Below are 57,671 nucleotides of genomic sequence, written 5' to 3'. Positions count from 1 at the left end.
CCCGAGTTCGCCAGCGAGGGTTTCGACGACAACGTCCGGTTGATCTTCCCGTACCCCGGCGAACGCGAGCCGGTGGTCCCGGTCTACAAGGACGGCAAGTACAGGTGGCCGGCCGACCCGCCGGCGCTGTGGCGGGTCTACACGGTACGGCGTTACGACGCGCAGGCCCGCGAGCTCGACATCGACTTCGTGAAACATGGTGTGGGCGTCGCGACGACGTGGGCGTACCGGGCGAACCCCGGCGATCGCCTCCACGTCGGGGGACCTTCGGTCTCCACCAGGCGGCCCGAAGGTTACGACTGGTACCTCGTCGTCGGCGACGACACGGCCGTCCCGGCGATCGACCGGTTGCTCGGGGAACTGCCCGACGACGCACAGGCCGAGGTCTACATCGAGGTGGCCGAGGAGTCGCACCGCATCGACTTCCCGGAACGCCCCGGTGTCGAGGTGACCTGGATCGTGCGGAACGGACTGGCAGCGGGATCCGAGCCGTTGCTGCTGCGGGCAGTACGCGAGGCCGGCCGCCGGCGAGAAGGCTCGATGTTCGCTTGGCTCGCCGGGGAACAGTCCGTAGTACGCGATCTGCGGCGGTATCTCATCGAGGAGCGCGGTGTCGACAAGTCCGACATCGACTTCACCGGCTACTGGCGGCGCGCAGAGGTTGTGGCGTTGGACGAAGACCCCTCCATGCCGGACCCCGAGCGCAACGACGAGGCCTTCGACAAGTTCCACGAGATGTCCGAGCTGCTTCCGCCGTTGGCAATTCGGACGGCCGCGAATCTCGGCATCGCCGACTGCATCAGCCGCGGAGTGCGCACCGTACCCGCGCTCGCACTGCACACCGGCGCGAACGAACGCTCCCTGGCGAAGTTCTTGCGGTACCTGAAGGCGATCGAACTCCTGGAACAGGAAGGCGACGAATACAAGCTCAGTGAGACCGGCGAGTTCCTGACCAGCGAGTCCGTGCTCGATCACCTGGTTTCCGGCGGGGTCGACTTCCGTATGTCGCAGGCATTCTTCGGTCTTGAAGCGGCGGTCCGCCACGATCATCCGGTGTTGGAGTCGGTGACCGGCAAGGATTGGAACGCTCTCCGCAGCGATGCGACCTTTGAGCACAAGCGTCTGGAGGGCAAGTCCCGGTTCGCGCAGGTACTCGCCGAGCCGCTCGCGAAATCACCCGTGCTCGGAGGCGTCGGCAAGGTGGTTGTCCACGCGGCTGGTGCGGTGGTCCACGCCGACTACCTCACTGCGGGGCATCCGGAGGCGACGGTGACCGTCGTGGCGCTGCCTACCGGGGCGGACTGGTTCCGCAGGGACATTCCGATCAGCATCGCGGATGCGACGCGACGCGACCGGATACGGATTGTCGAGCAGTCGGTGTTCGAAAAGACCGAACCTGCGGACGCCGTACTGATCATCGACACGCTCGGGCAGTACCGTGACGCGGAGGCGAAGCTCATTCTTCAGCAGGCCGCTGCGAGCCTGGGCCCCGGTGGCCGGGTGCTGTTGGTGGAGGACACTTTCGATCCCGCCGAGTTGGACGAACATGACGCGGAACTCGACATTCTGCGGTTGACGCTCCACGGGTCCGGATACCGCACCGAGGACGAACTCGAGGCGGTCATCGCCGGCGCCGGATTGAAAGTGATCACGACGTCGCTCGTGGGGTGGGGTAACACGTTGCGAGTGCTGGCACCGTGACCTGAGGTTGCGGGCCTGCCGAGCAGTCCGGCCGGGTCGTCCACGACGAGCCCGGCGACCGCCCTACTACAGGGTCATGAAGCCACTTCGTCACCAGCCTGGAGCTTCTCCATGACCTCGATCCAGTGACCCAGTCGCGAGTCCTCGGCCAGGGTGATGAAGTCGATCCGGTCCACCCCCGCGGTGCGCCACCGTTCCACCAGATCCATGAGGCGCACCGAGTCCATCCCCTGGTCGCGAAGGCTCAACTCGTAGTCGATCTCCGCGGGTTCGAGGTACAACACGTCGGCGACATCGGCGATCAACTGCTCGGTGCTCAGGCTCATCAGGACTCCTCGTTCATTTCGTTCATTGCTTGGCCAACCTCTTTTGAAAGTTCCAGCCGGCCGTGTCACACGGTGGCGATCAGCACTTCCTCGCCGCTGTACGGTCGCAGGCCGTCGGTCCGGCCCGCGAAGTAGCGATCGGCCAGGTCGGCTGCCGAGACGTATTCCGCGTCGGCGAAACCTGCTTGTCGCGCCAGCTCGATGATCTGGTCGGGAGTGTAGAAGCCGATGAACGGCGTACCGGCCCGCCGAGCACCCTCCCTGGAGGCTCGCCGAATCTGTACGTCCTCGGGCGCGAGATCTTCGAGATGACGGAAGAACGTGAGGATCAGTGAGGAGCCGGACGGCAGACTCGCCACCCGCTTGAGGGTCGCCGTCGTGGCCTCTTCGGTCAGATACATGGTGACCCCCAGCCAGGACACCACCGCAGGACGCGAGGTATCGAATCCCGCCGCCTGCAGCCGATCCCACCAGTCGTCGTTCGCTTCGAAATCGACCGGAACCAGGCGCAACCAATCCGGGATGCCATATCCGAGTTCGATCAACCGGCTCCGCTTCCACCCTTGCGTCTCCGGCTGGTCGATCTCGAAGACGGTCATGGCCGAGCCCGCATCGGGATGACGCTGAGCGTAGGTGTCCAAGCCCGCGCCGAGGATCACGTACTGATCCACGCCGCGGCTCGTGGCCTGCGCCACCAGGTCCTCGGTCAACCGCGCCCGCCCGACGACCGTGGCGCGCTTTCCTCGCGAGTCGCCGGGGACCATGTCTCCGCGCTCGCGCCATCCGTCGTCGTCCTGCGCCAGCCGGGCACCCAGCACGTCCTCAAGGACGTGCGGCGGCTCGTCCACCTGTGTGTGCAAGGCACGCCACAATGCGGTCCGTACCGCTGTGTTGTCCGGCGTGCCGACAACATTTCCCGTCATGAGTCAGTCCTTCCTGGCTTGTTGTTCATGCTCCGTCCGGCCTCCCACGCGCTCCACAGCCCGCCGTACACGCCACCAGCGGCGACCAGCTCGTCGTGTGTTCCGGTCTCGATGATCCGGCCGTGCTCCATGACGACTATCCGGTCGCAGGTCGCGGCTTGGGAGAGGCGATGGGCGATCACCAACCCGGTGCGGCCACGCAAAGCCGCCTCGGCGGCACGGTCCAGCAACCCCGCATGGGTGGAGCCGGCCTCGGCGGTCGCCTCGTCGAGGATCGCCAGTTCCGGGTCGGCGAGCAGTAGCCGGGCGAGGGCGAGCTGTTGAGCCTGTGCGTCGGTGAGCGGATGCCCGCCGGTGCCGATCATCGTGTTGAGATCGTCCGGCAGCAGGTCGAGCAGACCGGCTGCCCCGGTGGCGTCCAGCGCTGCGTGGATGTCGTGGTCGGTGGCCCTGGGGGCGCCGAGCGTGAGATTGTCCCGCAGGGTGCCGGCGAACACGTGCGTCTCTTGGGTGATCAACGTGGTTCGGCCGGGCTGGGCCACCGTCCCGGCGTCAGGCAGATGGATGCCGGCGATGACGGCGGCAAGCGTCGTCTTGCCGGCCCCGGAGGCGCCGACCACGGCGATGCGCTGACCGGTGGGGACGTCGAGGGTGAGGTTGTCGAACACGCGGGGGCCGTCGCCGTAGCTGAATGCGACCTCGTGAAGCCGCACGGCGATGCCCGTGTCCGCCGTCGCTGTCTGCTCGCCCGCCTCCTCCGGGATGGTGGCGACCCCGATGATGCGGCTGAGCGATGCGAGGGCCGACTGGAGGTCGTCGACGACGTACAGCAGCTCGTTGATCGGTCCGAGCAGGCGCAGGACGATCAGCATCGCGGCGGTGGCGGCGCCGACGGTGGATGCGTCCGCGTCGATCAGGACGAAGCCGACGACGAGGACGGTGGCCAGGCTCAGACATTCGCCGAAGTTCAGGCGGAGGCTGAGCATGGCCATCACGGTGCGCGCACGGAGTGTGTGCACCGCGACGCCCCAGGACGCGTCCATCACGGTGTGGTGCCGCTGCTCGGCGAGCCCGAGCCCGAGCACGGTGGCGTAGCCGCGCTGGGACTCGAGGATCTGCTGTGCCCGCGCGCTCATCGCCGCGCGTTCGGCGCCATACACCTGCGGGCCGACGCGGAGATACCAGCGCATGACGAGTACGTAGACGGGCAGTACGACGGCGAACGCGGCGGCGTACGGCCATTCCAGTGCAGCGAGCCCGCCCAGCGACACGACGATGGTGAACCCGCTGACGGTGAGCGCGGGGATCACGGCGGGTGCGGCATCGGCTACGGCGGTGACGTCGTCGCTGGTCCGGGAGATCAGGTCCCCGGTCCCGGCGCGTTCGACGAGGTGCTGCGGGAGTGTCATGGCACGGCCCACGAGCTGTTCGCGCAGCGCGGCGAGGATGGTGTGGTAGACGCGGGTGGCGAGCACGATCGTCACCGCGGTGCCGACCGCGCCGAGAACCGCCGAGAGCACCATGACGGCCGTGACCGTCAGTACGGTGCCGAGGTCAGCGGTACCAGCCTGTACCCGGTCGACGAGGAACCCGATGATCACGGGCGGGATCAAGTTGACGCCGGTGCTGACTATCCCCAGCACTCCGACAGTGGAGAGCCGGAGCCGGTGCCCGCGGCTGAGCCGCCACACCTCCCTGGCTGTCTCCCTGCTGCCCGCGACCGGCAGCGCGTGCCCGGTTGTCGCGGATGCCCCGCTCATAGCGATGTCCTTGCGCGTATCGGTGCGTCCTCGAGCAGGTCGACGACGCGGTCGCAGCTGCCCAGCAACGCGGGGGACGAGGTGATCAGCAGGGTCGAGCGGCCCGCGCGGACGTCGCGCAGCCGCTTCGCGATCGTGTGCTCGGTGACCGAGTCGACCGCCGTGGTCGGGTCGTGCAGCACGAGCACCGGCGCGGCGCTCGCCAGGGCGCGGGCAAGCGCGAGTCGCTGGAGCTGGCCGCCGGAGAAGCGGTTGCCGTCCTCGCCGACCGGGAGGTCGAGATCGGCGGCGAAGTCACCGCATGCCGCAGCTCGCACCGCAGCTGTCATCAGCTCGGGTGAGGCCGCGGTGGCGGTGAGGTTGTCGCGGATCGTTCCGCTGAACAGCATGACCCGGTGCGGAGTGAACGTGACTCGGGAGCGGTACTCCTGCGCGGTCAACTCCCGCGCGGCGATCCCGTCCAGCTGCACCGCGACCTCGCCGCCAGGCTCGCGGGGATCCAGCAACGCCTCCGCGACGCGGGCAGCAGTCAGGTCATCGGTGCGCACTCCCACGAGTTCGCCGGGCTCCACCCGGATCGTCGCGCCGGGCGTGGACACCTCCAGCACCGGCACCTGCTGAACCACCGGCCGTGCCGCGTCGTCAGCCTCGGGCGCCGCCGTCACGTCGGTCTTCAGCACATCGAGGATGCGCGCGGACGAGGCGCGGGATCCGGCGAGGTTGGGTATGGAATCGTTCGCGATTGACTGGATCTGCGGCAGCAGCGCCTGGGCGAGGCCGACGGCGGCGATCAGCTCGCCGACGCTCAGCTGCCCGTCCACGGCGAACCAGCCCGCCAGCCCCATCACCGCTGCGACGAACGTGCCGGTGACCACACCGGAGCCCATCAGGAATCTCCCCAGCAGTCCCGCGTTGCGCTTGGCACCGACGAGCGTCTCCTGGCTTGCCTGCCGGTACCTTCTGGTCGCCTCGGTCTCGGCGCGCATCCCCTTGACCACCCGATAGCCGGCCACGACATCCGTGGCCAGTCCGACTGTGGTGGCCAGCAGTCCCTGGTACTCACGGGTGTCCCGGGACAGCCGCTCGCTGAGCACGCCCATCAACCACACCGCCACCGGCGCCCCCACCAGCACCGCGAGCCCGAGCAGCCAGTGCGTCCCCAACAGCGACACGGCGATGAATCCGATGGTCATGATCCTCGCGATCGGCATGATCACGAGCTGGACCCCGTTGGCCAGGCGGGCGACGTCGTTGGTCATCACCGAGACGACACTGCCGTCCGGCGCGTGGGCGCCGCCGCCGACCGGATGCAGCACGCCGGTCGAGAGGGTGCTCCGGAGGCGGTGCTGGAGCAGCTGTATCGCATACGCGGTCAGTTGGACAGCGAACTTCGCCGCCACCGTCAACACGATGTACAAGGCCACCAATACGCCGAGCCACAGCACCAACTGCCCCGCGTTCCCGGTTGCCAACGCCCGGTCGATCGCAAGGCCCATCACCACTGGGACCGCGGCCTCGCCCACCTGCCACACGATCGCGGCCAGCGCCGCGGGAACGGAGACCCGCCGCACCGAGAGGATCACGCGCAACAGGAATCGACCGGCCGTGGTCCCCGAGCCGGCCTCGAACGGCTGGAACTCGGGCGGATCGGTGGGCGCCTGCCAAAGCACAGGCAGCCGACGGGTCAAGGGTCCCCGCCCCAGCCCCGACGGGTCGGAGTGCGAGGCGTTCCTCATGGCCGCCCCCGGTCCGTGCCCAGCGACAGGATGTCGGTGTGCTGAGGGAGCGCCGCAGCCACCCACACTCGCTGCTGCCGGGCTCCGGAGAGTTCGTCTTCCTGGAACAACCTGTCCGGGATCGAACACCAACAGGCCGTCGTCGCAGGGCGGTTGTCGTACCTGATGGAGGCTTCTCCTCGGTCGGGTGGCGGTATGGGTGGTGGCACGGGGCAAGGTTAGCCTACCCTTCATTGAGGTTCTAGTGATCGTTGCCTCGGTCGGCTCGATCTGGTCTCAAGAGAAGTGGGTGTGCTTCCGTTGACGGCTTTTGACCGTGTGGAGTTGACTGCGAGTCAGCGCGGCAACTGGGTGGCTCGGAGACTTGCCCCTGAGTCCTCGGTGTTTTGTGCGGGTCAGTTGATTTGGCTGAATGGCCCGGTCGATCCGGCCCTGTTCGCATCCTCGGTCAGGGTTGTCTTCGCGGAGACCGACGCGTTGCGGGTACGTTTCGGGGACGACGACGGGGTCCCTTTCCAATACATCGACACCGCCACGACACTCACGACAGAGATCGTCGACGCGGGCCATGGCGACGACCAGATCCGGGTACTGGCTCGCGAACAACTCACCGGACCGCCGGCCACTTCCGGAGAGCCAACGACCTGCTCGACCCTGATCCGTCGCGAGAACGGCACCTGGGCATGGATCCTGGTCACCAACATCCTGCTCGTCGACGGCTACAGCATTTCTCTGTTCATCCGCCGCGTCGCCGAGGTCTACTCCGCACAGCAGGCCGGTGATTCGGTCCCGGACCGCTGGTTCGGCAGCATAAAGAACGTCATAGACGCCAAGAACTCCGGCGATTCCAGGATCGAAGAAGGTGCCGCGTATTGGAGTGGCATCCTCGGAATCGAGCACGTCGGCCACGAGATCGTGGAGGACTTGTCCGGGGTCTTCGTATCTTCGAGTCAACCAGTTGTCGTCCCGATACCCGACGACACCTACTCGAAGGTTCAGCAGTTCGCTCGCGCGGCTCGGGTCTCCTGGACCGATTCTCTGATCGCGCTGTGGGGCGTCTACACCGCTCTGGTCGATGGTCGTGACTGTGTGGCGGTCCGGGTTCCTCTGATGTTGCGAGACGACCGCGAATCGCTGAAAACACCGAGCGCGATCTCAAGGGCAATCCCGGTCGTCACCGAGATCAGCCCGTATGACACCTTCGAAAATGTCCTCGAGATCGTCGCAAACCAACTGAAGAATTCACGGCGTCACACGACTGTCGAAGATCACCAGATCGCCCGTCTATGGCCAAGCGGCCAAGCCTCATACCTCACGCTCCCGACGATCAACATCAGGCTCTTCGAGTCGACGCCGCGCCTGGGTGATATCGACGCGGTCTCCGAAACGATCAGCACCGGCCCGGTCGGATCACTCGACCTGGCGATCTACCGCAACCCCCACACCGGAATCCGGCTGGAGCTGTCCGCAGGATCCGCCACGGGCGATCCGCTCTTGCACGCCGAACAATTCAGCCGTTTCCTCAACGCCGTCCTCGACGGGTCCCCGGCCCAGACCCTGCACGAACTGAGTGCCGGATTCACACCCGATGCTGATGGTCCGGACTCGATGTGGGTACGAGGCGAGACGCTCGATGTTGCGCCCGCGACGGTGGACGCACTGGTGCGGCGCCGGGTCGCGGCCGATCCGGACGCGGTCGCGGTCGTCGCCGACGACGGCAGCGAACTCACTTACAGTCAGTTCGATGCACGGGTCAACGCTCTCGCTCACCTCCTGATCGATGAGGGTGTGCGGGTCGGGGACCGCGTCGCGATCGCCATGGCGCGCTCGGTGGACCTGGTCGTGGCGCTTACCGGAGTGATGCGCGCGGGAGCGGCCTACGTGCCGATCGATCCGGGATACCCCGCAGAACGCATCAAGCACATCCTCGACAACGCCGCACCTGCGCTGGTCATCACCGATCAACTCACCACAGAAATACATCAACACGTACTGGGTGAACATCGCGCACCAGCAATGCGGATCGACGACCATGAAGTACAGGGACGGCTGGCCGCCGGTCAGGAAGCCGCCCCCGTTCCAGCCCGGCCGCTGAACGGCCTCGACGCAGCTGTCGTGATCTTCACATCGGGAACGACGGGCAACCCGAAGGGCGTGGCCCTCACTCACCGCGCACTCGCCAACCGCCTCGCATGGGGTCACCAGGTCCTGGACTGCAAGCCAGATGATGTGGCGCTGTCGAAGAGCGGCGTGGGCTTTGTCGACGCTGTGACCGAGTTGTTCGGGCCGATGATCGCCGGTGCACGGATCGTGGTCGTGCCCGCAGAAACCGCGCAGGATCCAGCCGGCCTGCTCGACACGATCGCCCGACACCGCGTCACACATCTGCTGACCGTGCCCAGTCTGGCCGACGTCCTCGTCCGCCACGACGACGCACCCACAGCGCTGACCACGATCCGGTCCTGGATCTCCTCCGGTGAAGCACTCACCCCAGGTACCGCGACCGCCATGCGAACGACCGCGCCACAAGCAGTACTGCACAACTTCTACGGCTCGACCGAAGTCACCGGCGACGGCACAACGGCCACCATCACCCACGCCGAGAACACCCCGATCGGTGCACCGGTCGCGAACACGACAGCACGCGTTCTTGACGCGTGGCTGCGTCCGGTGCCGGTCGGTGTGGCAGGTGAGCTCTACCTGGGTGGAGTGCAACTCGCCGACGGATACGTCGCACGCCCGGGCCTGACCGCTGACCGATTCGTGGCTGATCCGTTCAGCGACAACGGCGCGCGGTTGTACCGCACCGGCGATGTCGTGCGATGGAACTCCCAGGGACAGCTGGAATATCTCGGCCGCAGCGATGACCAGGTCAAGATACGCGGATACCGGATCGAACCCGGTGAAATCCGCGCCGTTCTCGAACAGCACCCAGCAGTGTCGGGTGCCGCCATCACCGCCTTGGACCACCCCGCCGGCGGAAAATACCTCGCTGCGTACATCACGACCACGGACGCGGTGCCGTTCGACGCGCTCCGCGAGCACCTGGCACGGTCGCTGCCGGACTACATGGTCCCCACGACGTTCACGCGCCTGGACCGATTCCCGGTCACCGCCAACGGGAAGCTCGATCGCGCCGCGTTGCCGCAACCAGACCTGACCGCAGGCGCCGCCGATGGCCGGTCACCGCAAACCGCCACCGAGATCGCCCTCGCCGACATCTTCTGCGACGTACTGCACCTCGACAACAACGCCGATCTCGCTGTGGGCAGCGACTTCTTCCGCCTGGGCGGGCACTCGCTGCTCGCCGCACGAGTCATCGCACGCGCCAACGCCCTGCTCGGCGTCGCACTCACCTTGCGCGATGTCTTCGACCACCCCCGCATCAGCGAACTCGCCCGAATCGCCGACACCACCACCGCCACCGCTACCACCGAGACATCCAGCACACGAATCGGCGAACTACCCCGCCCAACCCCACTACCAGTCTCATACGGACAACAAGCACTCTGGTTCACAGAGCAGATCGCAGGGCGTCCGATCTATCGGACTGAAATCGTGCTGCAAGCAGGCGTCCGGCTCGATCTGGATGCTTTGGCGACGGCGGTACGCCGGGTAGTCGCTCGTCACGAGATCTTGCGTACGATCCTCGTGCCGGACGAGGAGACCTCATCGCTCCGTCAGGTCATCTGCGCGGAACCCGACGACGACACCAAGGTCCTGGAGGTCGAACACGTCGGTCCTGAGCTGCTCAGCGACAAGATCGCTCAGGTTGCCGCACTGCCACTTGACTTCACCTCCGAGTTCGGGCTGAAGTTTCATTTGTTGCGCCATTCTGATGGCGATGTGCTGGTAGCTTACGGGCATCACATAGTTACCGATGCGGATTCCTTTGGGATCCTTGTTCAAGAGCTGAACAAGTTCTATCTCGAAGCGGCTTCCGGCAATTCCACCGAGATCGCGCCCTTGTCGATCCAATATGCCGACTTCGCGGTCTGGCAACGACATGTGCTGGGCAGCCGGAGAGATCCGGACTCCCGCTATCAATCGGACCTGCGGTACTGGCAGGACACGCTGACAGATCTCCCGACGGAAACCGTCCTACCCCTCGACCAACCACGCGACGGATCCGAAGAACGAACCATACGACCTGCCACCACGTCCCTCACCAGCGATGAGACAGCCACGGTCGACGAATTCCTGGTCGAGCACAAGGCAACACCGCTGCAGGCGTTGATTGCGGCATTTTCGTTGGCGCTCTGGGATGAAGGTGCCGGCGATACGGTACCTATCGGCACCCCGGCCAGTTTGCGCGACCAGCCCGAGTTGCAGGACCTCATCGGGTACTTCGTGAACACCGTCGTGGTGCGCGCCGATATCGACGCTGCAACCGGGTTCGCACAGACGCTGCTCCGTTGCCGCGATCGCATGCTCGAAGCTGCTGACCACAAGCTCGTTCCGTTCGAGCGCGTCGTCGAGGCGGTGAACCCGCCGCGGCAGGTCGGGATCAGTCCGCTTTTCCAGGTGATGGCCGCCTACGTGGATCGCGGTGGAGATTCGGATGCGGCGTCGCCGCTCACCAACTACGCCTCGACCACTGCGGATGGCCCGCTGGCATCTCAGCCTGCACTGTTCGATCTCGTGTCGAGTATCGAAAGACTTGACAGCGGCGCATTCGGAATGAATCTCAACGCGGCCCGCGAGTTGTTCTCGGCGGAAACCACGTCCCGATTGTTGCGGAGGCGAAAACAAACCCCCTACTCCCCCACCGCCGCCGTCGTCTTCAGCGCCAGCCACAGTTCCATCCGCACATCCGGATCATCCAGCGACCGCCCCAGAATCTCCTCCACCCGCCGCATCCGGTACCGCAACGTATGCCGATGCACCCCAAGATCCGCCGCAGCCGCATCCCACTGTCCGTGCCGGGACAGCCACGCCCGCAACGACGCCACCAGATCCCCCCGACCCGTCGCGTCATGCTCGTACAGCGGACGCAACAACCCGTCCGCGAACGCCCGCACCGCATCGTCCGCGAGCAACGGCACCACGGACCCGGCGGCCAGCTGCTCATGCCCGACCAGCACCCGCCCCCGCCGTCGGGCCACCGACAAGGCCTGCTCGGCCTGCTTGTACGCGGCAGCCGCCGCGATGGGCCCCGCCGGCCCCGACATCCCCACCACAAGCTCGTCCTCGTCACCGGAAGAGCCGGAAGAGCCGGAAGAATCGGAGCGACCGGAGGAAGAGGCCGATGCATCCCCCAGCCCCCGACCCCTCTCCCGAACCTCCGCCCGAGCCCCCTCCACCGCCGCAGCGAACTCCCCACAGGCCGCCTCCGCCGCACCCCCGTCCACCGCGAGCACGACCAACCGCTCCCCCTCAGGCACCACCAGCACCGCCTCCCCCGCCCGCGCGGCGGCGGACTCCAGGCACTCGGCGAGCCCGCCCAGCGGATCCCCGTTCGTGTCGGCGGCGACAAGAGCACCGGCCGTAGGCCTGCTCGCCGCCCCCACCGGCACCCCCTGCCCCACCGGCGGAGAAGCCGACTCCGCGACGACGATCCGGAACGGCGCGTCGAGCAGCTCGCCGTACAGCCCCCCGGCGACGGCACGCGCGTGATCGGGTTCGCCGGCCAGCAGCATCCGCAGCACAGCGGCCCCGATGCGCTGCTCGGCGGCCTGGAGGGACCGGGACCTCTCGGTCGTCAGCGTCAGCAGCGCAATGGCCGAGTGCAGGGCGTACCTCTCCGCCGTACCCAGCGCCGCAGCGGTCCCTACCGCCAGCGCGGCGCGCGGCCGCCGCCCGGTGCCGAGGGAGTGCAGCTCGACCCGGTCCTGGTCCTCACCCCCGCCTCCCTCACTCGCCCCCGCGCCCACCACCGAGCTGGCCGGCGCCGGCCGCTCCCGCAGCCGCTCCACATCCGCCGTGAGCCGTGCCGCCCGCCGCCCGGCCCACTCGGGCGCGGTGGCGACGACGGCGCCCGAGGCGTCGTACAGCGCGGCCCAGCCGTCGACCTGGGAGGCGAGCGCGGCGAGCAGGCCCTCCGGGCCGTCGCTCAGCGCCTGCCGGGTCAGTTCCCGCTGCGCCGCGAAACCGGCTGTCACCGCCCGGTACTGGTCGGCGGCGATGGCGGCCGACACCGCCTTGCTGATGGCGAGGAAGGGTGTACGGCGCGGGACTTCGAGGAGCGGCAGCCCCTCGTGCTCCGCCGCTTCCACCAGTGCCTTGGGGATCTCCGCGTAGTTGACCCCGACAGCGAAGCCGAGTCCGACGACCCCCGCCCCGGCCAGCCGCTTCACATAGCGCCGCATGGCCTCGGGGTCCTCGGCGTCCAGCTTGAGCGCGGTGATCAGGAGCAGCTCCCCGCCCTCCATGTAGGGGACGGGGTCGGCCAGTTCGCTGGCGTGCACCCAGCGCACGGGTACGTCCAGGCGGTCCCCGCCCGCCCGCACGGTCAGCCTGAGCGCGGAGTGATGGAGGAGCGAGGCGAGCGTCGGGGGCATGGGGCCTTCAGATCTGTGTGGACTCCGTGAAATTTTGGCCGCCACGTATGAACGGCCTGTGCCGATTCTGCCTTACCGTACGTACCGCGTGCCCCATACGGACGACTCCATGACGACCCCATACGTATGACTCAGCCCCGCAGATCCACCAGCAGCGGCGGCGCGTGCTCGCCCTCGACGGTCGTGAGGGACAGCACCGCGTGCCCCGGCGGCACCTCGTGCGCCAGTTCGGACGCCGACCAGCGCTCCCGTTCGACCGTACGTACGGTCACGGCGTCGGTCGTGACGGCCTTGCCGGTGACGAGCTTGCGCAGGGCGTGGATCGCGCGCGTCATCGGCTGGTCCGCGAAGACCGTGTGCTTGGCCACGTCCCGTGTCTCCACCCAGGCGGTGCCCCAGGCCTGCGCGAACCGGCCGCCGTCCCAGGTCGTCACGCCGGAGAACGCCATCCGGCAGCCGACGGCGCCGTACAGCGGCCCGTGCAGCGCCTCCGGGACGTCGCCGATGGTCCGCAGGGCGAGCACGACGCCCGCGTTCTGGGAGCGCATCCGCTGGATACGCCGTACCGAACCGGCGGTGACCGTCCCGCTCGCGTCGTCGAGGACCAGACAGGCGAAGTGCGGGCGCCGCCCGTCCCGTACGACGGCACTGAACTGCGCGAGGACGAGCCGCGTGATCAGCCGCGCGGCCTCCTCGTGACCGTGCTCCGGCAGATCGACGCGGACGCGCAGCGGATGCTGGGTGAGGGAGCGAAGCGAGAAGGCCCGAGCGGCACCGCCCCCACCGAAGAACCCGTCGAAGACGGGCCGGTTGAGCAGCGAGAGCCGATCCGCGACGATCCGGCCGACGTCCGCCGGGCTCGCCGACTGCCGGATGCGTACGTCGAGTTCGCGCCGCATGACGGTGAACTCGTCCCCCGCGAGGGCGTCCCGCAGGGCGGTCAGCGCGGCGGGGTCGCTCTCCAGCAGCTCCCGCAGCACAGGCAGGGCGGGGAAACGGCCGTGCGCCGCCCTGTACGGGCCGAGCACCTGGGCGAGCGCGGTGGCCGCACTCTCGGTGCCGACGGTGTCGAGGTCACCGACCAGGGCCTCGGCGAGGAAGGCGGCGGCCTCGTCGGGGTCGTCGGAGTCGGCGTACGGATCGAGGTCGTGGACGGAGTCACGATCCCCTATCCGTACGACGACATCGAACGCGGAGTCGGCGGCAAGGGGCGTCCCGGGCGCGGAGACGGCAACGAAGGCGCACTGCCCGGTGAGCGCCCGCAGGGCCAGCGCCTCGGTCACCGGTTCGATGAGCTGCCGCGTCTTGCCCGCCCCCGACGGCCCAACGGCAAGCAAGGACGTGCCGAGCACCTCGGGCCCGAGCGCGGCACCGGCACCGTGATAGACGAGCGGCGCCCGCTCGGCCGCCACCCATCGCCCGATGCGCACCTGCCCCACGGACAGATCGTGCTGCGCGGTACGCCGGGCCAGGTCCCGCGCTCCGGAGGGATGACTCCAGGCAGCCGCGCCCTGCCGCAACACGGCGTCCCGGAAGCCCGCGAGCGCCCCGTCACGCCTGGCGACCGCCCAAGCGTGCTCGACCCGGGCGCAGTCGACGTCGTTCATACGACCGCCGGCCACCTCGGCGGTGAGCAGCTCGGCGGCCTCGTACTCACCGGCCTCGCGCAGGTCGGGCCACTGTTCACGGGGCCGGTCGGCGGGCAGGGGCCCGGTGGGCCCGGCAGCGGCCTTACGAGCGGCGAGGCGGTCCTTGACGTACCCCCACCAGCCCCCGATCCGGGCGAACGGCCAGACGACAAGCAGAGTGATGACGGCGTACAGCCCGCCCTTGAACACGGTCGACCCGAACACATCGAACCCACCGGCGATCAGGGCGACGAGGGCGAAGACGGCGTCGACGATCGGCAGGGCGTCCCAGCCGACGCCCGGGAAGGCGTGGGGAAACACAAAACTGAGCGTGACGAGAGCGCCGAGCAGCGCGAGCAGGGCCCGAGCGGGCTGCGGCCGGCGCGCGACGAAATGCCGGGCGATGTCGGGCCAACTACCGAGCCGCCCCATGGCATAGAGCAGCACCAGAAAGAAAACACCGTTGTAGACAAGGACGGCAGCACTGCCCTCCCACCCCTTGGGCGAGACGGTGCCACCCCACCACCAGTCCTCAGGCGTGAACAGCTTCAGCAGCACCGACTGGTAGGGCATCGCGCCCCGCCGCCAGACCGACCACAGGAACAACCCGACCACGAGCGGCACGAGTATCCCGACGACGGTGACCGGGGAGAGACGTTCCGCCGCCTGCGCCCCCTTGGGCAGCCGGTACCCGTAGCGCCAGATCCCCGGCCTGGCCGCGGGCCGAGGCGCATTGAGCCACTCGACGACGGACGCCCGAGCAGCCACCCCCGGCGCCCGCACCGGCCGAGGCGGCACGGAGGGCACGCCCGGCGGCCCCGCCGGACGCGGCACAGGATTCGCATGCGTACCCCGCGCGTCCTGCGTCCCGTCGCTGTCCATCGCCTTGCCCCCTGACCAGCCGTTCCGTCCATCATCAGCCATCAGGCGTCAATCTAACGCCCCCACAAGGGGAGTTCACCGCTTACAGGGCCGACCTCGCGGAGCGGACCTGCCCGTTCCGGATATCGTCGTCCCTTCTCGCAGGCCGCGGAAGACAAAAACGGGGGCTTCTCAAGTGACCGACCAGAACGACTCGGCGTACGGCGAGGGGGCTGTGGCGTGGGACGACCCCGCGACCCGGCGTGCGTGGCGGCGCCAGACGGGACGCAGTCTGCTGATCGTCGCCGCCTGCGCCGGGTACTGGACCCTGTTCACCAACGCCTCGGACGCGGTGCTGGGGCAATTGGTCTGGGTGACCGTGGCCTTCTTCCTCTTCACGGCGATACGCATCCCCATGGAACTGCTCGCCGAACTCCCGAACGCCTGGCGGGTCCGCCGCGTCCTGCGCGCCCATCCCTGGCACACCACCGTGAATCCACCGCACGGTGTCTCGGACCATCCGAAGGCACAGGACGTGCGTAACGCATGGTTCGAGGTACCCGACCCCGCCGCGCCGGAGCAGCGACTGCCGTTGGTCCTCTCCAGCACGCCGAGCTGGTGGAGGCGGCGTATGCGCGCGGAGGCTCCGCCGGAGCGCCGGGAGCAGATCGCCGTCCTGTGGTGGTGCGGTGTCCCGGGCGAGCGACTCGTCATCGCGGCCTCCCGCCGCACGGAGAAGGCCCCGCGCCACCTGCGCGAGCAGTACCAGCGCAACCTCCTGGTCCCGACGAAGGACGCCCCCCGGCCTGCCGCCGCCGTCCCCACGCCCGGAGTGAGCGCGCTGTCCCACCCGCCAACGCGCCGCGCGATACGCCGCAGGATGCACGCCCTCGTCGTGGCTCTCTTCCTCATCTGGCCGACCCTGATGTGTCTCCAGATCGCGGAGGTGGTGGCGGACGAGGGTCACGACAGGATCGGCCTGTTCGCCCTGCCCCTGGTCCTCGAACTGACGCTCCTCCCCTTCCACATCGGCCTGATCGTGGCCGTCCGCCGTATGGCGGCGACGCTCACCGAGCACTCGTGGCGCCTGGTCGACTGCGAGATCCGCCGCCATGGCACGAATCAGCGGATCACCGTCGGCGGCCTCACCCTGGCACTGGCCCCGCGGGTCCGCCTCGACCCGCGGGCCACTCAGCTGTGGATGGCCGGCCACCCGGACCGGCGCTGTCTGATCTCCGAGCCCGGCGGCGCCCGCCCACTCCGCGCCGGCGCTATGTCCACTGCGGACAACCGAATCCCCTGACAACGCCCACATGGAGCATGCCCACCCCCCTCTCCCACCCCTAGCCTGCGGAGAAAGCAGCGAAGCGTCCGAAATACTCCGCCCGCGAACCCCACCCGGAAGCCCAGCCAGGAAACTCCGGTTCGCAAGATCACCAGGGAGCCCTCATGACCGCCCTTCCCGCCCTCCCCCAGGAGCGCCGCGTACTCACCGCCATCCCCGGCCCCAAGTCCCAGGAGCTCCAGGCCCGGCGGCTGGCCGCCGTCGCCGGTGGGGTCGGGTCCGTGCTGCCCGTCTTCACCGCGCGTGCCGGTGGCGGGATCATCGAGGACGTCGACGGGAACCGGCTGATCGACTTCGGGTCCGGTATCGCCGTCACGTCGGTCGGCGCGAGCGCCGAGGCCGTCGTGCGGCGGGCCTCCGCCCAGCTCGCCGCCTTCACGCACACCTGTTTCATGGTCACGCCGTACGAGGGGTACGTCGAGGTCGCCGAGGCGCTCGCCGAGCTGACGCCGGGGGATCACGCCAAGAAGAGCGCCCTCTTCAACAGCGGTGCCGAGGCCGTCGAGAACGCCGTGAAGATCGCGCGGGCGTACACCAAGCGGCAGGCAGTGGTCGTGTTCGACCACGGGTACCACGGGCGTACGAACCTCACGATGGCCCTCACCGCCAAGAACATGCCGTACAAGCACGGCTTCGGGCCGTTCGCGCCCGAGGTGTACCGCGTGCCCGTCGCGTACGGCTACCGGTGGCCGACCGGACCCGAGAACGCCGGGCCCGAGGCCGCCGCGCAGGCCATCGACCAGATCAGCAAGCAGGTCGGGGCGGACAACGTCGCCGCGATCATCATCGAGCCGGTGCTCGGCGAGGGCGGGTTCATCGAGCCCGCGAAGGGGTTCCTGCCGGCCGTTCGGCAGTTCGCCGCCGACAACGGCATCGTCTTCGTCGCCGATGAGATCCAGTCCGGGTTCTGCCGTACGGGACAGTGGTTCGCGTGCGAGGACGAGGGCATCGTGCCCGATCTGATCACCACCGCGAAGGGCATCGCGGGCGGGCTGCCGCTCGCCGCCGTCACCGGGCGCGCCGAGATCATGGACGCCGCGCACGCGGGCGGGCTCGGTGGAACGTACGGCGGGAACCCGGTCGCCTGTGCGGGTGCGCTGGGCTCGATCGAGACCATGAAGGAACTCGACCTCAACGCCCGCGCCAAGCACATCGAGTCCGTCATGAAGGCCCGGCTTTCCGCCATGGCGGACAAGTTCGAGGTCATCGGTGACATTCGTGGGCGCGGCGCCATGATCGCCATCGAGCTGGTCAAGGACCGCACCACCAAGGAGCCCCACCCGGAGGCGACCGCCGCGCTCGCGAAGGCCTGCCATCAGGAAGGTCTGGTGGTCCTTACCTGTGGTACCTACGGCAACGTCCTCCGCTTCCTGCCTCCGCTGGTGATCGGCGAGGACCTCCTCAACGAGGGCCTCGACATCATCGAGCAGGCCTTCACCAGCGTCTGACCCGTTCCCGGCTCCCGCCGCCCCTCCGCACGACCCGTTCGTACCGGCCGACCGGCCCGGATTCCGCTTGTTTCCGGGCCCGTGCGGAGCCGGTGCGGACGCCGTCAGAGCGTGTGAAGAAGGTGTGCGGGGTGGATGGCGGGTCGCCGATCCGCCTGTTTCAGGCCCCTTCCCTGCCGTAGGTTCTATCCAGATGAGAGATACACCCCGCCCGCAGGAAACTGTGGGTGGCACCTGGTCGGGGCCTCCCCAGCTTCGATCCGGTCGTGCCCTCGCGCACACAACCGGAGCTTCCGGCTCCGGGTCTCCTCACCGATCGGACAGTCGCCCGCCCCAAACCCCCCGGGGCGTGCGACGATCCGATCTGATCGACCGGCCCGGTACTCTCCCCCCTGTTCCGGGCCGGTCGAACTCTCGGTTTCTCCTCTCCCTCCTGACCTTCGCGGTCCTCCTCTTCGCGCTGATCACCTGGCAGGTCGCCGTCCACGGCCCCCTCGCCCGCGCGGACGAACGCCTCAGCGACTCACTGGTCCACCCCACTCGCGGCTGGGCACTCCTCGCCGATCTCGGCGGCATCGCGGTCGCCGTTCCGGTCCTTCTCGTCGTCCTGGTGTACGTCGGACTGCGCGCGCGTCGGGCGGGTACGGAACGCTGGTGGCGGGAACCGGTCGGCGCGGGCCTGCTGATGGCGGTCGTACCGGCGATCGTCGTACCGCTGAAGGAACTGGTCGCCCGGTCCGGGCCGCCGGTCATGGGACCCGGCACCGGCTTCTACCCCTCCGGTCACACCGCGACGGCCGTCGTCGCCTACGGCTCCGCCACCCTGCTCCTGCTGCCGTGGCTGCGCCGTACGTACGCCCGCCGACTCACTCTGATCAGCTGCCTCGTCCTCAACGCGGCCGTCGCCGTCGGACTGGTCGTCCGGGGTTTCCACTGGCCGCTGGACGTGGTGGCGAGCTGGTGCCTGTGCTCGGCACTGCTGATCCTGCTGCGGCTATTCGTCGTCCGCAGGCCGTCATCCTCACCGTGATCCCGTCGGCGGCCAGGCCACCCTCCAGTGCGGCGCCAGCACATGCACCGGGGTGAAGTCGGGCTCGGTGCCGCCCGGGTGGAAGGTCCGCATGGTGGTCTCGGCGGTCACCATGAGGTCCCAGCTCATCGTGGCCCGTTGGTCGCCACAGGTGACATCGGCGAGCAGCCGCCAGTCGACGCGCCGACGGTCCGCCGTGTGCGGGGCGAGCACGATCCGCCAGGCCGAGCCGGCGGCGATCCGCAGCGGCAGCCCGAAGTCCGGCACCACGGGTATGCCCTTCGCGTCGAGCGCGGGACGCACCAGCGGCGGGATCTCGTCGAGGAACACCTCCACGTCCGGCACCTGCATGGGCTGGTAGTTCTCCAGGGCGCGCCGACGCGCCTCCGACAGGTCCTCGGCGAAGGAGATGCCCTGCTGCCCGGGCTGGGGCGCGATGCTCACTCCGCTGGGCTTCATCGGGCGACGGCCGGTCACCTCGGCGCGCAGAGCGTGCAGTACGAGGTCCGGGTCGCCGCTCGCCACCAGGTCCACGTACACGTTGTAGCCGGTCAGGGGGATGTGCAGGGGCTCCGGGCCGACGGTGGTGCTGGGGTCGAGCACGGCGAAGACATGGCTCAGCCCACCGACCCGTATCTCGAAGTTCTCGGGGCGCGGGGACTCCCCCGGAGGTCCCGGTACCTCGTTCGGCCGTTTCTTCTCGCGTCCACGCCACCACTTCACGCCAGGTCCTCCCAGCTCAGGCCGCGCGGCGGTCGGGCCGCCGTGCGGAACGGGTGGCCCGCGAGATCCACCCTGACCGTTCCGGTGCGCCGGCCGCACACCCAGTCCAGCTCCAACTCCCAGGCCACCTGCCAGCGTTCGGTCTCCGCGCGCAGTTCGAACGTCTCCGGGTCGTCCGGGCCGACCGTGTACGAGAACGTGGCCGGCGTGTCCTCGCCGCGCGGATCGAGGCGGGGCGGGTCCTCATCGAGCAGCACGGTGTACGCGCGCACCGGCAGGATCCCGGCGTGCGGCGACAACTCCCCGCGCGGAGGCCTCCGTTCGATGACGACGACCCGAAGTCCCGCCAGTACCACGGTACGTTCGGTCGCCGTGACGTACAGCTTCACGGTGTGCCCGCTCGCCGGTACCACGCGGGGCGGCTCACCGGCTCCCGCGGGCACATGGACGTAGCTGGCGTCCGAGACACGGACGTGGATGTCCAACGGGTCGCCGCGGGGTATTCGGCGACGCTGCAGGCGGACCGTTTCCTCGACCAGGACGGCGGTGACGACCGCGCTCAGGACCGGGGCGAGCCAGCCCGGGGCCAGGTCGGAGACCCACAGGACGACCGCCGTCACGGCGGCCACGGCGAGGGCGGCCGCGACCGCGCGCCCTCGGGCCCGGACACGCCTCACTCTGTCTCCGAGCGCCACGGCCACTCCTGTCTCCGTCAGTTACCCGGCTGTACCCAGCTGTTGGCTGCACGACACACCTACGGCACCCCAACAGCGCACACCTGTGCGCCACATGGCCACGGTTCGCGTCGACCGCACGGACGGCCGACGAGAGCGTGGTCATGCGGTGACTACGAGAACCGCGCGAGCCTCACCTGTCCTCGTCCGTCGCCAGACCCGCCGCCGCCTCGTGCATGGCCAGTTCGAGGAGTGCCGGGTCGGTGAGGGTGCCCGAGCCGTCCGGCGGGATCAGCCAACGGACGCCTCCGGTCGCGCGGTTGGGGTACGGCACGACGATCCACGTGCCGTTTCCCGCCGTACGCACCCCCGTGCCCAGCCAGCGGGCCGCGGTGCCCGGCGGCACGAAGAACCCCATCCGGGAGTCGCCGAAGTCGACGAGTACCGGGCCGAGTTGGTCGATGACGCGGGTGAGGACGTCGAGGGTGGGGTAACCGAGTTCGCCCGGCAGGATCAGTACGTCCCAGGCCTTGCCGGCGGGCAGCAGCGCGATCCCCAGGGGATTGCGCTCCCACTCCCACCGGCAGGCCTCGGGATCCGGAGCCACGGACGCCAGCCACTCGACCGCCGTTTTCGCCCCTGTCATGAGGGGTCCTCCCTTTCTCTGTGAACGCTGGTCGCGTCACGAGGGAGAGGGAGGTTTCCCGCAAGCATTACGCGGGTTCGGCTACTTATTGGTAGTGAACCAGGTCACGATCATGAGCCGGGCGTACGCGCCCCGTAAGGGGCGCGGGGAACTGCGCGACAAGCCCCCACCGCCCCGCAGCCGACGAACGACCCACTAACTGTCGAATCCCAACCCGAACCGATCCATCGCCCGAAGCCACAGATTCCGCCGCCCCCCATGCGCATCCGCCCGCGCCAACGACCACTTGGTCAGAGCGATCCCCGTCCACGCGAACGGCTCCGGCGGAAACGGCAACGGCTTCTTACGAACCATCTCCAGCGCCGTGCGCTCCGTCCGCTCCCCCGCCAGCAGATCCAGCATCACGTCCGCCCCGAAGCGCGTCGCGCCCACACCGAGCCCGGTGAACCCCGCCGCATACGCCACCCGCCCCCCGTGCGCGGTGCCGAAGAACGCCGAGAAGCGCGAGCAGGTGTCGATCGCGCCGCCCCACGCGTGGGTGAAGCGGACGCCCTCCAGCTGCGGGAAGCAGGTGAAGAAGTGGTCGGCCAGCTTGGCGTAGGTCTCCGGGCGGTCGTCGTACTCGGCGCGTACCCGGCCGCCGTACGGATAGATCGCGTCGTAACCGCCCCACAGGACGCGGTTGTCGGCGCTCAGCCGGAAGTAGTGGAACTGGTTGGCACTGTCCCCGAGGCCCTGCCGCCCCCGCCAGCCGACCGAGGCGAGCTGCTCCTCGCTCAGGGGTTCGGTCATCAGCGCGTAGTCGTAGACAGGGACGGTGTACGCCCGTACGCGCTTCACCAGGCTCGGAAAGATGTTCGTGCCGAGCGCGATCCGGCGGGCGCGGACCGACCCGTAGGGGGTGCGTACGGCCATTCCCGCGCCGTACGGCCGCAGGGTGAGCGCCGGTGTGTGCTCGTACACGCGCACGCCCAGACGCAGGCAGGCCCGCTTGAGCCCCCAGGCCAGTTTCGCCGGGTTGAGCATCGCGACGCCGGTGCGGTCGTGCAGGCCGGCCAGGAAGGTGGGGGACGCGACCTGGTCCCGTACCGCCTCCGCGTCCAGGAACTCCGTGCCGGTCGCTAGACCCTTGGACGTCAACTCCTCATGCCAGGCGCGGAGTTCGGCCGCCTGGTGGGGTTCGGTGGCGACGTCGATCTCGCCGGTGCGTTCGAAGTCGCAGTCCAGGGAGTGGCGGGCCACGGCCTTCTCGATCTCGTCGAGGTTCTGCGCGCCCAGTTCCTGGAGGCGGTGGATCTCGTCCGGCCAGCGGGCGAGACCGTTGGCCAGGCCGTGGGTGAGGGAGGCGGCGCAGAAGCCGCCGTTGCGGCCGGAGGCGGCCCAGCCCACCTCACGGCCCTCGACGAGCACGACGTCCCGTTGCGGGTCGCGCTCCTTGGCGATCAGCGCGGTCCACAGCCCGCTGTAGCCGCCGCCCACCACGAGCAGATCGCAGCTCTCGCCGCCGGTGAGGGCGGGCTCGGGGTGCGGCTTGCCGGGGTCGTCCAGCCAGTACGCGACGGGCTGGGCGTCGGAAAGAGACTTGGTCCACATACTCATGGCGCTCGGGGCCATGATTTCAACTCCCTACAGGGTTTTTCTGATTACGCCTTTTGCTTGTTACGGCGATTACTGACGACCATTCCACTCAGCACCAGCAGCACGGCGACCAGGAACATGGCCGTACCGATGACATTGATCTGCACGGGAGTTCCGCGCTGTGCCGAGCCCCAGACGAACATGGGGAAGGTGACGGTCGAGCCCGCGTTGAAATTGGTGATGATGAAATCGTCGAAGGAGAGCGCGAAGGCGAGCAGCGCGCCCGCGGCGATTCCGGGCGCCGCGATGGGCAGGGTCACGCGTACGAAGGTCTGCACCGGGCCCGCGTACAGGTCCCGGGCGGCCTCCTCCAGCCTCGGGTCCATCGACATCACGCGTGCCTTCACGGCGACGACGACGAAGCTGAGGCAGAACATGATGTGGGCGATCAGAATCGTCCAGAAGCCCAACTGCGCGCCCAGGTTGAGGAACAGGGTGAGCAGCGAGGCCGCCATGACGACCTCGGGCATCGCCATGGGGAGGAAGATCAGGGAGTTGACGGAGCCCCGCGCGCGGAAGCGGTACCGCACCAGCGCGAAGGCGATCATCGTGCCGAGGACGGTCGCCCCGACGGTCGCCCAGAAGGCGATCCGGAGGCTCAGCGAGAGCGAGCCGCACATGTCGGCGACCCCGCACGGATCGCGCCAGGCGTCCGTCGAGAACTGCTGCCACTCGTAGTTGAAGCGGCCCTTCGGCTTGTTGAAGGAGAACACCGTGACGACGATGTTCGGCAGCAGAAGATAACCGAGGGTGATCAGTCCCGCGATGACGACGAAATGGCTCTTGAGCCAGCGCCCGATGGAGTTCACGAAGGCCATTTAAACCAGGTCCTCCGTCCCGGACTTGCGGATGTAGAGGGTGACCATGATGAGGATCGCCGCCATGAGGATGAAGGAGAGGGCGGCGGCCGTCGGATAGTCGAGGATGCGCAGGAACTGCGTCTGGATGACGTTTCCGATCATGCGGGTGTCCGTCGAGCCGAGCAGGTCGGCGTTGACGTAGTCGCCGCTCGCCGGGATGAAGGTGAGGAGCGTGCCGGAGACGACCCCGGGCATCGACAGCGGGAAGGTGACCTTGCGGAAGGTCGTGAACGGCCTGGCGTAGAGGTCACCGGCCGCTTCGTGCAGCCGTCCGTCGATGCGTTCGAGCGAGGTGTAGAGCGGCAGGATCATGAACGGCAGGAAGTTGTACGTCAGACCGCAGACCACCGCGAGCGGCGTGGCCAGCACCCGGTCGCCGGCCGTGATGCCGAGCCAGCTGGTGACGTCCAGGACGTGCAGCGAGTTGAGGGCTCCGACGACCGGGCCGCCGTCCGCGAGGATCGTCTTCCAGGCGAGCGTACGGATCAGGAAGCTGGTGAAGAACGGCGCGATGACCAGGATCATGATCAGGTTGCGCCAGCGTCCCGCGCGGAACGCGATGAGGTAGGCCAGCGGATACCCCAGCACCAGACACAGGATCGTCGCGGCACCCGCGTACAGCACCGAGCGCAGGAACTGCGGCCAGTAGTCGGCCACGGCGTCCCAGTAGGTCGCGAAGTGCCAGGTGACCTTGTAGCCCTCCTCCAGGGAGCCCGTCTGCACGGACGTGGAGGCCTGGTAGACCATCGGCAGCGCGAAGAACACGAACAGCCAGAGGATGCCGGGCAGGAGCAGCCAGTACGGCGTCCAGCGGCCCCTTTTGCGCGGGGGCTTCTTGGCCGGGACGGGCGCCAGGGGCGGCGCTTCGGGGGTCGCGGTGGCCATCAGGCGGCCGCCTCCTCGTCGACCGTGCCGACGCCCGCGTCGATGTCCTGGTCGGCGTCCAGGCCGAAGGTGTGGGCCGGGTTCCAGTGCAGGACGACATCGGCGCCGGGCGCGAGCCTGGCGTCGCGGTCGATGTTCTGGACGTACACCTCGAACTCGGGGCAGACGGGGCTGTCGATGACGTACTGCGTGGAGACGCCGATGAAACTCGTGTCGGCGATCTTGCCGGTGATGCGGTTGCGGCCGGCCGGGATGTCGCCGGCGTCGTCCGCGTGCGTGAGGGAGATCTTCTCGGGGCGGACCCCGACGAGCACCTTGCCGCCGGTCCTGGTCGGCGCGGAACAGCGGACCTCCGGAAGCAGCAGCTTGCCGCCGCCCGCCTTGAGGACGATCTCGTCGCCGCTCTTGGCGTCCACCTCGGCCTCGATGAGGTTGGAGGTGCCGAGGAAGTTCGCGACGAAGGTGGTCTGCGGGTTCTCGTAGAGATCGGCGGGCGAGCCGAGCTGTTCCACGCGCCCCGCGTTCATCACGGCGACCGTGTCGGCCATCGTCATGGCCTCCTCCTGGTCGTGTGTGACATGCACGAACGTGATGCCGACCTCGGTCTGGATGCGCTTCAGCTCCAGCTGCATCTGGCGGCGCAGCTTGAGGTCGAGGGCGCCGAGCGGCTCGTCCAGGAGCAGCACCTTGGGGGTGTTGATCAGCGCGCGGGCCACGGCGACGCGCTGCTGCTGGCCGCCGGAGAGCTGGTGCGGCTTCTTGCGGGCCTGCTCGCCCAGCTGGACGAGTTCCAGCATGTCCTCGACCTGCTTCTTCACCGACTTGATGCCGCGCCGGCGCAGGCCGAAGGCGACGTTCTCGAAGATGTCGAGGTGCGGAAAGAGGGCGTACGACTGGAAGACGGTGTTCACCGGCCGCTTGTACGGCGGCAGGTTGGTGACCTCCTGCTCGCCGAGGTAGACGGTCCCGGAGGAAGGTTCCTCCAGCCCGGCGATCATCCGCAGGGTGGTCGTCTTGCCGCAGCCGGAGGCGCCGAGCAGGGCGAAGAAGGAGCCCTGCGGGACGGTGAGGTCGAGGGGGTGTACGGCGGTGAAGGAGCCGTAGTTCTTGCTGATCCCGGAGAGACGGACGTCGCCGCCGTGTTCTGTGCTGGTCATGGTGTGGTCCTTGGGGAGTCGGAGAGGTTTCGCACCGCTGGGGCAGGCGTGGCTACGCCCCTGTCAACTTCGCGAACTTCTCCTCGTACGCCGTCTCTTCTTTCTGGCTCAAGGACCTGAACGCGTGGGACTTCGCGGCCATCGCCGCGTCGGGGATGATCAGCGGGTTGTCCGCCGCCGACTCGTCGATCTTCGCGAGGTAGGGCTTCACTCCGTCGACGGGACACACGTAGTTGATGTAGGCGGCCAGTTCGGCGGCGGGTTCGGGCTCGTAGTAGTAGTCCATGAGCCGCTCGGCGTTCGTCTTGTGGCGCGCCTTGTTGGGGATCAGCATGTTGTCGGTGGACGTGATGTAGCCGCTGTCCGGGATGATGAAGTCGATGTCCGGGCTGTCCGCCTTGAGCTGGACGACGTCCCCGGCCCAGGCGATACAGGCCGCGAAGTCGCCCGAGGTCAGGTCGGCCGTGTAGTCGTTGCCGGAGAAGCGGCGGATCTGGCCCTTGTCGACGGCCTTCTGGAGACGGGCGGTCGCCGCGTCGAAGTCGTCGTCGGTGAACTTCGCCGGGTCCTTGCCCATGTCGAGCAGGGTCATGCCGATGCTGTCGCGCATCTCGGAGAGGAACCCGACGCGCCCCTTGAGCTTGGGGTTGTCGAGCATGTCGGAGACCGACTTCACCTCTACGCCGTCGAGCGCCTTCTTGTTGTAGGCGATGACGGTCGAGATGCCCTGCCAGGGGTACGAGTAGGCGCGGCCCGGGTCCCAGTCGGGGGTACGGAACTGCTCCGCCAGGTTCGCGAACGCGTGCGGAAGGTTCGACGCGTCCAGTTTCTGGACCCAGCCGAGGCGGATCAGCCGGCCCGCCAGCCAGTCGGTGAGGACGATGATGTCCCGGCCCGTGTCCTGGCCCGCCGCGAGCTGCGGCTTGATCTTGCCGAAGAACTCGACGTTGTCGTTGATGTCCTCGGTGTACTTGACCTTGATGCCGGTCCTCTTGGTGAACGCGTCGAGCGTGGGGTGGTGCTTCTCGCTCTCGTCGACGTCCATGTACTCGGTCCAGTTGGAGAAGTTGACGGTCTTCTCCTTGGCCGAGTAGTCGTCCGCGGAAACGCCTCCGGCGGTCTTGCCGGCCGCGGGAATGCCGCAGCCGGTCAGCGCGCCGAGGCCGCCGGCCACGAGGGCGCCGCCCGCGGAGGCGCGCAGCAGGGACCGGCGGGTCAGGGCGGCCCTGCCGTTCCTGAAGCTGCGCCGCATGGCGGCCACCTGGGCCGGGGAAAGGCGGTCGGGCTCGTACTGCTCCATGCGCTGGTGCCCTTTCGGGAGGGTGTGCGGCCGCTGGTCGGTCGGCCTGTGTCCGGTCAGCGGTCCCCGAAGATCGTGCGGTGCCAGTCCTTTCGGGCAACCGCAGTGTTGTCGAACATGACGTGCTTGATCTGCGTGTACTCCTCGAACGAGTACGAAGACATGTCCTTGCCGTAGCCGGACGCCTTGTACCCGCCGTGGGGCATCTCGCTGATGATCGGAATGTGGTCGTTGACCCACACACAGCCCGCCTTGATCTCGCGGGTGGCGCGGTTCGCCCGGTAGACATCGCGGCTCCAGGCGGAGGCGGCGAGACCGTAGGGCGTGTCGTTGGCGAGCCGGATGCCTTCGTCGTCGCTGTCGAAGGGGAGTACGACGAGAACGGGCCCGAAGATCTCGGACTGGACGATCTCGCTGTCCTGGGCGGCGCCGGCGACCAGGGTGGGCAGGTAGTAGGCGCCGTTTTTCAGCTCCCCCTGGGGAGCCTCGCCGCCGGTCACCACGCGCGCGTAGGCACGCGCCCGCTCGACGAAACCGGCGACCCGGTCGCGCTGCGCGTGCGAGATGAGCGGCCCGAGGTCGGTACCGGGGGCGAACGGATCACCCAGCCGGACACCCTCCATAAGGGCAGCCGTTTTCGCGACGAACTCCTCGTACAGCGGCCGTTGCACGTACGCGCGCGTGGCGGCCGTGCAGTCCTGCCCGGTGTTGATGAGCGCGCCCGCGACGGCGCCGTTGACGGCCGCGTCGAGATCGGCGTCGTCGAAGACGACGAAGGGTGCCTTGCCGCCCAGCTCCAGGTGGAGCCGCTTGACGGTGGCGGTGGCGACCTCGGCGACGCGCTTGCCGACGGCGGTGGACCCGGTGAAGGACGTCATGGCGACATCGGGATGCCCGACGAGATGCTCCCCGGCCTCCTTGCCGGTCCCGGTGACGACATTGATCACCCCGTCCGGAATCCCGGCCGCGGTGGCCGCCTCGGCGAAGAGGAGGGAGGTCAGCGGGGTCAGCTCGGCGGGCTTCAGCACGATCGTGTTGCCGGCCGCGATCGCCGGGAGGATCTTCCAGGCGGCCATCTGGAGGGGGTAGTTCCAGGGCGCGATGGAGCCGACGACACCGATGGGTTCCCGGCGGACGTACGAGGTGTGGTCACCGGAGTACTCCCCGGCCGACTGTCCCTGGAGGTGCCGGGCGGCGCCGGCGAAGAACGCGGTGTTGTCGATCGTCCCCGGCACGTCGAACTCACGGGTCAGCTTGAGCGGCTTGCCGCACTGGAGGGACTCGGCGCGGGCGAATTCCTCGGCGCGGTCGGCGAGGACGGCGGCGAAGCGGTGCAGCGCGTCGGAACGCTCGCCCGGGGTGGCCCCGGCCCAGCCCGGGAAGGCGGCACGCGCCGCTGCGACGGCGGCGTCCACGTCGTCAGGACCGGCCAGCTCGTACGTGTAGACCTCGTCGCCGGTGGCGGGGTCGACGACCGCGAACGTACGGCCGGAGGTGCCGTGGGTCAGACGGCCCGCGATGTACTGCGCGCCGGCCGCGAGCCGCTCCTGCGCCGGGAAGCGATGGCCCGGATTGTGCATGTCGCTCTCCTCCGTCGCCCTCCCCGATTTGCGGGGGTCAACGTAGCTCCAGGTCGATTTGAGTGCCGATCCTGACAGAGTAAGTGGACTCCAACAAGGGATTCCGTTGTTGCCTTTTGGTTACGCGACGGAATCTGTCGACCAGGTGTCGAGCCGAACGGGAAAAGGCAGGACGCGTTGTCAGTGGTGGCTGCCAGACTCGCGTGCATGAGGAAGATCGATTCTCGGGACACGCTGGTCAGCGCGGTCCGGTCGGGGGAACGCATCAAGTATCTGCACTTCTGGGGGCACCGGCCACGCCAGGACGGCCGCGTGGGAGCGAACTGTCTCAGCCAGTGGTGGCCGGCCCCGTTCTCGGTGGCCGGGGTGGAGTACGCGACGGCGGAGCACTGGATGATGGCCGCCAAGGCCCGCCTGTTCGAGGACCCGGAGGCGGAGCACCGGGCGATCACAGCACCGAACCCGGCACTCGCGAAGAAGGCCGGCCGTCTCGTACGCGGCTTCGACGAGGCCGTGTGGCAGCGCGAGCGCTTCGGCATCGTGGTCGAGGGCAGCGTCCACAAGTTCGCCGCGCATCCCGAACTACGGGAGTTCCTCCTGGCCACGGGCAACCGCGTCCTGGTGGAGGCAAGCCCCGTGGACCGCGTATGGGGCATCGGCCTCGCAGCGGACGACGAGGCGGCACAGGATCCGGAGCGCTGGCGGGGGCCGAATCTGCTGGGGTTCGCACTGATGGCGGCACGGGAGCAATTGCGGGGCTAAGAGGAGCGCCCCATAGGGGCGCGGGGAACTGCGCGACCAGCCACGACGCACCCGCAGAATCAGTGCAACCCCAAGCCCCCGTCGTTCTGCTCGCTAGCCCCGCAGGACCAGCACCGTCGAGTAACCGTCATCAAACGTACTCGCGTCACTGTCGTCGCCAAAGGCGATGACGACGACGCCGAACGCCACAGCGATGACGATCCCGACCGCCCCGCAGATGATCCCGGCCAGCGCCTGCCCCCCATTGGTCGCCTCCCCCCGGCGAACCTTCCCACGCCCGATCACACCGAAGATCACCGCAAGGATGCCCAGGATGATCGCCAGCGGCCACAGACAGAAGATGACGGCCGAGACGATCCCGACCACGAGCGCGGCCGTACCCATGCCATTGCTCGGCTGGGGCGCCATGGGAGCCCAGCCGTAGCCAGGGCCACCGCCGTAGGCCGGAGGGGGCGGGGCATACACGGGACCGCCACCGCCGTACCCGGGCTGCTGCGGGTAGCCGTACACCGGTCCGGCCGGGTAGGAGTGCGGGGCCTGTCCGGGCCCGTCGGGGGCTATGGGCGGCGGAGGCACGGGCGCGGCGGGCTGCGCGTACGAGCCGTGCGGGGCAGGGGGCGCGAAGGGGTTGTCCTGCGGGGTGCCCGCCACGTGACCGCCGGGCGGGGCGAACGGGTTGGCCCAGGGCTGGGGCGCGGGCGGGGCGGCCGGGGCAGGGGCCGGCTGGGGAGCCGACGGAGGCGAGGCGGACGCCGGCGCCGCGGGGACCGTCGGGTGGCCCTGGGCAGAGGGAGGCGGCGGGGTCGTACCCCCGTCGTCCCAGAACAACGTGGCCCCGGAGCCCGAGGCATCCTCGGCCGGCGGTGCCCAGGGATCGAACTCGGGCCCGGAGTCCGCGGTGCCGCCGGAGGCCGGAGGCTTGTCCAGCGGGACCCGGGCAGGCGTACCGCTCGCGGGACTCTCGCTGACGGTCTCACCGGTCGCCGCGCCCTCGGAACTCGCCCCCTCCGAAGGGACGTTCTCCGGTGGATGCGGCGGCTGCGCGGCGTCGGACATGCGTGGGGTCCCCTCGTTCGTACGTTCCCGTCATGCTACGGCCCGGGATCACAGGGCGACGGGGGACCTCGGCATCCCCTCCCGCCACTCCCCTGCCCGCCAGTCGCCGCGCCCGCGCCCGCTCCCGCCCCGGGACGAAATCCTGTGGGCGTCTCCCCATGGACCCGGCCTACGATGATCCCCGAGTCATCGATCAGCCGATCACCCGCGTCCCGCCGACCGTCGCATGTCCGGGGCGCCGTTCCCGGGGAGGAACCCTTGACCGACAACCACCAGCGCTCCGCGGCAGGCGTCCCTGACCCGCACGCCTTCATCGCCGGGCTGCCCAAGGCCGAACTGCACGTCCATCACGTCGGCTCCGCCTCCCCGCGGATCGTGTCGGAGCTGGCCGCGCGCCATCCCGACTCCAAGGTCCCCACCGACCTCGAAGCCCTGGCCGACTACTTCACGTTCACGGACTTCGCCCACTTCATCCAGGTGTACCTGTCCGTCGTGGACCTCATCCGGACCCCGGAGGACGTACGGCTGCTGACCTACGAGGTGGCCCGCGACCTGGCCCGGCAGCAGGTCCGGTACGCCGAGCTGACCATCACGCCGTTCTCCTCGACCCGCCGCGGCATCGACGGGCGCGCCTTCATGGACGCGATCGAGGACGCCCGGAAGTCGGCCGAGGCCGAGTTCGGGACCGTACTGCGCTGGTGCTTCGACATCCCGGGCGAGGCCGGGCTCGAAGCGGCCGAGGAGACCGTACGGCTCGCCACCGACGACCGGCTGCGCCCGGAGGGGCTGGTCTCGTTCGGGCTCGGCGGGCCCGAGATCGGCGTACCCAGGCCGCAGTTCAAGCCGTACTTCGACCGGGCGATCGCCGCCGGACTGCGCTCGGTGCCGCACGCGGGCGAGACCACCGGGCCGGAGACCGTCTGGGACGCGCTGAACCATCTGCGCGCAGAACGAATCGGGCACGGTACGAGTTCCGCCCAGGACGCCGAACTGCTCGCGCACCTCGCCGAGCAGCGCATCGCCCTGGAGGTCTGCCCGACCTCCAACATCGCCACGCGCGCGGTTCGTACGCTCGACGAGCACCCGATCAAGGAGTTCGTGCGGGCCGGCGTCCTCGTGACGATCAACTCCGACGACCCGCCGATGTTCGGCACCGATCTCAACAACGAGTACGCGGTCGCCGGGCGGCTGCTCGACCTCGACGAGTGGGGTCTCGCGGACCTCGCCAAGAACGCCGTCGAGGCCTCCTTCCTCGACCCGGCGGGCAAGGCCGCGCTGGCCGCCGAGATCGACACGTACACCTCGGCGTGGCTCGCCCGCTGAGGGACACCGGGGAACATCACGGGCCCCGTCCCAGCACAATGGACCCATGCAGAACGTGACCGCCGTGGCCCATCGCGGCGACCCCTACCGCTTCCGTGAGAACACCGTCGACTCGCTGCGTTCCGCGCTCGACCAGGGCGCGGACGCGGTCGAGTTCGACGTACGGCTCACCCGTGACGGCGTGCCCGTGCTGCTGCACGACGCGACGCTGAAGCGGCTGTGGGAGCAGGACCGGCCGCTGGCCGCGCTGTCGTCGGCCGAGGTGCACGGGCTGACGGAGGGCGGGGTGCCGACGCTCGCGGAGGCGCTGGCCGTGACCGAGGGCAGCCGGGTGATGATCGATCTGCCGGGGTCGCCCGATGCGCGGGCGGTACGGCGGGTGGTGGACGCGGTCCGGGAGTGCGCGGCGGAGGACCGCGCGTACTACTGCGCGGACGCCCCGGCGATGCTCGCCGTGCGCGCGGCCGACCCGTCCGCCGAGATCGCCCTGACCTGGAAGACCCTCGCGCCGCCGCGCCCGGCCCTGCTGGCCGCGGTGCGCCCGCGCTGGCTCAACTACCGCTTCGCCCTCGTCGACCGGAGCCTCACGGCACGGGTGCACCGGGACGGCTACCTGCTGTCGGTGTGGACCCCGGACACCCGCCGTTCCATGCGGCGACTGCTCGACGTGGGCGTCGACTCGATCACCACGAACCGCATCGCCGCGTTGTGCGCGCTGCGCAAGGGGTGACGGAGCCTCCGACGTGTCAGGTGCGCCCGCCCGCGAACTCCCGTGGCGGCGCGATCGCCTGAGCGTCCGCCCCCTCCCCCACCCACAGCCCGATCAGCAGCGCCGCCGTCGCCTCCAGCAGGGCCGCCCGGTCCAGGCTCCCGGCGTTCAGCGGCTCACAGCCCAGGTCGCGGACGAGCTGTCGTACGACGGACAGCGCGTGTTCGTCGTCGCCGCACAGGGGGACGGCGAGCGGGCGGCCGTCGAAGACCGGCGGGGTCAGGCGCCAGACGTCCTCGTGGCAGAGGTTGAAGGCCTTGACCACATGGGCGACGGGGGCGGCGGACGCCATGCGCCGGGCGGCTGAGGGGCCGCCCGCCGTCAGCAGGGCGAAGCCCGGGCCCACGGGGTTGGTGCAGTCGATCAACACCCGCCCGCGCAGCGGAACTTCGAGCGCGGCGACCGTCTCCGCCGCCACCGGGTAGGGCAGCGCGAGGAGTACGGCGTCGGTGCCGTGTTCCGCCGCCTCCCGCAGGCCCCCGCTGCCGACGGCGCCGATGCGGTGGGCCAGGTCCGCCGCGCGTCCGGCGTTCCGGCCGCCGACGAAGACCTCGTGACCGGCCCGCGCCCACTGGGCGCCCAGGGCGTCCGCCATTCCCCCCGTACCGAGGATTCCCACTCGCCTTCTCGTTCTCATGTTGCTGACGGTAGAAGGCCGTTGGGGCACCATTCGGTACGTGACCACCGACACCGGACCGCCATTCCTCGCCGACTGCCGGGCGCGGCTCGCCTTCGATCTGCTCGGCAACACCTGGAACCCGGTGGTGGTGTGGGCGCTGCGCCAAGGGCCCGTGCGCCACGGGGAGTTGAGGGACCGGATCGGCGGCATCAGCCAGAAGGTGCTGACCGAGACACTGCGGCGGCTGGAGTTCAACGGGCTCGTCCGACGGCGGGCGTACGGCGGCTCGCCACCGCGTGTGGAGTACGAACTCACCGATCTGGGGCGGTCGTTACTCACCCCGGTCGAGGCCTTCGGCGTGTGGGCCTTCGAGCACGGTGACGAGGTCATGGAGGCGCAGGACCACTACACGCAGGACCACTACACACGGGACGCCTGAGCGACGGTCGCCGGGTCGGTCGGGGTGGCCCGGGTGACGTACTGCGGAACCGGGGTGTCGTCCTTGCCGGTGTCGCGGACGAGACCGTAGCGGGTGACGCCCTCGGGGGGTCCGCTGGTCACGTCCTGCTCCACCTTGTCCCAGGTCGTGGGGAAGACGTTGAGGCCGTAGTCGGCGCCGCGTTCGTTGACGGTGAGGGTGACGCTGCCGTCGACGTAGAAGTACTCGTTCTGCCACATCTGCTGGGTGCCGGCTGGCAGGACGGTGTAGCCGGTGGTCGCGTTGCCCATGCCGGTCGCGGTGGTGTCGGTGGTGCTGACGCTGTCGTCCATGCGGCGCCCGCCGCCCGAGGCGACATGGAAGAGCTTGCCCTTCAGGGCGGTCCAGGTCGGCATGACCAGGCTGCCGGACCGGTACTGCGGCGAGATCTGCCAGCGGACGAGGACATAGCCCTTGCCGGTGAGCGTCACGCTGTCCCCGCGGTGGTTCATGGTGGCGTGCGCGCCGCCGGTGCTGGTGATCCCGGACTCGGTCCGGTGCGGGAGGACGGCGGGGCGGGCGTTCGGGTCGGGTGCCGTGTCGGCGGCGTCGACGACCGTGCCGTACACGTCGGTCTTCGGCCGGGTCGCCGACGGGGACGGGGAAGGGGAGAGGGAGGGGGATGCCGATGGGGACCGGGGCGGGGAGGCGGTGGGGGCCTCGGGCGACTGGGCGCGGGCCGTGGGGGCCGCGATGGCCGGCGGCGGGTCCTCCGGGGCCTGCGTCACGACGTACGCGCCGCCCGCGACGATCGTCGCCCCGGCGCTCAGGGCGACGGCCGGCTTGGTCAGGGCGCCGAGCACCTTGCCCGACCAGCCGACGGAAGCGGCGGCGGTGGCTGCCGCGGCCGTCTTGCCGCCGAAGGCCAGCGACAGGGTGAAGCCGACGGGCAGCGGCACGAGCGCGATGCCGACCAGGAGCCGTTCCGCCGGTACGACGACCGCCTCGCCGGGGCTCGCGCAGTACGCACACCCCCTGATGTGCCGGGCCAGCCGCTTGCGCCAGACGGAGTCCGGGTCGCCGTCCCAGCGGGCGGTCAGTTCGCGCAGGTCGGGGCAGGCACCGTCGAGCGCCCGTACGATTCCGCGCGAGGCCTCCAGGCGCTCCTTCATGCGCTGGACACGGACGGCGGCGTGCTGCCGGCTGATGCCGACGGCCGCCGCAAGCTCCCGCCGGGTGAGTTCGCCGGCGACCTCCAGCCACCACAGCGACAGCAGCTGCCGGTCCTCGTCGTCGAGCCAGCGCACCGCCTCCGCGACCTCGCGCCGCTGCCCCTCCAACTGGAGCCTCAGGACGGTGAGTTCGGCGAAGTCGGCGGCACCGTCGGCGGTCTCGTCGCGCAGGGTGTCGGTCGTACGGCGGCGGGCGCGGTCCCGGATCTGGCGCATCGCGATGGCGACGAGCCACGACCGGAAGCTGTCCGGGTCGCGCAGTGAGCCCAGGTTGTCGACGGCCCGGAGCATGGTCTCCTGCACGACGTCGTCGACGTCCGCGTGACCGTTCAGGGCCCGGCCGACGATGTTGTAGACCAGCGGCAGCCAGCCCGCGACCAGCTCGTCCAGCGCCCGCCGGTCACCGGCCTGCGCCGCAGCGATGGTGGAACTCCACTGGCGCCCGTCCACAAAAGCCCTTTCTCGTACGTGTGTGCACCTTACGTCGCCCTGTTGCACACCAGTCCCGCACCCCAGTCACACACCAGGTCGCCCGGGGAGACGGATCGGGGGCGCCCCCGATAACAGTTTTTGCCTCCCCCGCAGGCCCGCCAGGACACGGCCCCTAGGTGCGAACCCCGACAACTTCCGTACGCGGTAACCCAGTTGGCCTCGGGCCGACACCAGGGTCGACGTCATCCTCGGTGACGATCCGCGCCACCCCGCATGGATCAAGGATGTGAACATCGACACCAACCGCCTCCAGGAGCAGCCGATGACCACACGCCCCCGCACCCGCACCCGCACCGCCTTACGCACCACGGCTCTCGCCACCGCCCTCACCCTCGCCCTGGCGGCCGGCCCGCTGGCCGCACCCGCGCTCGCCACCTCCGCCCCGGCGACCGCGCAGGTCTCGGGCCCCGACGCCAAGGCCCTGCGGGCCGCGATCACCGGGCTGCCGAACGCGGACGCGACCGCCGCGCTCGTACGGGTCGGCGGCAAGGGCCCGGACTGGCACGGCAGTGCGGGGGTGCACGACCTCGCGAGCGGGCGCCCGGCGGACCCGGACGGGCGTTTCCGGGCCGGTTCGACGACCAAGGTCGTCACGGCGGCGGTCGTGCTGCAGCTCGCGGCGGAGGGTGACGTGGACCTCGGCCGGCCGGCGCGGCACTATCTGCCGGAGCTGATCCCGGCCACGTACAAAGACGTGACCGTGCGCCAACTGCTCAACCACACCAGCGGAATTCCGGTCCCCGACCTCCCGGGCGACACCTTCGAGGAGGTGTACGCGCACCGCTTCGACCTCCACACGGCCCGCGAGATGGTCGCGTCGGCCACCGCGAAGGAGCCCGAGTTCGCGCCGGGCACCGGGCAGCACTACCTGAACATCGGCTACACCGTCCTGGAGGTGCTGATCGAGCGGGTCACCGGGCACTCGTACGAGCGGGAGGCGGCCCGCCGGATCTTCGGCCCGCTGGGGATGCGGGACACGTACCTCCCGGGCACCGACCCGGAGATCAGAGGTCCGCACAACCACGGCTACCAGGCCGTGCCGCGCGCGGACGGGACGACGGAGCTGCGCGACGTCACGGTGTGGGGTACCACGGACACCGGAGCGGCGGGGGCCATGATCTCCACGACGGCGGATCTGGAGCGACTGCTGACCGCCCTGTTCCGTGGACAGGTCGTACCCGAGCCTCAGCTGACGGAGATGTTCACCGTGCCCGCCGATGTCCCCGGGGCCACGATGAGCGCGGGCCTCCAACGGCATGTCACCGACGACGGCACGGAGTTGTGGGGCAAGTCGGGCGGCCGCTGGGGCTACAACACGATAGTCGTCGGCACCCGCGACCTGTCCCGCACCCTCGTCTACTCCGTCAACTCGACCGACGCCAAGGGCTACGACATGAATCCGGTCGCCGGGCGCATCATCGAGGCGGCGTTCAGACGGTGACGGCCGCGGCGGCCGGAGGCACCGGGCTGAGCGCCTCCAGCCGTTTGATCCGCTTCCGTACGACGTACAGCGGGATCACACCGAACACCCCGAACGAGATGTCGATGACCGTCCACCAGAAGGGAATTCCTCGGATCGGCCCGCAGATCAGCGCGAGCGGAACGATCCCGGCGCAGGCGATCATCCCGAACTCGACGACCCAGATGTTGCGTACGGGGTCGCGGTAGGGCCCGTAGAAGGCGACCGCGATGACGAGGTGGGCGAAGGCCAGCCAGTCCGTGCCGTAGAGGACGAACGGGTAGCGCTCGTCGGTGGCGTCGAGACCGTCACGGACGCGCGCGACCCAGTCCGTCAGCCCCGGCAGCTGCTCGGGGACGGACAGGGCCCGCAACAGGCTCTCGGTCCAGCGCAGTTCGTGCACGAGGGGGAAGGCGGTGGCACCGCTGAGCACCAGACAGACGACGAAGAGGACCAACCAGGCGCGGATGCCCTTGAGAAGGGCGGCTCTGTCGCTCATGGAGGCAGCATACGCTTGAGTTGAACACGTTCAAAAGAGCTGCCGGCGCATGAGATCGATCTGCCGTTCAGATCACGCCGACGGGAGCGCGAGCGCCGCGAAGGCCTCGTCGAGGAGGGCGTCGAGGTCGGGGCCGCCGTCGGAGGAGGTCCAGTGGCTGACGGCGATGTTCAGGGCGTCCACCGCGGCGGCGGCCCGCACCAGCGGGCCCAGTGCCGTGGGCCCGGACGAGCCGGCGCGCTCGGCGAGGGCCGCGGCGATGGCGGGCCGCCAGCCTGCCTGCTTCTCCTGGCTGCGGGCGCACAGCGCGGGCGTGTCCATGATCAGACGGGACATGACCAGAGCGCCGGCCGGATCCTGGCGATGGGGCTCCAGGATGACGCCGAGCGCGTGCCGCAGCGCCGTCCAGTCGTCCTCGCCGGCCGGGCGGGCGCGCAGTGCGTCGGCGATCTTCTCGCCCTGTGCGTCGACGGCACTGAGGACGGCGTCCTCCTTGGTCCCGAAGTAGCGCAGGAAGGTGGAGCGGGACACGCCGGCGGCAGCGGCCAGGTCATTCACGGTGACCTTGTCGAACCCCTCGGACCGAAACAGCTCGAAGGCCACCTGGGCCAGCTCCGCCCGTACGGCGGCTCGTGCGATGTCCCTCGTATTCGTGCGCACTGTTGCACCCACCCCGCCGACGACCTCCGGTCGCTCAAATGACACCGAGTCTCAATCATACGCGGCGAACCGCCCGGCCACCCTCGACGCCACGATCACGAACATCGCCCTGCCGGCCATCCAGACCGAACTCGACGTGTCCGACGCGAACCTCGCCTGGATCGTCAACTCCTACGCCCTGGCCTTCGGCGGACTGCTGCTGCTCGGCGGCCGGGCCGGCGACCTCTACGGGCGACGCCGGGATGGGCTGACACCGGGTCGGCATGGAGCGAGCCGGTCCGCCTTCGGGCCGACCGGCTTCGTTCACCGGCCTCAACACGGACGGGCCCGGAAACGGCCCTCCGATGAAGACCTACGCCTCGCCGGGAACCGCCGACGAAGCCGAGCCGGTCAGTTGCGCGCCCAGCCAGGCGCGGCTGCGCTCCAGCAGCTCCCGGGCGAGGCGCGAGTCGGGGGCCCATGTCTCGAAACCGTGGGGCGCGCCGGGGACGAGGTCGAAGACGCAGTCCACGCCCGCGTCGCGCAGGCGTTCGGCGTAGGTGCGGCACTCGTCGGTGAACAGGTCGATGTCGCCCACGCTGATCCAGGCGGGTGGCAGTCCGCGCAGGTCGGCGCGCCGGGCGGCGACCGCGTAGTCGGGGGTGCGGGGGCCGCCGGGCTCGGCGCCGAGGTAGGCGGCCCAGCCGAACCGGTTCGCGGCGTTGTTCCACACCCGGTGCTGCACCGGGTCCAGTTCGCGGCGTACGGCGGTGCGGTCGTCGGCCATGGGAGCGAACAGCCACTGCGCGACCGGCCGGGCACCGCCGGCATCGTGCAGCCGCTGCACCAGGCAGGCGGCCAGCCCCGCACCGGCGCTGCCACCCCCGACGGCGACGCGTTCCCGGTCGATCCCCAGGGCTCCGGCCGACTTCCCCAGCCACTCCCAGGCGGCGAAGGCGTCGTCGAGAGCGGCCGGGAAGGGGTGTTCGGGGGCGAGGCGGTAGTTCGCCGAGACGACCACGATGCCGAGCGCCTGGGCTGTCGCGGAGCAGAAGACCTCGTCCTGCAGGGCGTCGCCGATGACGTAGCCACCGCCGTGCACCCACAGCAGTGCCGCCCCCGAACCACCACCGGCCGGGGTGTACACGCGCATGCCCTGGCCTTCGTCGACGATCTCGACGTCGACGCCCTCCACCGGCTCACCGGGACTGTGCCGACGGGCCAGGACGCGCACACCGCGCAAGACCCACCTCGGGCGGAGCGGCAGGCGCGGCATCCGCGTGACGTTGCGACGCAGTTCCGGGGCGACCAGGTCGAGCTTCATCGGCACTCTTCCATTTGGTAAATCGAATTACCATGAGTTCGCGGTACCTTAACCACCGCGCCCGAGAGCGCACAAGACCCGAGGCCCGGAATGGAGGAGCAAGCACGTGAGCGAGCCCACGCGTCGGTCCCCGCGACAGTCCCCGCGTGTGACGGCCAAGGACGTCGCCCGGGTGAGCGGCGTCTCACAGACGACGGTGAGCTTCGTCCTCAACGGCGCCGCCGGGCATGTCTCGCAGGAGACCCGGGAGCGGGTACGGGAGGCCGCCCGCACGCTCGGCTACGTCCCCAACGGTTCGGCACAGGCACTACGCAAAGGGACGTCCCGGATCGTCCTGCTCAACGTCGAAGGGGTCCCCACCGGCAGCGGCCTCGGCAGCTACATCCGCGGCCTCGACGCCGAACTCGCCTCGCACCAGCACGTACTCCTGGTGCTGCACGGCCACCTCTCCTCGCAGGCCCTCTCCGACGTGACCCAGGCCGTCTCCGCCCGGGCCGTGATCGACCTGGGCGACGCCGGCCACGCGGACGCGCTCGCAACAGGCACCGAGGCCTCCCTCACCGCGTTCTCCGCACAGGCCGACGTCCCGGTCCAGTACCTCGTGGAGCGTGGCCACCGGCACATCGCCACCGTCCTGCCGGACACGCCCGAACTCCGGGTCCTCGCCGGTCTGCGCGAGCGGCTGATGCGGCAGGCCGCCGACACCGCGGGCCTGACCGACTGCCCGACGCTCGTCCTCCCCGGCGACCCCGAGGCGGCCGGCGAACGACTACGGTCCTTCCGCACCCAACACCCCAAGGTCACCGCCCTCGCCGCCTACAACGACGACCTCGCCCTCGTGACGCTCGCCGCGATGCGCCACCTCGGCCTGCGGGCCCCGGAAGACCTCGCCGTCATCGGCTTCGACGACACCCCGCACGGCGCCCTGTTCTCCCCGGCCCTGACCACCGTACGACTGGACGCGGAGTCCCTCGGCCGCATCGCCGCGCGCCACGCACTGGGGCTGCCGACAGATGGCCTCACCCCTGAACCGGCACGGGTGATCGTCCGACAGTCCGGCTAGCCACCCGCGAACTGCCCATGCCTTCACGGTTGTTCCGGGCGTCGACGGCTCCTCGCTCGCCAACTCCCGTACCGAGAGCCGGACAACACGACACCACAGGGCGGCTGCTACAACCCCACGATCACATTCCACCGCTTGGCGAACTCCACCCGCTCCTTCCCGGTGATGTCCCGGGCGATCGCGAGCCGCTCGCGCATGGCGGTGTCGGGGAAGATCAGCGGGTCCTCGGCGAGGGCGGCCGTGTCCTCGTCCTTGGAGGACGCCAGTACGTCCTGGGCGGCCGGCACCGGGCAGACGTAGTTGACCCAGGCGGCCAGCTCGGCGGCGACCTCGGGCTGGTAGTAGTAGTCGATCAGCGCTTCCGCGTTCGCCTTGTGCCGCGCCAGGTTCGGGATCATCAACGACTCCGCCCACAGCTCGGCGCCCTCCTCCGGAACGACGAAGCGGATGTCCGGGTCGTCCGCCTGGAGCTGGATCACGTCACCCGAGTACGCCTGACAGGCGAGTACGTCGCCACTGGCGAGGTCCTTGATGTAGTCGTTGCCGGTGAAGCGGCGGATGTGCCCGCTGCGCACCCGCGCGGCGACCTGCTCGCAGACCAGCTCGAAGTCGTCCGCCGTCCACTTGGTGATGTCGACCCCGTTGCCCTGCATCAGCAGCGCGAACGCCTCGTCCAGCCCGGAGAGCAGGGTGACGCGCCCCTTGAGGTCGTCCGCCCACAGGTCCGAGACGTGCCGGATCTCCCGGCCGACCCTGCGGCGGTTGTACGCGATACCGGTGATCCCCGACTGCCACGGCACGGTGAACCTGCGGCCGGGGTCGAAGGCGGGTGAACGGAGCTGCGGATCAAGGTACTTGGTGACGTTCGGCTGCCGGGCCCGGTCCATCTCCTGGACCCAGCCCAGCCGCACGAACCGCGCGCACATCCAGTCACTGATGACTATGAGATCGCGGCCGGTGCTCTGGTGGTTCATCAGCGCCGGGCTGATCTTCCCGAAGAACTCGTCGTTGTCGTTGATCTCCTCGACGTAGTCGACAGTGATCCCCGTGCGCTTCTCGAACCCCTCCAACGTGGGCCGCCGCGTGGTGTCCTCGTCGTCGGTGTCGATGTAGAGCGGCCAGTTCGCCCAGACCAGCCGCTTGTCCCGACCGGACAGATCGCCCCCGGCCCGCTCCCCCGGGGCCACATAAGCAGCGGGCACACCACACCCGGCGAGGGCCCCGAGCCCAGCTCCCCCGCCCAGCGCACGCAACAGGGACCGACGGGCGAGGGGCACGGACAGACAGGGCACTGGCACCCGGGCAGCATGCCACTCCGCGCGCACAAGCGCCCCATAGGGGCGCGGGGCTGTTACATCATGCGGCTCCGCCGCGTGGGCGCGACAAGCCACAACGGGCCCGCGCCCTCCCCGCAACCCCAGCCCCCCTCCCCCTCACGAGCCCTGCGTCAACCGAGCCGCCGCAGGCAACCTCACCTCCACCCCCAACCCACCCCCCTCCCGAGCCCAGGCCACCACCCCACCCCCATGCGCGGCAACAACAGCGGCCACGATCGACAACCCCAGACCGAGCCCCGCCCCACCGGCCCCCCGCGCCCGAACCACCCGCGCCCCACCCAACCGCCGGAACGGCTGAAACAACCCCCGCACCTCATCCGCCCCGATCACCGCCCCACTGTTCTCGATCCGCAGAACCGGCCACCCACCGTCGACCCCCGTCCACACCCGCACCCAACTCCCCTCCCCCTCGGGCAAGTTGTGCCGCACGGCGTTGTCGGCGAGGTTGACCACCAGCCGCTCGATCAGCTGCGGATCCCCCAGCAGCGGCGCCGGCCCCAACTCCGCCTCCACACAAGGACGTCCACCACCCTCCTGCGGCAACCGCCCCCGCACCACCTCCGCCAGATCCACGAACTGCCGCCGCTCCAGCCCCTGTTGGCTGCGCGCCAGCGTGAGCAGCGCGTCGATGAGCCGTTCCTGTTCCCGGCCCGCCGCACGTACCCGTACGCAGGTGGCCCGCAGGGTCCCGGCGGACGCGTCGGGGTCGGCGAGCGCCACGTCGACAAGGGCCTGCTGCAGAGTGAGCGGGGTGCGCAGCTCGTGCGAGGCGTTGGCGACGAACTGCTTCTGCGCCTCGAACGCCCCCTCCACCCTGGCGAGTACGGCGTCGAAGGTGTCGGCCATCGCCTTCAGCTCGTCGTCGGGCCCGGGTACCGCGAGCCGCTCGTGGAGGTTGTCGGCGGAGATACGACGAGCCGCGGCCGTCATCGTCCGCAGCGGATCCAGCACCCGCCCGGCCATCAGCCAGCCCAGGGCCACCGACACCACGATCATCACGGCCAGCGCGATTCCCGACTCCATCAGCAACTGCTGCAACTGCTCGTCCCGCTGCACCGACAGCCGCTGCTGCACGTACTGGGCGACGAGCGGCGCGTCAGGGCCTTCGGGGATGCCTTTGGAGACCGTGTCCCGGCGCTCGGGACTCCCGACCCTCACCCCGGGCTCGGAGTTCGCCACCAGCACATACGTGAAGCTCAGCAGCACCGCCCCCGCGACCGCGAACAACGCGCTGTAGAGCAGGGTCAACCGCCACCGGATACTGCGCGGCCCACGCAGCGCCACCCTCACGACGGATCTCACAGCCGGTACCCCGCCCGCTCGACGGTCTCGATCAGCGGCGGCTCCCCCAGCTTCCGCCGCAGCCGGCTCACCGTCACCTTCACGGTCTGGCTGAAGGGGTCGGCGGCCTCGTCCCAGGCCCGTTCGAGCAGTTCCTCCGCGGACACCACACTCCCGCGCGCCCCCATCAGCAGCTCCAGTACGGCGAACTCCTTGGGGCTGAGCGGCAGTTGGCACCCGGCCCGCGTGGCGACCCGCCGCGCAGGATCGAGCCGCAGCTCACCGCTCACCAGCACCGGCGGCAACGCTGGCTGCGCACGGCGCGCCAACGCCCGTATCCGCGCGACGAGTTCCATGAAGGCGAACGGCTTCGGCAGATAGTCGTCGGCCCCGAGTCCGAGCCCCGCGACCCGGTCGGCCACCGTCCCGGACGCCGTCAGCATCAGCACCCGCGCCCGGCTGCCACCCCCGGCCAGCGTCCGGCACACCTGGTCGCCATGGACGCCTGGCAGATCGCGGTCGAGCACGACGACGTCGTAGCCGTTGACCGCGGCGCGCTCCAGCGCGGTCGGGCCGTCGAAGGCGAGGTCGACCGCCATCCCCTCCCGGCGCAGGCCCGCGGCGACGGTCTCGGCGAGTTCTTCGTGGTCCTCGACCACCAGCACACGCATGCCGGTCAGTGTGGCGCGCGGCCGGTTACAGGGCGATAAGTCCGCCCGTTCCGCTGCTGTAACCGGCGACGCGCTTCCGTGGATCCCGCACCACCCACGACATCACCACCACCCACGACCCCACCTGGAGGCACCCATGCCCGTACTCGCGGCCCGCCCCCGGCGTCTCGCCCTGGCCTGCGCCATGATCTCGGTCGTCGCGCTGGGCACGGTCAGTGCGACGGCGGCCACGGCGACCGGAACCACCGGAACCACTGCGACCGGATCCGGATCCACCGGCACGCCGGGTCCCACAACCCCCGAACCTCCGCGCGGCGGCGAGGCGTTCGGTCTGAAGTACGAGCCGACCGACAACGCCCCCGACGACGTCAACGAGGCGAACGACGACTTCGCCGCGTGCATGCGCGACGAGGGCCAGACCCGCTTCCCGAGCTTCCACGCCGTCAAGGACGACGACGGAGAGATCCGCCTGCAGACGAAGCTGGGGGGCGAACGCGGCGACCGGAACCGCACCGATCTCGACGACTTCCGCAAGGCCTTGAAGAAGTGCGCGCCCATCATGGAGAAGACGGGCATCACGTTCCCCGACGAGGACGAGTTCCCCGGATCCCCCGACCACGACCTGCCGGGCCCGCCGGACTGCGGAGTGATCACCCGCACGGACCGCGCAGGGACCCAGGCGTCCTGAAACAGTGCGGCCCCGGACGGAGGACTCCCGCCCGGGGCCGCACACACACCTGAACGACCAGCGACCGGACCGTCAGCCGTCGAGCGACGTCATCACATGCTTGATCCGCGTGTAGTCGTCGAACCCGTACCCCGACAGATCCTTGCCGTAGCCGGACTTCTTGAAGCCGCCGTGGGGCATCTCCGCGACCAGCGGGATATGGGTGTTGATCCACACGCAGCCGAAGTCCAGGACCTTCGACATCCGCATCGCACGCGAGTGGTCCTTCGTCCACACGGACGAGGCGAGGGCGTAGTCCACGCCGTTGGCCCACTCCACGGCCTGCGCCTCGTCCGTGAAGGACTGGACGGTGATGACCGGCCCGAAGACCTCGTTCTGGATGATCTCGTCGTCCTGCTTCAGCCCGGACACGACGGTCGCGGCGTAGAAGTAGCCCTTCTCACCGACCCGGTGGCCACCCGCCTCCACCTTCGCGTGGGCGGGCAGCCGCTCGATGAAGCCGGTGACCTGCTTGAGCTGGTTCGGGTTGTTGAGCGGTCCGTACAGCACGTCCTCGTCGTCCGGCTGCCCGGTCTTCGTCTCGGCGGCGGCCTTCGCGAGCGCGGCGACGAACTCGTCGTGGATAGACTCCTGGACGAGGACGCGCGTGGCCGCCGTACAGTCCTGGCCCGCGTTGAAGTAGCCCGCTACCGAGATGTCCTCGACGGCCTTGGCGATGTCGGTGTCCTCGAACACGACGACCGGCGCCTTGCCGCCCAGCTCCAGGTGGACGCGCTTGAGGTCCTTCGACGCGGACTCGGCGACCTGCATACCGGCCCGCACCGAACCGGTGATCGACGCCATCGCGGGCGTCCTGTGCTCGACCATCAGGCGCCCGGTCTCACGGTCACCGGTGATGACGTTGAAGACACCCTTGGGCAGGACCGAACCGATGATCTCGGCGATGAGGACCGTGGACGCGGGCGTCGTGTCCGACGGCTTGAGCACCACCGTGTTGCCGGCCGCGATCGCCGGGGCGAACTTCCATACGGCCATCATCATCGGGTAGTTCCAGGGCGCGACCTGCGCGCAGACGCCCACCGGCTCCCGGCGGACGATCGACGTCATCCCGTCCATGTACTCGCCGGCGCTGCGCCCCTCCAGCATCCGGGCCGCACCCGCGAAGAAGCGGATCTGGTCCACCATCGGCGGGATCTCCTCGGACCGCGTGAGCCCGATCGGCTTGCCGGTGTTCTCCACCTCGGCCGCGATCAGGTCCTCGGCGCGCTCCTCGAACGCGTCCGCGATCTTCAGGAGGGCCTTCTGCCGCTCGGCCGGAGTCTGGTCGCGCCAGGCGGGGAAAGCGGCGGCGGCCGCCGCCATGGCGGCGTCGACGTCCGGCTGCCCGGACAGCGGCGCGGTCGCGTACGCCTCGCCCGTCACGGGGTTGACCACCTCGGTGGTCCGCCCGTCGGCGGCGTCCCGGAACTCACCATCGATGTAGTTGCGCAGACGACGCAGCTCGGTGCTCACTGCCGGCCCTCCAGTTCAGGTGTCCAATGACTCTCGGGTGTCCATTGACTGAGACACCCACCCTATTCCGCAGTCCGACGTTTTCAACACCCCCGATCCCCCATGGGCTGCGAAATCCGCAAGACAGGCACCCATCGACAACGAATTTCATCGATCGAGCCTTGCGAAACCGTCGACCCCTCGTGCACAGTGAGCGCGTGGCCAGTCGAAGCGCAGAGCACAGGGACGCCCGCGAGCCCAGGAACGGCACGCCCCAGCTGGACGCCGTCTCCCTCGGCATCATCGAACAGCTCCAGGAGGACGGCCGCCGGCCGTACGCGGCGATCGGCAAGGCGGTGGGCCTCTCGGAGGCGGCCGTGCGCCAGCGTGTCCAGAAGCTGCTCGACCAGGGCGTGATGCAGATCGTCGCCGTCACGGACCCGCTCACCGTGGGTTTCCGCAGGCAGGCGATGGTCGGCGTCAACGTCGACGGCGACCTGGACCCGGTGGCCGACGCGCTGAGCGCCATGCCGGAAGTCGAGTACGTGGTCATGACCGCGGGCTCCTTCGACATCCTCGCCGAGATCGTCTGCGAGGACGACGACCATCTGCTGGACGTCATCAACAAACGCATACGGGCCCTGCCCGGCGTGCGCTCCACCGAAAGCTTCGTCTACCTCAAGCTCAAGAAGCAGACCTACATGTGGGGAACCCGATAACCGTGACGACATCCGACAGCCCCAAGGACCTCAGCCGCACCGCGTACGACCACCTGTGGATGCACTTCACCCGCATGTCGTCGTACGAGAACGCGCCCGTCCCGACGATCGTCCGGGGCGAGGGCACGTACATCTACGACGACAAGGGCCGGCGCTACCTCGACGGTCTGGCGGGGCTGTTCGTGGTCCAGGCCGGCCACGGCCGCGTGGAGCTGGCCGAGGCGGCCTTCAAGCAGGCCCAGGAGCTGGCCTTCTTCCCGGTGTGGTCGTACGCCCACCCGAAGGCGGTGGAGCTGGCGGAACGTTTGGCCGACTACGCGCCCGGCGACCTCAACAAGGTCTTCTTCACCACCGGTGGCGGCGAGGCCGTCGAGACCGCCTGGAAGCTCGCCAAGCAGTACTTCAAGCTGACCGGCAAGCCCACCAAGTACAAGGTCATCTCCCGCGCGGTCGCCTACCACGGCACCCCGCAGGGCGCCCTGTCGATCACCGGTCTCCCCGCCCTCAAGGCCCCCTTCGAGCCGCTGGTCCCCGGCGCCCACAAGGTCCCGAACACCAACATCTACCGCGCCCCGCTCTTCGGCGACGACCCGGAGGCATACGGGCGCTGGGCCGCCGACCAGATCGAGCAGGAGATCCTCTTCGAGGGCCCGGACACGGTGGCCGCGGTCTTCCTGGAACCGGTCCAGAACGCGGGCGGCTGCTTCCCACCCCCGCCGGGCTACTTCCAGCGGGTCCGCGAGATCTGCGACCGCCACGACGTCCTGCTCGTCTCGGACGAGGTCATCTGCGCCTTCGGCCGCCTCGGCACGATGTTCGCGTGCGACAAGTTCGACTACGTACCGGACATGATCACCTGCGCCAAGGGCATGACCTCGGGCTACTCCCCGATCGGCGCCTGCATCATCTCGGACCGCCTCGCGGAGCCCTTCTACAAGGGCGACAACACCTTCCTGCACGGCTACACCTTCGGCGGCCACCCGGTCTCGGCGGCGGTGGGCCTCGCCAACCTCGACCTGTTCGAGCGCGAGGGCCTCAACCAGCACGTCCTGGACAACGAAGGCGCGTTCCGCTCGACCCTGGAGAAGCTGTACGACCTGCCGATCGTCGGTGACGTCCGCGGCAACGGCTTCTTCTACGGAATCGAACTGGTCAAGGACAAGGCGACCAAGGAGTCCTTCGACGCGGAGGAGACGGAACGTATCCTCTACGGCTTCCTCTCCAAGGCCCTCTTCGAGAACGGCCTGTACTGCCGTGCCGACGACCGCGGCGACCCGGTCGTCCAGCTCGCCCCGCCGCTGATCTCCAACCAGGAGACGTTCGACGAGATCGAACAGATCCTGCGCGCGACGCTGACGGAGGCGTGGACGAAGCTGTAGCCCCAGCGGTCCGACTCCGACGATTCAGCTGTTCATACGGCCCGAGTACACCCGTACGAGTGAGAACGGGCGTACCCGGGCCGTGTGCTGTCCGGCCTCGCGCCGCCGAAAACCTAGCGTGCCTGTAACCGATCGGCCCTGCCTTCGTTCCCCCGCACGGGGGATTTCGCGGATTCCACCCGCGATCCGCACGGCATTTCTGATCTGAACCGAGGTGTACGCGATGGTGGCCCCGCCGGACAACGACGTGCTCTGGGCACGCGCCCTGCACTTCCAGCACAACGACGGCTCGCCGGCGCTGAGCGGTGTCTCGCTCGGCGTCCGGGAGGGCGAGATCCTCGCCGTCAGCGGCCCGCGCGGCAGCGGCAAGACGACCCTGCTGCGCTGCCTCTCGGGCCTGGTACGGCCGCAGCGGGGCGAGGTCTGGTTCAACAGCGTGCCCGTGCACACGATGGGCCCGCTCGCCCGCGAACGGCTGCGCCGCGACCGGTTCGGCTGGATCGACCCGGCCCCCGTCCTCGTACCGGAACTGAACGTCTGGGAGAACGCGGCCCTGCCTCTCATGCTGCGCGGCACCAGCCGCCGGCGCGCCAAGACGGCGGCCCTGGAGTGGCTGGAACGCCTGGACATCGGCGACCGGGCCCGCAAGCGCCCGCACGAGCTGCGCCAGTCCGAACGCCAGCGCGTCTCGATCGCCCGGGCACTGGCCCCGGCCCCCACGGTCCTCTTCGCGGACGAACCGACGGCCCCTCTGTACCAGGCGGACCGCGCCCAGGTTCTTCGCACGCTGACGACAGCGGCCCGCTCGCACGGCATCACGGTGATCCTGGCGACCCACGAGGCGAACACGGCGGCGCTGGCGGACCGCACGGTCTCGCTGCTCGACGGACGGCGCGTGAACACCGTCCACTTGCCCCCGATCGACGGCAACGAGAACGGGAACGGGAACGGGACTGAGTCCGGGGGCGAGCCCGGGGCCAGGGCCGGGACCGATACGGAAGGCCGGGCGGCGTGCTCGCTCTCCGTCTAGCCCGCGGCTCCCAGTCGGCCGTCCAGCTCCGCCGTCTGCTGGTGGCGACGGCGTCGGCGGCCACGGGTTTCCTCCTCCTCGGCACCCTGGGCCACGCCCTCGCCCACCAGGACTCGGCCGGCGGCTCGGCCCTGCGGCTGGCCTGGTGCGTGGCCCCCATCGCGGCCACGGTCCACTTCGCGGTGACGGTGGCCCGTACGGACCCCGGCACGAGACCGCGTCCGGGCCTGTCGGCGATCGGCCTGGGCCCGGTCCGTCTGATGGCCGTCTCGGCCGCGACAACGGCCCTGTCCTGCACCCTGGGTTCGATGCTGGCCCTCCTGTTCTTCCTCCACCTGCGAGGCGACCTGACGGGCATGCCATTCGACGGCGACGCATCGGACTTCCTGGCCGCCGACCACCCCCTCCCCCTCCCAGCAGCCCTGACCCTGCTGACCCTGGTCCCTGCGGCGGCATCGATCTCGGTCGCGTTGACATTGCGCCCACGGGACACACGCCGCCACACACGCGCCCAAGCCGCGGGCACACGCGCACAGGCTGCGGCACGCACACAAGCCGCGGGCGCAAGCGCACAAGCTGCGGGCAGCAGTGCCGCTGGGGCGGCACGGGTGGGCGCAGGCGGCACCCCGTCAGCGCCGGGCAGCGCGACCAACCCCCCAGCCCCCACCCCGGGCACCCCTGAATCCCCGGCCCAGGAATCCGACGACCTCACCCCCACCGACCCGCACCCCCTCCCCGCCCCCAACCCCACTCCCCGAGACCTCCCCTGGGGCATCGCGGTGCTGGCAGCAGGCCTAGCCGTAGAGGCGTACGCCAGCCGAGACACCCACACCCCCGGCCTCACCATCCCCGGCGGAGCCACCGGCAGCCCCGCAGCCGTACTAGCCGGCTGGACCCTCACCGCCCTGGGCCTCGCCCTGGCCGGCCCAGGCCTCACCCACCTCTGCGGACGCCTCCTCCAGGCCGTCCGCCCCGGCGCCCTCCGCCTCCTCGCCGGCCGCGTCCTCATGGCCGAGTCGACCCGCATCGGCCGCCCCCTGGGCGTCGTCTGCGCGGTGGCCTCGGGCGCGTACGCCATGGCCACCCTGTACGACGCCGACGACCCGTCCCTCGGCCCCCTCACCGCCCTCGGCGCCCTGGTCGTGGCCGGCTGCACGGTCGCCACGCTCCTCACGGCCGCCGCCGAGGCCAGAACCGCCCGCGCGGACACCACCGCGGCCCTGCTCCGCCTGGGCGCCCCGGCGACGACCCTGCGCACCGCCGCGGCCCTGCGCGCGGGCGCCCTCCTCGCCCTGTTCGCCCCGCTGACCTTCCTGATCGCGGAGCTGGCGGCGCTGCCACTGACCACCTGAACCCGTACAGAACCGCACAGAACCCATACAGAAAACTCGTACCGAGAACTCGTACGAAAAAATCCGCACCCACCGATGAGTTCCGCCCGACCCCCGGGTCTACCCCTCCGAACAGCACACATCACGAATGGGAGAGACTCCGATGACCTCGCCGACCTACCAGCAGATGATCTTCGTGAACCTGCCCGTGAACGACCTCGGCGCCTCGAAGAAGTTCTTCACGGAACTCGGCTACACGATCAACCCCCAGTTCAGCGACGACAACGCCGCGTCCATCGTGATCAGCGACACCATCGTCGCGATGCTGCTCACCAAGGCGTTCTACGCGACCTTCACCCAGAAGGAGATCGCGGACGCGACGAAGACCAGCGAGGTGCTGGTCGCGCTGAGCGCCGAGAGCCGCGAGAAGGTCGACGAGCTGGTCGACAAGGCGCTCGCCGCAGGCGGTTCCCCGGCCGGCCAGACGCAGGACCTCGGCTTCATGTACGGCCGCTCGTTCGACGACCTCGACGGCCACACCTGGGAGGTCGTGTGGATGGACCCGGCGGCCGTCCAGGGCTAGGACAAGCCCTGACACGGACCGTGCTTACATGGGCGGGTGCAGACGAGCCCCGCCCATGCGGCCCACCACGACGACCGTGAGATCGAGACGCTGGAGGAGTTCGACGCCGTGGTCTCGGCGCGCGGCACCCTCGCCGGATTCCGCGTCCAGGCAGTCGATCTGACGGACCGTACGAAGGAACTGCTGACCAGCGACACCGCGGGCGCCGTCTTCCTCGGCTGCCCGATGCGGCAGGACGCGGCGGCGAAGGTCCGCGCGAGCGGCGCCCTGGTCTTCCCGCCCGCCCCCGACCTGCCCTTCGACCCGTACCGCGGCCATCCCTACTCGCCGGACGAGCTGTTCGCCGGGCTCGACAAGGGCTACGAGCGGACACCCGACGCTCTCGCGTACGCCTGGTTCCAGCTCACCAAGGCCGACGGCGACGTCTTCGCCTCGATGCTGCGCTCCGTCCACGACGACTCCGTCACCGACGCCCTGGACGAACTCCTGCGCGGAACACAGGTCGTGGGGGTGATGGGCGGGCACGCGATGGCACGCGGGACCGAGGCGTACGCCGGTGCCGCGCGCCTGGGGCGCGAGCTGACGCGCGCCGGGTTCACAGTGGCCACGGGCGGCGGCCCGGGCGCGATGGAGGCGGCGAACCTCGGGGCGTACGCGGCGCCCTTCGAGGACACCATGCTCGACGAGGCGTGCGAACTCCTCGCCACAGCGCCCTCATTCAGGCCCTCGATCACCGACTGGGCGCGCGCCGCGTTCGAGGTCCGCTCACGCTGGCCCAGGGGCGGCAACTCGGTCGGCATCCCGACCTGGTTCTACGGGCACGAGCCGCCGAACGCCTTCGCATCGCACATCGCCAAGTACTTCGCCAACGCCACCCGCGAGGACGGCCTGTTGGCCCGCTCGAACGCGGGGGTCGTCTTCCTGCCGGGCGCCGCCGGGACCGTACAGGAGATCTTCGACAACGCGACCCCGAACTACTACGAGTCGCGCGGCGAGCCCACGCCCATGGTGCTCGTGAACCGCGCGCACTGGACCGAGCGGCTGCCCGCCTGGCCGCTGCTCCAGGCACTCGCGCGGGAGCGGGCGATGGAGGACCGAATCGCCCTGGTCGACCGGATCGAGGAGGCTCCGGAGGCCTTGAAACGTCTCGCTGGTTAACGGGTAGGCAAAACCAATCCCTGTAGCCCGCATACGGATTGACAGCCCTTATCCCGCGCTTATAAACCTGTGAGACTCCTGGGGGTGATGAGGTGATGAGGTCTCTTCACTCCCTCCACCCCCCTCAGTTGCGCATCCCGTGAAGGGCAATCGTGTCCATATCTCGCCGTACCGCACGTTCCGTGCGTTTTCTCGGTGTCGCCTCCGCCTCGGCCGCGCTCGCGCTGGGTGTCGCCGGCAACGCGTTCGCCTGCAACATCAGTGAGTTCTCCGCCGTCGCCAAGTGCGACGGCGAAAACGGTGTCATCAGCGTCACCGACAAGGACCCGTCGGGCACCCCGGCCACGGTCACCGTGTACCTGGGAGACAAGGTCATCGGCACCGAGGACGTCGTGGGCACCCGCGAGGGCGTCACCGTCGACTTCTCGGAGGACTGGGCGCCGAACACGACGTACCGCGTCCACGTCAAGGCCGGCAACCAGGTCGACGAGTACATCAAGCCGGACGTGACCACGCCGGGCGACGCCTGCAAGACGGAGCCGACCCCGACTCCGACCCCGCCGGCGTCGGAGACCCCGGAGCCGTCCGAGCCCGCGACGCCGACCCCGTCGGCCTCGGAGCCCGAGGAGTCGGCGACCCCGACCCCGTCGGCCGACGAGAGCACCCCGGGTGCCCCCGCGAGCAGCGTTCCGACGCCTGCGGGCGGCAGCTCCAACCTCGCCGAGACCGGCGCCAGCTCGAACACCGGCGTGATCGCCGGCATCGCGGCTGCCCTGGTCGCCGTCGGCGGCGGCGCAGTCTTCTTCGGCATGCGCCGTCGTGGGGCGTCCAGCAACCGCTGACGTTCCACAAGTGGCATCTGGTTGTACGTACGCTGTGGCCCGCCCCTCGTCAGGGAGGCGGGCCACTCCGCTGTCAGCCGAAGGTGGCCCTCTCCAGCCAGAAGTCCAGAAGCTCCCGCTCTCCGAGAACCTCCAACTCCGGACTGTCCAGCGGGAGTCGCCGATAGAAGGCGAGCAGGACGTCGGTGAGGGGCCCGCGCAGGGCGACCGTCGCCTTCTCATGCCCGCGACGCCAGACGACACCGCCCTCGGTGAGCTCGACGAGCCACTCGGCGTTCAACTCCGGGGCGGCGTCCGTGGCATGGAGATGAATACTGCGCCCCACCCCCCGCAACTCCCGCGCCGCGTCATGCGGATCGGTCCGCTGCACGAACTCGACGATCTGCAGCCACTCGTCGATCGCGTCGGCGGCGATGTCGGCAGCGACCTCGTACGGCAGCCCGGCGGCGAGGGTCGCGTCCGCACGGTGGACGGTGATCTCGTGGGCCATCCGCCGCGCCCAGAACCCCGAGTTGTGGATCCCGGCCCAGGCCCACACCTTGGTATCCGCCCCGGCCTCACGCAACGCCCCGACGACCAACTCCCCGGTCTCGGCAAGCCAGGCGTCCAGCGCGCCGACATCCCCCCGAACCTCAGGCCCACCCCCCAAAGGCACCCGCTCCTCATCAACGTTCTCGTCGGCCCGCGTACGCACCAGCGTGTCCACCCACCGCAGGGCACCACCGGTGTGCCGCACCAACTGCTCGAACGACCAGTCGGGACAGGTCGGCACGGTCACGTCCAGATCGACACCAGAGGTCACAACAGCCCTCAACTGTCGGACCTGATGGGCGATTTCATCGCAGTAGCGGTCATGCGGGAGCGTCGTCATACCCAAAACCCTAATGCCGGGGCATTTCAGCCCGTCCGGCGTTTGAGGACGAGGCCGTTCAGGCCGATAGGGGGGTCTGGGGGCGCAGCCCCCAGGGATGGGACGGGTAGGGGCGGCGGGGGCGAGAAAAGCCCCCACGCTCACCCAAGCACAACAGTCTCCGCCGCATCAAAGACCACCCCAACCACATCCCCCGGCTCCGGCGCCTCCCGCAACGCACACGCGGCCTCCACCCGAGGCGCACCCCCGGACACATCCTCAGGCTGAAGCCGCACAGCAACATGCGTACCCCGAAAGGTCCGCGCAGCCACAACACACCGCAACCCCTCATCGGCAGCCACCACCCGCACACCACCAGGCCGCACAAGCACCATCCGCACCCCCTGCAAACTGCCCTCAGGCACCGGCACCTTCCCCCACGCCGTATCCGCGACCTGCCCACTCACCGTCGCCTCAACAACATTGTCGAAGCCAAGAAACCGCGCCACGAACTCGTCAACAGGCCGCTGCCACACCTCAAGCGGCGTACCGGACTGAGCGATCCGCCCATCCCGCATCACCACCACCCGGTCGGCAAGAGCGAAGGCCTCCCCCTGGTCATGGGTGACCGCGAGCACGGTGGTCCCCAACCGCCCAAAAAGCTCCCGGAGTTCGACAACAAGCCGCTCCCGCAGCGACCGATCCAGCTGCCCCAGCGGCTCGTCGAGCATCAGCAACCGAGGCCGAGGCGCAAGCGCCCGAGCAAGAGCGACCCGCTGCTGCTCCCCACCGGACAACGCGGCAACAGCCCGCCCCGCAGCCCCCGGCAACCCCACCAGCTCCAGCAACTCCCGCACACGTACGCCCTGTTGCTCCTTGGACACGTGATGCATACGCAACCCGAACCCGACGTTGCCTCCGACGTCCCGCTGCGGGAACAGCTGATGATCCTGGAACATCAGCCCGACCCCCCGCTTGTGCGCGGGCACCTCTGCGAGATCCCGCCCGTCCAGCAACACCCGCCCCGCGTCCAACGGCTGAAGGCCGGCAACCGCCCGCAGCAGCGTCGACTTCCCGCTGCCGCTCGGCCCGAGCACACACACGATCTCGTGCTCGGCGACATCGAGGCCGACCCCGTCCAACACGGCCCGCGCCCCGAACCGCACGGACGCCCCTTCGAGACTGAGCATGGTCATGGTTAGAACTCCCCCGTCCGGTCGGTCCGCAGCCGCTCCAGCACCAACAGGGCCACCGCGCACACCACCATCAAGATCGTCGAAAGGGCCATCGCCTGGCCGTAGTTGAGGTCACCCGGACGACCCAGCAGCCGGGCCACGGCGACCGGCAGGGTCGGATTGTCGGGCCGCGCGATGAACACGGTCGCCCCGAACTCGCCCAGCGACACCGCGAACGCGAACCCGGCCGCGACCAGCAGCGCCCGCCGTACGATCGGCAGATCGACCTCGCGCCAGACCCGCCAGGGCGAGGCCCCGAGGACGGCCGCCGCCTCCCTGAGCCGCCCGTCCACGGCCCGCAGCACCGGCAGCATGGTCCGCACCACGAACGGCACCCCGACCAGCGCCTGAGCGAGCGGTACGAGGATCCAGCTGCTGCGCAGATCGAGCGGCGGCTCGTCGAGCGCGATGAGGAACCCGAACCCGACGGTCACCGCCGACACCCCGAGCGGCAGCATCAACAGCGCGTCGAACCCCCGTACGAGCCGCCCGGCATCGCGCCGGGTGAGCGCCACGGCGGCCAGCGACCCCACCACGACGGCGATACCGGTGGCGGCGAGGGCGTACTGGAGCGAGTTCCCGATGGCGGCGATCGGCGCGACGAGAAAGATCCCGGAGTCGTCGCTGGTGAGCGCTCTGTAGTACCCGAAGCCGAACCCACCGGGCGTATCGAACGACCGCTGCACAAGAACACCGAGCGGCAGCACGAGCAGCAGGGCGATGCTCACCAGCACCCCACCCAGCAGTGCCCACTGCCCCCGTCCACGCGGCCGACGCGAGGTGGTCTCAGGCGCCACGAGCCGCAGCGCGCTCTCCCGCCGCCGTACCGTCCCGGCGTGCACGGCGAGGATCGCGCCCACGGCCACGAACTGGACGATCGTCAGGACAGCGGCCGTACCGAGGTCGAAGATCTCGGAGGTCTGCCGGTAGATCTCCACTTCGAGGGTGGCGAAGGTCGGTCCGCCGAGGATCTGCACCACCCCGAAGGAGGTGAAGGTGAAGAGGAAGACCATGAGCGCGGCGGCGGCGACGGCGGGCGCGAGGGCGGGCAGGGTGACCTGCCGCCAGGCCGCGAACCGCGAGGCACCGAGCACTCGCGCGGCCTCCTCCTGCCTGGGGTCGAGCTGCGCCCAGAGCCCGCCGACGGTCCGCACCACGACGGCGTAGTTGAAGAAGACGTGCGCGAGCAGGATCGCCCACACGGTGGTGTCCAGTCGTACGCCCCACAGCTCGTCGAGCAGCCCGCCGCGCCCGACCAGCGCCAGGAACGCCGTACCGACGACGACGGTCGGCAGCACGAACGGCACGGTCACCACGGCCCGCAGAATCTGCTTGCCCCTGAAATCGAAGCGCGCGAAGACGTATGCGCCGGGGAGCGCGATCAGCAGCGTGAGCGCGGTGGACGCGAGCGCCTGCCAGGCGGTGAACCAGAGAACACGCCGGATACCGGAGTCCCCCAGCACGTCCCCGATCTGCCCGAACCGCCAGACCCCGTCGATGTGCAGGCCGCGCGCGACGATGGCGGCGACGGGATAGGCGAAGAAGAGCGCGAAGAAGACGACGGGCAGCACGAGCAGGGCGCCGCGCAGAGCGACACCCTTCCCGCGCCCGACCGCCGGACCTGCCTCGGGACCCGCATCCGGGGTTACTTCAGTACGAGCGATGTCCACGACTTGACCCACTGGTCACGGTGTTCGGCGATCTTCGCGGGGGCCATGGTCTCGGGGTCCTTGGCCTGCGGCCCGTACTCGGTGAACTCGGCGGGCACCTGGGCGCCCTCCCGCACGGGATACACGAACATGTTGAGCGGCATGTCCTCCTGGAAGGTCTTGCCGACGAGGAAGTCGAGCAGCGCCTTGCCGCCCTCGCTGTTCCTGGCGTTGCTGAGCAGCCCGGCGTACTCGACCTGCCGGAAGCAGGTGCCGGTCGCGACCCCGGTCGGGGCGGTGGTCGGCTTCGGGTCGGCGAAGATCACCTCGGCGGGCGGCGAGGAGGCGTACGAGACGACGAGCGGCCGGTCGCCCTTGGCCTTCTTGCCGCCGGCCGACCCGGAGAACTCCTCGTTGTAGGCCTGCTCCCACCCGTCGACGACCTTCACGCCGTTGGCCTGGAGCTTCTTCCAGTAGCCGGTCCAGCCGTCGTCGCCGTACTTGGCGGCGCTGCCGAGCAGGAAGCCGAGCCCGGGCGAGGAGGTGGAGGCGTTCTCGGTGACGAGGAGATCCTTGTAGGCGGGCTTGATCAGATCGTCGAAGGACTCGGGCGGGGTCAGCTTGTGCCCGCTGAACCAGGCCTTGTCGTAGTTGACGCAGATGTCCCCGGTGTCGATCGGCGTGACCCGGTGCTTGTCCTCGTCGGCCCGGTACGCGGGCAGGATCGCGTCGGCGTCCTTCACCTCGTACGACTGGAAGAGCCCGTTGTCGAGCGCGCGGGAGAGCAGGGTGTTGTCGACGCCGAAGAAGACATCGCCCTGCGGGTTGTCCTTGGTCAGGATCGCCTTGTTGACGGCCTGCCCGGCGTCGCCGTCCTTGAGGACCTTGACGGTGTACCCGGACTGCTTCTCGAAGGCGGCGAGAACGTCCTTCGACACGGCCCACGAGTCATGGCTGACGAGGGTGACGGTCTTGGACTCCGCCGCCGAACCGCTGCCGCCGTCCTCGGACCCGCACGCGGACAGCGTGACGAGCCCCAGCCCGACGGCGA

Annotated in this window: 46 protein-coding genes and 3 pseudogenes (2 of these 49 running past the window's edge); 20 read left to right on the top strand and 29 right to left on the bottom strand. The window is 69.6% G+C overall.

Annotated features, from left to right (window positions below; all coding sequences use genetic code 11):
* Positions 1-1,701, top strand: partial view of an SIP domain-containing protein gene (locus tag ACWCRB_RS01960; RefSeq protein ID WP_450994132.1) — the 3' portion only. The gene continues 153 nt to the left of window position 1, outside the view; only the last 1,701 of its 1,854 coding nucleotides appear in the window; the start codon falls outside the window, past its left edge; the stop codon is at positions 1,699-1,701.
* A gap of 74 nt (positions 1,702-1,775) precedes the next feature.
* Here ACWCRB_RS01960 and ACWCRB_RS01955 read toward each other — a convergent pair whose 3' ends face one another.
* The 4 genes from ACWCRB_RS01955 to ACWCRB_RS01940 all read right to left on the bottom strand — a co-directional run bounded on the left by ACWCRB_RS01955 (position 1,776) and on the right by ACWCRB_RS01940 (position 6,446).
* Complete coding sequence (locus ACWCRB_RS01955; protein WP_210587078.1) at positions 1,776-2,027, bottom strand: phosphopantetheine-binding protein; 252 nt, start codon at positions 2,025-2,027, stop codon at positions 1,776-1,778.
* Positions 2,028-2,092: 65 nt separating this feature from the next.
* Positions 2,093-2,950, bottom strand: coding sequence for a class I SAM-dependent methyltransferase (locus ACWCRB_RS01950; RefSeq protein WP_450994131.1), 858 nt, complete (start codon positions 2,948-2,950; stop codon positions 2,093-2,095).
* Positions 2,947-4,710 (bottom strand): ABC transporter ATP-binding protein, encoded by a 1,764-nt coding sequence (locus ACWCRB_RS01945; RefSeq protein ID WP_450994130.1) that lies wholly within the window; start codon positions 4,708-4,710, stop codon positions 2,947-2,949. Before ACWCRB_RS01945 ends, ACWCRB_RS01950 begins: the two co-directional genes overlap by 4 nt.
* Positions 4,707-6,446 carry an ABC transporter transmembrane domain-containing protein gene (locus ACWCRB_RS01940; protein WP_450994129.1) on the bottom strand — a complete coding sequence of 580 codons (1,740 nt, stop codon included), beginning with the start codon at positions 6,444-6,446 and terminating at the stop codon, positions 4,707-4,709. The genes ACWCRB_RS01945 and ACWCRB_RS01940 overlap by 4 nt, the downstream gene beginning before the upstream one ends.
* Positions 6,447-6,731: 285 nt before the next feature.
* On the opposite strand from ACWCRB_RS01940, the pseudogene ACWCRB_RS01935 reads away from it, so the two are divergent.
* Positions 6,732-11,186: pseudogene (locus tag ACWCRB_RS01935) on the top strand (amino acid adenylation domain-containing protein); the annotation flags it as partial.
* Between the two features lie 17 nt (positions 11,187-11,203).
* On the opposite strand, the gene ACWCRB_RS01930 reads toward ACWCRB_RS01935, so the two are convergent.
* Entirely contained in the window at positions 11,204-12,946 is a 1,743-nt protein-coding gene (locus ACWCRB_RS01930; RefSeq protein ID WP_450994128.1) for a PucR family transcriptional regulator, read from the bottom strand.
* Between the two features lie 131 nt (positions 12,947-13,077).
* On the bottom strand, positions 13,078-15,456 hold the full coding sequence (locus tag ACWCRB_RS01925; RefSeq protein WP_450994201.1) for an ATP/GTP-binding protein: 2,379 nt from the start codon (positions 15,454-15,456) through the stop codon (positions 13,078-13,080).
* Positions 15,457-15,631: 175 nt separating this feature from the next.
* On the opposite strand from ACWCRB_RS01925, the gene ACWCRB_RS01920 reads away from it, so the two are divergent.
* The 3 genes from ACWCRB_RS01920 to ACWCRB_RS01910 all read left to right on the top strand — a co-directional run bounded on the left by ACWCRB_RS01920 (position 15,632) and on the right by ACWCRB_RS01910 (position 19,258).
* Entirely contained in the window at positions 15,632-16,738 is a 1,107-nt protein-coding gene (locus ACWCRB_RS01920) for a hypothetical protein (RefSeq protein WP_450994127.1), read from the top strand.
* Positions 16,739-16,884: 146 nt separating this feature from the next.
* The gene (gene gabT / locus ACWCRB_RS01915) at positions 16,885-18,228 is read left to right on the top strand and encodes a 4-aminobutyrate--2-oxoglutarate transaminase (protein ID WP_450994126.1); all 1,344 of its coding nucleotides are present in this window, start codon (positions 16,885-16,887) and stop codon (positions 18,226-18,228) included.
* Positions 18,229-18,577: 349 nt separating this feature from the next.
* Complete coding sequence (locus ACWCRB_RS01910) at positions 18,578-19,258, top strand: phosphatase PAP2 family protein (RefSeq protein ID WP_450994125.1); 681 nt, start codon at positions 18,578-18,580, stop codon at positions 19,256-19,258.
* Here the strand turns inward: ACWCRB_RS01910 and ACWCRB_RS01905 are convergent.
* The 9 genes from ACWCRB_RS01905 to ACWCRB_RS01865 all read right to left on the bottom strand — a co-directional run bounded on the left by ACWCRB_RS01905 (position 19,250) and on the right by ACWCRB_RS01865 (position 28,721).
* Entirely contained in the window at positions 19,250-19,981 is a 732-nt protein-coding gene (locus ACWCRB_RS01905) for a hypothetical protein (RefSeq protein ID WP_450994124.1), read from the bottom strand. The two genes, ACWCRB_RS01910 and ACWCRB_RS01905, sit on opposite strands and share 9 nt — an antisense overlap.
* Positions 19,978-20,658, bottom strand: coding sequence for a hypothetical protein (locus ACWCRB_RS01900; protein ID WP_450994123.1), 681 nt, complete (start codon positions 20,656-20,658; stop codon positions 19,978-19,980). Before ACWCRB_RS01900 ends, ACWCRB_RS01905 begins: the two co-directional genes overlap by 4 nt.
* A gap of 190 nt (positions 20,659-20,848) precedes the next feature.
* A complete protein-coding gene (locus ACWCRB_RS01895) occupies positions 20,849-21,301 on the bottom strand; it encodes a hypothetical protein (protein WP_450994122.1) in 453 nt (150 codons plus the stop codon).
* Positions 21,302-21,496: 195 nt separating this feature from the next.
* Entirely contained in the window at positions 21,497-22,915 is a 1,419-nt protein-coding gene (locus ACWCRB_RS01890) for an NAD(P)/FAD-dependent oxidoreductase (RefSeq protein ID WP_369033174.1), read from the bottom strand.
* A gap of 29 nt (positions 22,916-22,944) precedes the next feature.
* On the bottom strand, positions 22,945-23,757 hold the full coding sequence (locus tag ACWCRB_RS01885) for an ABC transporter permease (protein ID WP_369033175.1): 813 nt from the start codon (positions 23,755-23,757) through the stop codon (positions 22,945-22,947).
* Positions 23,758-24,684, bottom strand: coding sequence for an ABC transporter permease (locus tag ACWCRB_RS01880; protein WP_450994121.1), 927 nt, complete (start codon positions 24,682-24,684; stop codon positions 23,758-23,760).
* On the bottom strand, positions 24,684-25,841 hold the full coding sequence (locus tag ACWCRB_RS01875) for an ABC transporter ATP-binding protein (RefSeq protein ID WP_450994120.1): 1,158 nt from the start codon (positions 25,839-25,841) through the stop codon (positions 24,684-24,686). Before ACWCRB_RS01875 ends, ACWCRB_RS01880 begins: the two co-directional genes overlap by 1 nt.
* A 52-nt stretch (positions 25,842-25,893) precedes the next feature.
* Entirely contained in the window at positions 25,894-27,141 is a 1,248-nt protein-coding gene (locus ACWCRB_RS01870; RefSeq protein ID WP_450994119.1) for a polyamine ABC transporter substrate-binding protein, read from the bottom strand.
* A 56-nt stretch (positions 27,142-27,197) separates the two neighbouring features.
* The gene (locus ACWCRB_RS01865; RefSeq protein ID WP_450994118.1) at positions 27,198-28,721 is read right to left on the bottom strand and encodes a gamma-aminobutyraldehyde dehydrogenase; all 1,524 of its coding nucleotides are present in this window, start codon (positions 28,719-28,721) and stop codon (positions 27,198-27,200) included.
* A gap of 207 nt (positions 28,722-28,928) precedes the next feature.
* Here ACWCRB_RS01865 and ACWCRB_RS01860 point away from each other — a divergent pair, with 207 nt between their 5' ends.
* On the top strand, positions 28,929-29,483 hold the full coding sequence (locus tag ACWCRB_RS01860) for an NADAR family protein (RefSeq protein ID WP_450994117.1): 555 nt from the start codon (positions 28,929-28,931) through the stop codon (positions 29,481-29,483).
* Between the two features lie 93 nt (positions 29,484-29,576).
* On the opposite strand, the gene ACWCRB_RS01855 is transcribed toward ACWCRB_RS01860, so the two are convergent.
* Complete coding sequence (locus tag ACWCRB_RS01855) at positions 29,577-30,539, bottom strand: DUF4190 domain-containing protein (RefSeq protein ID WP_450994116.1); 963 nt, start codon at positions 30,537-30,539, stop codon at positions 29,577-29,579.
* 158 nt (positions 30,540-30,697) lie between these two features.
* Here ACWCRB_RS01855 and ACWCRB_RS01850 point away from each other — a divergent pair.
* Both ACWCRB_RS01850 and ACWCRB_RS01845 read left to right on the top strand, forming a co-directional pair.
* Positions 30,698-31,862: pseudogene (locus ACWCRB_RS01850) on the top strand (adenosine deaminase).
* Positions 31,863-31,908: 46 nt separating this feature from the next.
* On the top strand, positions 31,909-32,592 hold the full coding sequence (locus tag ACWCRB_RS01845; RefSeq protein WP_450994115.1) for a glycerophosphodiester phosphodiesterase: 684 nt from the start codon (positions 31,909-31,911) through the stop codon (positions 32,590-32,592).
* 16 nt (positions 32,593-32,608) lie between these two features.
* Here the strand turns inward: ACWCRB_RS01845 and ACWCRB_RS01840 are convergent, their stop codons facing one another.
* Positions 32,609-33,268, bottom strand: coding sequence for an NADPH-dependent F420 reductase (locus tag ACWCRB_RS01840; RefSeq protein WP_450994114.1), 660 nt, complete (start codon positions 33,266-33,268; stop codon positions 32,609-32,611).
* A 40-nt stretch (positions 33,269-33,308) separates the two neighbouring features.
* Between ACWCRB_RS01840 and ACWCRB_RS01835 the strand changes: the two genes are divergently transcribed.
* Entirely contained in the window at positions 33,309-33,689 is a 381-nt protein-coding gene (locus ACWCRB_RS01835) for a winged helix-turn-helix transcriptional regulator (protein ID WP_450994113.1), read from the top strand.
* On the opposite strand, the gene ACWCRB_RS01830 is transcribed toward ACWCRB_RS01835, so the two are convergent.
* A complete protein-coding gene (locus ACWCRB_RS01830) occupies positions 33,671-35,350 on the bottom strand; it encodes an RNA polymerase sigma factor (RefSeq protein ID WP_450994112.1) in 1,680 nt (559 codons plus the stop codon). The genes ACWCRB_RS01835 and ACWCRB_RS01830 overlap by 19 nt on opposite strands.
* 304 nt (positions 35,351-35,654) lie before the next feature.
* On the opposite strand from ACWCRB_RS01830, the gene ACWCRB_RS01825 reads away from it, so the two are divergent.
* Positions 35,655-36,833: a serine hydrolase domain-containing protein gene (locus ACWCRB_RS01825; protein WP_450994111.1), complete on the top strand. Its 1,179-nt coding sequence runs from the start codon at positions 35,655-35,657 to the stop codon at positions 36,831-36,833.
* Here the strand turns inward: ACWCRB_RS01825 and ACWCRB_RS01820 are convergent.
* Positions 36,823-37,350, bottom strand: coding sequence for a hypothetical protein (locus tag ACWCRB_RS01820; RefSeq protein WP_450994110.1), 528 nt, complete (start codon positions 37,348-37,350; stop codon positions 36,823-36,825). The genes ACWCRB_RS01825 and ACWCRB_RS01820 overlap by 11 nt on opposite strands.
* 72 nt (positions 37,351-37,422) lie before the next feature.
* Positions 37,423-38,010: an acyl-CoA-like ligand-binding transcription factor gene (locus tag ACWCRB_RS01815; RefSeq protein WP_450994109.1), complete on the bottom strand. Its 588-nt coding sequence runs from the start codon at positions 38,008-38,010 to the stop codon at positions 37,423-37,425.
* An 82-nt stretch (positions 38,011-38,092) separates the two neighbouring features.
* On the opposite strand from ACWCRB_RS01815, the pseudogene ACWCRB_RS01810 reads away from it, so the two are divergent.
* Positions 38,093-38,251, top strand: a pseudogene (locus tag ACWCRB_RS01810) (MFS transporter); the annotation flags it as partial.
* Positions 38,252-38,362: 111 nt separating this feature from the next.
* On the opposite strand, the gene ACWCRB_RS01805 reads toward ACWCRB_RS01810, so the two are convergent.
* Positions 38,363-39,313: an alpha/beta hydrolase gene (locus tag ACWCRB_RS01805; protein ID WP_450994108.1), complete on the bottom strand. Its 951-nt coding sequence runs from the start codon at positions 39,311-39,313 to the stop codon at positions 38,363-38,365.
* Between the two features lie 106 nt (positions 39,314-39,419).
* Between ACWCRB_RS01805 and ACWCRB_RS01800 the strand changes: the two genes are divergently transcribed.
* The gene (locus ACWCRB_RS01800) at positions 39,420-40,376 is read left to right on the top strand and encodes a LacI family DNA-binding transcriptional regulator (RefSeq protein ID WP_450994107.1); all 957 of its coding nucleotides are present in this window, start codon (positions 39,420-39,422) and stop codon (positions 40,374-40,376) included.
* A gap of 107 nt (positions 40,377-40,483) precedes the next feature.
* Here the strand turns inward: ACWCRB_RS01800 and ACWCRB_RS01795 are convergent, their stop codons facing one another.
* From ACWCRB_RS01795 to ACWCRB_RS01785, 3 genes are all read right to left on the bottom strand, one after another.
* A complete protein-coding gene (locus tag ACWCRB_RS01795; protein WP_450994106.1) occupies positions 40,484-41,674 on the bottom strand; it encodes a polyamine ABC transporter substrate-binding protein in 1,191 nt (396 codons plus the stop codon).
* Between the two features lie 135 nt (positions 41,675-41,809).
* Complete coding sequence (locus ACWCRB_RS01790) at positions 41,810-43,015, bottom strand: sensor histidine kinase (protein WP_450994105.1); 1,206 nt, start codon at positions 43,013-43,015, stop codon at positions 41,810-41,812.
* Complete coding sequence (locus ACWCRB_RS01785) at positions 43,012-43,665, bottom strand: response regulator transcription factor (RefSeq protein WP_369033204.1); 654 nt, start codon at positions 43,663-43,665, stop codon at positions 43,012-43,014. The genes ACWCRB_RS01790 and ACWCRB_RS01785 overlap by 4 nt, the downstream gene beginning before the upstream one ends.
* 136 nt (positions 43,666-43,801) lie before the next feature.
* Between ACWCRB_RS01785 and ACWCRB_RS01780 the strand changes: the two genes are divergently transcribed.
* Positions 43,802-44,353: a hypothetical protein gene (locus ACWCRB_RS01780; RefSeq protein WP_450994104.1), complete on the top strand. Its 552-nt coding sequence runs from the start codon at positions 43,802-43,804 to the stop codon at positions 44,351-44,353.
* A 72-nt stretch (positions 44,354-44,425) separates the two neighbouring features.
* On the opposite strand, the gene ACWCRB_RS01775 is transcribed toward ACWCRB_RS01780, so the two are convergent.
* Positions 44,426-45,865 carry a gamma-aminobutyraldehyde dehydrogenase gene (locus ACWCRB_RS01775; protein ID WP_450994103.1) on the bottom strand — a complete coding sequence of 480 codons (1,440 nt, stop codon included), beginning with the start codon at positions 45,863-45,865 and terminating at the stop codon, positions 44,426-44,428.
* A 182-nt stretch (positions 45,866-46,047) separates the two neighbouring features.
* On the opposite strand from ACWCRB_RS01775, the gene ACWCRB_RS01770 reads away from it, so the two are divergent.
* The 7 genes from ACWCRB_RS01770 (at position 46,048) to ACWCRB_RS01740 (ending at position 52,886) form a co-directional block, all read left to right on the top strand.
* Positions 46,048-46,563 (top strand): Lrp/AsnC family transcriptional regulator, encoded by a 516-nt coding sequence (locus tag ACWCRB_RS01770; protein ID WP_235474533.1) that lies wholly within the window; start codon positions 46,048-46,050, stop codon positions 46,561-46,563.
* Positions 46,548-47,942, top strand: coding sequence for an aspartate aminotransferase family protein (locus ACWCRB_RS01765; RefSeq protein ID WP_450994102.1), 1,395 nt, complete (start codon positions 46,548-46,550; stop codon positions 47,940-47,942). Before ACWCRB_RS01770 ends, ACWCRB_RS01765 begins: the two co-directional genes overlap by 16 nt.
* A 223-nt stretch (positions 47,943-48,165) precedes the next feature.
* A complete protein-coding gene (locus tag ACWCRB_RS01760; RefSeq protein ID WP_450994101.1) occupies positions 48,166-48,972 on the top strand; it encodes an ABC transporter ATP-binding protein in 807 nt (268 codons plus the stop codon).
* Positions 48,954-50,324, top strand: a complete 1,371-nt coding sequence (locus ACWCRB_RS01755; RefSeq protein WP_450994100.1) for a hypothetical protein — start codon at positions 48,954-48,956, stop codon at positions 50,322-50,324. Before ACWCRB_RS01760 ends, ACWCRB_RS01755 begins: the two co-directional genes overlap by 19 nt.
* A gap of 142 nt (positions 50,325-50,466) precedes the next feature.
* Positions 50,467-50,886 (top strand): VOC family protein, encoded by a 420-nt coding sequence (locus tag ACWCRB_RS01750; RefSeq protein WP_369033211.1) that lies wholly within the window; start codon positions 50,467-50,469, stop codon positions 50,884-50,886.
* A gap of 36 nt (positions 50,887-50,922) precedes the next feature.
* The gene (locus tag ACWCRB_RS01745) at positions 50,923-52,044 is read left to right on the top strand and encodes an LOG family protein (RefSeq protein ID WP_450994099.1); all 1,122 of its coding nucleotides are present in this window, start codon (positions 50,923-50,925) and stop codon (positions 52,042-52,044) included.
* A gap of 152 nt (positions 52,045-52,196) precedes the next feature.
* Positions 52,197-52,886 carry an LAETG motif-containing sortase-dependent surface protein gene (locus tag ACWCRB_RS01740; protein ID WP_450994098.1) on the top strand — a complete coding sequence of 230 codons (690 nt, stop codon included), beginning with the start codon at positions 52,197-52,199 and terminating at the stop codon, positions 52,884-52,886.
* Positions 52,887-52,959: 73 nt separating this feature from the next.
* Here the strand turns inward: ACWCRB_RS01740 and ACWCRB_RS01735 are convergent, their stop codons facing one another.
* The 4 genes from ACWCRB_RS01735 to ACWCRB_RS01720 form a co-directional block, all read right to left on the bottom strand.
* Complete coding sequence (locus ACWCRB_RS01735; RefSeq protein WP_450994097.1) at positions 52,960-53,757, bottom strand: maleylpyruvate isomerase family mycothiol-dependent enzyme; 798 nt, start codon at positions 53,755-53,757, stop codon at positions 52,960-52,962.
* Positions 53,758-53,897: 140 nt separating this feature from the next.
* Entirely contained in the window at positions 53,898-54,932 is a 1,035-nt protein-coding gene (locus ACWCRB_RS01730; protein ID WP_450994096.1) for an ABC transporter ATP-binding protein, read from the bottom strand.
* 2 nt (positions 54,933-54,934) lie between these two features.
* Positions 54,935-56,641 (bottom strand): ABC transporter permease, encoded by a 1,707-nt coding sequence (locus ACWCRB_RS01725; protein WP_450994095.1) that lies wholly within the window; start codon positions 56,639-56,641, stop codon positions 54,935-54,937.
* Positions 56,617-57,671, bottom strand: the 3' portion of a protein-coding gene (locus ACWCRB_RS01720; RefSeq protein WP_450994094.1) for a thiamine ABC transporter substrate-binding protein. It continues 28 nt past the right edge of the window; 1,055 of the gene's 1,083 nt are visible here — the last part of the coding sequence; its start codon lies beyond the right edge, outside the window — the gene reads right to left on this strand; its stop codon occupies positions 56,617-56,619. Before ACWCRB_RS01720 ends, ACWCRB_RS01725 begins: the two co-directional genes overlap by 25 nt.

Source organism: Streptomyces sp. NPDC002156, from assembly GCF_053593675.1.
This window is presented reverse-complemented; position numbering and strand designations above follow the sequence as displayed.

What these genes read in the sequence shown, in the direction of transcription:
- ACWCRB_RS01955 (WP_210587078.1), bottom strand. Translation starts at nt 2,027, where the DNA reads ATGAGCCTGAGCACCGAGCAGTTGATCGCCGATGTCGCCGACGTGTTG.
- ACWCRB_RS01950 (WP_450994131.1), bottom strand. Translation starts at nt 2,950, where the DNA reads ATGACGGGAAATGTTGTCGGCACGCCGGACAACACAGCGGTACGGACC.
- ACWCRB_RS01945 (WP_450994130.1), bottom strand. Translation starts at nt 4,710, where the DNA reads ATGAGCGGGGCATCCGCGACAACCGGGCACGCGCTGCCGGTCGCGGGC.
- ACWCRB_RS01940 (WP_450994129.1), bottom strand. Translation starts at nt 6,446, where the DNA reads ATGAGGAACGCCTCGCACTCCGACCCGTCGGGGCTGGGGCGGGGACCC.
- ACWCRB_RS01930 (WP_450994128.1), bottom strand. Translation starts at nt 12,946, where the DNA reads ATGCCCCCGACGCTCGCCTCGCTCCTCCATCACTCCGCGCTCAGGCTG.
- ACWCRB_RS01925 (WP_450994201.1), bottom strand. Translation starts at nt 15,456, where the DNA reads ATGGACAGCGACGGGACGCAGGACGCGCGGGGTACGCATGCGAATCCT.
- gabT (WP_450994126.1), top strand. Translation starts at nt 16,885, where the DNA reads ATGACCGCCCTTCCCGCCCTCCCCCAGGAGCGCCGCGTACTCACCGCC.
- ACWCRB_RS01895 (WP_450994122.1), bottom strand. Translation starts at nt 21,301, where the DNA reads ATGACAGGGGCGAAAACGGCGGTCGAGTGGCTGGCGTCCGTGGCTCCG.
- ACWCRB_RS01890 (WP_369033174.1), bottom strand. Translation starts at nt 22,915, where the DNA reads ATGGCCCCGAGCGCCATGAGTATGTGGACCAAGTCTCTTTCCGACGCC.
- ACWCRB_RS01885 (WP_369033175.1), bottom strand. Translation starts at nt 23,757, where the DNA reads ATGGCCTTCGTGAACTCCATCGGGCGCTGGCTCAAGAGCCATTTCGTC.
- ACWCRB_RS01880 (WP_450994121.1), bottom strand. Translation starts at nt 24,684, where the DNA reads ATGGCCACCGCGACCCCCGAAGCGCCGCCCCTGGCGCCCGTCCCGGCC.
- ACWCRB_RS01875 (WP_450994120.1), bottom strand. Translation starts at nt 25,841, where the DNA reads ATGACCAGCACAGAACACGGCGGCGACGTCCGTCTCTCCGGGATCAGC.
- ACWCRB_RS01870 (WP_450994119.1), bottom strand. Translation starts at nt 27,141, where the DNA reads ATGGAGCAGTACGAGCCCGACCGCCTTTCCCCGGCCCAGGTGGCCGCC.
- ACWCRB_RS01865 (WP_450994118.1), bottom strand. Translation starts at nt 28,721, where the DNA reads ATGCACAATCCGGGCCATCGCTTCCCGGCGCAGGAGCGGCTCGCGGCC.
- ACWCRB_RS01860 (WP_450994117.1), top strand. Translation starts at nt 28,929, where the DNA reads ATGAGGAAGATCGATTCTCGGGACACGCTGGTCAGCGCGGTCCGGTCG.
- ACWCRB_RS01855 (WP_450994116.1), bottom strand. Translation starts at nt 30,539, where the DNA reads ATGTCCGACGCCGCGCAGCCGCCGCATCCACCGGAGAACGTCCCTTCG.
- ACWCRB_RS01845 (WP_450994115.1), top strand. Translation starts at nt 31,909, where the DNA reads ATGCAGAACGTGACCGCCGTGGCCCATCGCGGCGACCCCTACCGCTTC.
- ACWCRB_RS01840 (WP_450994114.1), bottom strand. Translation starts at nt 33,268, where the DNA reads ATGAGAACGAGAAGGCGAGTGGGAATCCTCGGTACGGGGGGAATGGCG.
- ACWCRB_RS01825 (WP_450994111.1), top strand. Translation starts at nt 35,655, where the DNA reads ATGACCACACGCCCCCGCACCCGCACCCGCACCGCCTTACGCACCACG.
- ACWCRB_RS01820 (WP_450994110.1), bottom strand. Translation starts at nt 37,350, where the DNA reads ATGAGCGACAGAGCCGCCCTTCTCAAGGGCATCCGCGCCTGGTTGGTC.
- ACWCRB_RS01805 (WP_450994108.1), bottom strand. Translation starts at nt 39,313, where the DNA reads ATGAAGCTCGACCTGGTCGCCCCGGAACTGCGTCGCAACGTCACGCGG.
- ACWCRB_RS01785 (WP_369033204.1), bottom strand. Translation starts at nt 43,665, where the DNA reads ATGCGTGTGCTGGTGGTCGAGGACCACGAAGAACTCGCCGAGACCGTC.
- ACWCRB_RS01780 (WP_450994104.1), top strand. Translation starts at nt 43,802, where the DNA reads ATGCCCGTACTCGCGGCCCGCCCCCGGCGTCTCGCCCTGGCCTGCGCC.
- ACWCRB_RS01760 (WP_450994101.1), top strand. Translation starts at nt 48,166, where the DNA reads ATGGTGGCCCCGCCGGACAACGACGTGCTCTGGGCACGCGCCCTGCAC.
- ACWCRB_RS01750 (WP_369033211.1), top strand. Translation starts at nt 50,467, where the DNA reads ATGACCTCGCCGACCTACCAGCAGATGATCTTCGTGAACCTGCCCGTG.
- ACWCRB_RS01735 (WP_450994097.1), bottom strand. Translation starts at nt 53,757, where the DNA reads ATGACGACGCTCCCGCATGACCGCTACTGCGATGAAATCGCCCATCAG.
- ACWCRB_RS01730 (WP_450994096.1), bottom strand. Translation starts at nt 54,932, where the DNA reads ATGACCATGCTCAGTCTCGAAGGGGCGTCCGTGCGGTTCGGGGCGCGG.